We start from the raw sequence: 56891 nt of genomic DNA on the forward strand, positions 1-56891 counted from the left end.
CCACGGACCCCACGGGCCCCAAGGCCCCCACGGATCGGAGACGACGCGGATCTCGTTGATCACCGGCCACAGGTAGACCACGTCGGCGGCGATCCGCGGCAGGCGGTAGTCGTATTCGCCGATGCGCACCGAGTCGGTGTCCTGCACGCGACCGACGAAGGTGACTTCGCGACCGGGCGCGAACACTTCCGGATCGTAGAAGCCGGCGCGGCAGGCGACGAAGCGGCCCTGCGCCGAGTCGGCCAGGTTGCTGTCGGGACGGCCGGTGGCGTTGAGCGGCGTGGCCACGACCTGGAAGCAGGTGCTGTCCGGACCGGGCAGGGTCTGCACGATGCGGCCACCCCAGCGCACGCTTGCGCCGATCTGCTGTCCGACGACGGCCTGCTCGGGCGTCACGCCGAGGAACGTTCCCTGCAGCGGTTGGGGCGCGCTCGCGCAGGCATTGAGCAGTGCGAGCGTGGCGGCGGCGAGGGCAATCCGGAATGAAGGGATGCGGGCGGACATGGTGGCCTCCTGATGATCAGGGGCGGTGCCGCTGCAGGTCGTCCAGCAGCTTGCGCATCCCCCCTTGGACTGGAGCGTAGCGCGTTGCAGCGAAACGGTGGCTGAGCGCGAGCAGGGCTTGCCCGCTGCGGGGGTGGGCGGCAGCGACCCGGGTGGCCCAGGCCAGCGCCGGTTCGTGCGCCGGGCGGCCCAGCCCGATCCGGGCGTAGCGACGGCCGAGCCGGTGCCAGGCGCGCAGCAGCGGGTCGCGCTCGCGCTCGCCGCGGGCCAGCAGCCAGACCATGCCCGCCAGGGCGAAGGCGGCGAACGCGATGAACAGTGCCAGCAGCTGCGAAGGCTGCAGCTTGCCCAGGCCCAGCGGGCTCAGCAACGCCTGCTGGCGGGTCGCGTCGAAGCCCAGCACCAGGTCGTTCCAGCCGCGTCGCATCCAGTCGGCCAGGTCGCCAAAACTGCTTACTCCAAGCATTTCCATGCCGCCGCCGGCGTTGGCGGCGCGTTGCTCGAGGGTGTCGTAGATGCGCTCGGGCGCGACCGCGGCGGTGGGATCCACGCGCACCCAGCCGCGACCGTCCAGCCACACCTCGACCCAGGCATGCGCGTCCATGCGCCGCACGATCCAGTAGTCGCCGAACGGATTGCGGTAGCCGCCGGTGTAGCCGGTGACCACGCGCGCGGGGATGCCCGCCGAGCGCATGAGCACGGTGAAGGCCGAGCTGAAGTGTTCACAGAAGCCGCGCCGCGTATCGAACAGGAATTCGTCGACCGCGTTGCGTCCGGGCAACCCGGTGTCGAGGGTGTAGATGAAATCGGCGCGGATCCAGTCCAGTGCGCGGTCGATGATCGCCTGGTCGTTGTCGCCGGCCTCCTGTCGCCACTGGCGGCCCAGGGCACGGGTGCGTGGATCGTGGTCGGGCGGCAGCGCCAGCGCATGCTGGCGCACGGTCGGGCGCAGCTGCACGTCGAACGTGGCCGGCGGTGCCGACTGCAGCTGCCAGCGTGCGGCCACCGACAGCGGGCGCGCGGTGACCAGGCTGAAGCCGTGGCTGAGATGCGCGTCCTGCGGGATGTCGGTGACCAGGTCCAGCGCCGGCAGGTCGCGCCGGTCGGTGGCTTCCACTTCCAGGTCGTAGCTCCAGCGCACCGGGCCGGATTGGACCGGCGGCGGTGGCAGCGCCTCCAGCCAGCGCGATCGGGTCCAGGTGCGGCCGTCGTAATCGAGCAGCACCGGTCCTCGCCAGTACATCTGGTCCACCCGAGGCGTCGCTCCATGGAACTGCGCGCGCATCGCCGGCGTGTCGTCGGCCATCAGGTCGAGCCAGCCGCCCGGGCTCATGCTGTCGGACAGGCCCGGGCGTGCGAGCGCGCGTTCGGGCACGCCCCACAGCGGCGTGCCCAGCCGCGGGAACAGCCAGAACGCGACCAGCGCCAGCGGCAGCCCGATCGCGACCAGCCGCCCGGTGGTGGTCAGGCGCTGCTTCAGCGTCGGCGGTGCGATGCCCGCTTCGAGGTCGGCCAGTCGCTGCAGGGTCAGCAGCCCGGCCAGGAACGCGGCCACTGCGAGCAGCATCACCAGCGGACCCTGGTCGAGCAGGAACGCGGCGAACGGCGCGAACAGCGCGAATCCGACCAGGCTGCGCGCGTCGCGCAGGGTGCGCAGTTCACTGGGCTTGATCGCCAGCATCGCCGCCAGCAGCGCGCAGCCGGTGTCGCGCCCCGGACGCGTGCCCAGTACCGCCAGGACCGCCAGGATCATGGCCAGCGCCAGCACCGCGCGCAGCCAGGCCGGCAGCGGCTTGCGCCAGGCCAGCAGTGCCATCACCGGTGCGGTGAGGCCGAAGCCCAGGCCGAGGCTGGAAGGCAGGTTCAGCAGCAGCGGCAGCAGGGCGAACGCGGCCGCGGCCAGCGCCCAGCCGCGACTGCCGCGGTCCAGCAATACGTGCGCCTGCGCGTCGGAGGTGGCGGTCAGGGCGCTCATGCGTCGGGCAGCAGGGCCAGGGCGCGCAGGCAGGCGTGGTGGTGCTCGGGGCCGCGGCCGGGGCCCAGGTGCGGCTGGCCGGGCAGGCGCAGGCGGTAGCGGCGTCCGTCGCGTTCGGCGAGGTCGACCCATCCGGCCAGGCGCGAGATCCGCGCTTCGTATCCCAGCGTGCGCAGCGTGTTCCAGTCGAGCAGGACGTCCTGCTGCTGCGCGCGTTCGTATTCGCGCACCACCAGGGTGTCGCGGCGCGCGCTGTGCTTCCAGGCGATCGAGCGCGGCGCGTCGCCGCTGCGGTAGGCGCGCAGCTGGTGCGGCTCTTCGCCCTGCGGATGCACGCGGCTGCGCTGCGCGTCGATGCCGGTATCGGGCAGCGGCGGCGGATGGGCTTCGGCGCGCGGATAGACCAGCAGGGGCTGCCGCGGCCACACCCGCGACCAGGCGCGGGCCAGGCCCAGCGGCTGGGTCGTGGACAGGCGGATGCGTCCGGGATCGAGCCAGCCGCGTCGGTGCGTGGGCACGGGCAGGGCGAGCTCGGCATTGCCGTCCTCGCCGGTGCCGGCCCAGCCCACGGCTCCGTCGAGGTCACCGCGCAGGCCGCGCCGGCGCCGGCCATCGCGCGTGGACAGCGCCAGGCGCAACCACGACGTTTCGCCGGCCGCCACCGGTTCGGCGGACATCGCATCGATCTGCAGGCCCGACAGCTGCAGGTGGCTGGCGATCAGGCTGGCCAGGCCGGCAGCGCCCAGCAGCAGGGCGAGCATGAGCGCCGGGTTGTTGTTGTAGTTCAGCGCGCCCAGGCCCATGGCCATGACCAGCAGCGCATAGAACAGGCCGAAGCGGGTCGGCAGCACGTAGATGCGGCGGCGCCCGATCCGCACCGGTAATGGCTCCGGCGCGCGTGGCCGCTCGAACGATTCAAGCCAGGTGCGCAGCTCGCGCCATGCCGCCCGCATCAATCCACCGGAACGGCGTGCAGGACCGCCTTGGCCAGGCTGGTGCCGCTGCCGGCCTCGGCTTCGCCGACCAGGCGATGTCCGGCCACGGCGATGAAGAGGGCCTGCACGTCCTCGGGCAGCACGTGGCCACGGCCCAGCAGCAGGGCGTAGGCGCGCGAGGCGCGCAGCAGGGCCAGGCCGGCGCGCGGCGACAGGCCCACGCGCACGCCCGGATGCTGGCGGCTGCGCGCGAGCAGGGCCTGCACGTAACCGACCAGCGCCTCGCTGGCATGGACCTGTTCGGCGGCCCGACGCAACGCCTGCACGTCGCCATCGGCCAGCACCGGCATGGCCTGTGCGATCAGCTCGCGACGGTCGGCACCGGTCAGCAGCGCGCGCTCGGATTCCGCATTCGGATAGCCCAGCGAGAAGCGCAGCAGGAAGCGGTCCAGCTGCGAATCGGGCAACGGGAAGGTGCCCGACAGGTCGACCGGATTCTGCGTGGCGATGACGAAGAACGGATCGGGCAGGGCATGGGTGACGCCGTCGATGGTGACCTGCTGTTCGGCCATCGCCTCCAGCAAGGCGCTCTGCGTGCGCGGCGGCGCGCGGTTGATCTCGTCGGCCAGCAGCACCTGGGTGAACACCGGCCCGGGATGGAACTGGAACTGGCGCGAGCCGGCCTCGTAGACCGAGACGCCGAGCACGTCGGCCGGCAGCAGGTCCGAGGTGAACTGGATGCGCTGGAACGCCAGTCCGACGGTCGCTGCCAGCGCGTGGGCCAGGGTGGTCTTGCCCAGCCCGGGCAGGTCCTCGATCAGCACGTGGCCGCCGGCCAGCAGGGCGACGAACGCAAGCCGGACCTCCTGCGGCTTGCCCAGCACCAGGCTGTTGACCTGGCGCTGCGCCTGCATGAGCGACTCGCGCAAGGCGTCAGGTAGGATGGTGGTCGAGGGTTCCGCGGACTGCGTCATCGTCTTCCTGCAGTGTGTTTTCGATAGGGAGTGTAGCGGCACAGATGGAGGCTGAGCATCGCGCGCGGCGTGCGTTCATTGCATGGTGGACGCTGGCCTGCGTGCTCAAACTGGTCGTGGCGGTGCGCTTGCCGTTGTTCGTCGACGAGGCCTTCTACTGGCAGGAAGGGCGGCACCTGGCGTCCGCGTATTCGGACCTGCCGGGCATGACCGCGTGGCTGGTGCGCCTGGGCGAGGTGCTGGGCGGCGAGCATCCGCTGGCCCTGCGCATGCCGTTCCTGGTCATGGGCGCATTGCTGCCGTGGTGGGTCGCGCGGATCGGCCGGCGCTGGTTCGGCGCGATCCCGGGCTGGAGGGCCGGCACGTTGGCCGTGCTGCTGCCTTTGCTGGGCATGCTCGGCGTGCTCGCCCTGCCCGACGTGCCGCTCGCCTTCGCGACGGTGCTGTGCCTGCATGCGGGCGCGCGCCTGCTGCACCAGGTCACTCCGTTCGCCGCGCTGGAGCTGGCCCTGGGCCTGGCGCTGGGTGCGCTGAGCCATTACCGGTTCGCAGGCGTGGTCGTGGTCGGGGCCGCGGTCATCCTGTGGCTGCCGCAGGGACGGCGCCTGCTGCGCGATCCGCGGGTGCTGCTGGCGCTGGTAGTGGGGCTGCTGGCGTGGCTGCCGCTGCTGCTGTGGAACCTCGAGAACGGCGAGGCCGGCTTGCGCTTCCAGCTGCTGGACCGGCATCCGTGGACGTTGCATGCAGGCGGCCTGGCCTTCCTGGCGCTGCAGGCCCTGGTGGTCACCCCGTTGCTGGCGTGGGCGATGCTGCAGGCGGCGTTCCTGACCGGATGGAAGCGGCGGCCGGCGCGACCGCAATGGCGTTTCCTGGCCCTGTTCGGGTCGATCGTGCTGGCCGGCCTGTTCGTGCTGGGGTTCTTCGCCGACAGCGAGCGGGTGAGCTTCCACTGGCCGGTGCCGGCCTACCTGGCCCTGCTGCCTGCCGCCGCGATGATGCTGGAAGGCTGGCCGGTGGGCTGGCGCAGGCTGGCGTGGGCGACGGCTGCCGTCGGCCTGCTGGCCGCGCTGGCCTGGTGCCTTGCGGTGGCATCGCCCGCGCTGCGCCAGGAGGCCGCGGGTTCCAAGCACTACCCGCGCAATTTCGCAGGCTGGGAACCGCTGGCCACGGCCGTGCGCGAAGAGCTGGCGGCGATGCCGCCGGACACGCGCCTGCTGGTGGACGATTTCAAGATCGGCGCCGAACTCGGATTCGCATTGGGCGATCCGCATATCGCGGTGCTCGATCATCCCCTCAACCATGCGCATGGCCGCGCCCCGCAGCTGCGCCTGTGGGACCTGCACGTCGGCGACCCGCCGGCAACGCCGGCCCTGCTGGTGCTGGCACCCGGCGACCTGCCTTTCCGGCAGTGGCTGCAGCACTACCACCGGTTGTGCGAGACACTGGGCCCGCTGCCACTGGTGCGCAGCGTGCTGGTTGACCATGGCGCGCAGCGCTTCCTGCTGGTGCGACTGCCACCGGCATCGCAGGCACCGCCTTACCCGGGCGCGTGCATCGCGCCGGCGATGGCCTGGATCGACGCACCCGTGCCCGGGCAGGCGCTGCCGCCGCGGTTCGAAGTGAAGGGCTGGGCATTCAAGGAGGGCGTCGGGCTCTCAAGCGTGGAGATCGTGCTGGACGATGCCGTTGTCGCGCAGGCGCAGTACGGTTCCCTGGCCGACGTCAGCAGCTATTTCCCCGAAGCCACCGACCCGCACCTGCCCCACATCGGCTTCCGCGCGCAGGTCGACCTGCCCGAGAGCCAGGCGGGCCGCCGCTGGCTCGGTCTGCGACTGCACGGTACCGACGGCAGTGTCGAGGAATGGCCCCGGCAGCCGGTGGAGATCGTCCCCGCCGCGGCTGGCAGGTAACATGCGCGCCCAATAGAAGCAGGAGCAGGGCGCGATGCGCAGCGCGGATATCGATTCGCCGGGACAAGGCAGGGCATCGCCCTTGCGGATCGCGTTGCTGGTGCCGTGCCGCAACGAGGCGGCGACCGTCGCCGCAGTCGTCGCCGCGTTCCGCGAAAGCCTGCCCGCCGCCCATTGCCACGTGTTCGACAACCGTTCCGACGACGCGACCGCGGTGCTGGCGCGCGAAGCCGGTGCCACCGTGCACCCGGTGGGCCTGCGCGGGAAGGGCAATGTCGTGCGCCGCGCGTTCGCCGACATCGAGGCCGACGTCTACGTGATGGTCGATGGCGATGCGACCTACGACGCAGACGCCGCGCCCGTGCTGGTGGAGCGGCTGCTGGCGGACGGGCTGGACATGGTGGTCGGCGCGCGGGTCGACCAGGATCCCGCGGCGTACCGTGCCGGCCACCGTTTCGGCAACCGCCTGCTGACCGGCTGCGTGGCGCGGCTGTTCGGCGACAGCTTCGACGACATGCTCTCCGGCTACCGGGTGTTCTCGCGGCGTTACGTGAAGTCGTTCCCGGCGCACGCGGCCGGTTTCGAGATCGAAACCGAGCTTGCCGTGCACGCATTGCAGCTGCGCATGCCGGTCGCCGAATTGCCGACCGCCTACGGGGCGCGTCCGGAAGGTTCGGCGAGCAAGCTCAACACCTACCGCGACGGCGTGCGGATCCTCGCCACCATCGCGCGCCTGTTCAAGGCCGAGCGGCCGTTGCTGTTCTTCTCGATCGGCGCCGGCGCCAGCCTGCTGCTGTCGGTGCTGCTGGCGGTGCCGCTGCTGTTGACCTACCTGGAGACGGGACTGGTGCCGCGCTTCCCCACGGCGATCCTGTGCTCGGCGCTGGCGCTGCTGTCGGCATTGCTGCTGGCCTGCGGCCTGATCCTGGACACGGTGACGCGCGGGCGCATCGAGGCCAAGCGCCTGGCCTACCTGGCGATCCCGGCCACGCGCGGCGCGTTGCCGCAGGCGTCCACGACGCCCGCAGGGCTTCCTGTCGCCGGCACGGTGGCGCCCGATGGGCGGGGTTGAGGTGGGAGGTGCGGTCCGCGGCGGCGTGCGCCGACGCTTCGCAGGAGTGTTCGCCGCGCTCGGACGCACGTTCGGTTTCACCACGCGACGGGGCGTGATCAACGCGACGGTCGTCGTGGCCCTGGTGTGCGGCCTGGTTTCGCTGCTGCGCGGTCAGGATGCGAACTGGGACCTGCGCAACTACCACGTGTACAACGGCTGGGCATTGCTGGAAGGGCGCCTGGGCCTGGACCTCGCGCCGGCACAGATGCAGAGCTATTTCGTGCCGCTGCTGGACGTGCCGTATTTCCTCCTGGTCCAGCATGCGCCGGCCCCCCTGGCCGGCTTCCTGCTCGGCCTGCTGCACGGGCTGGTGTTCCTGCCGGTGGCCTGGATCGCGTGGCGCGCACTCGCCGGCGATCCCCGCCGCGACTGGCTGGCGCCAGTGCTGGGCCTGGCCGGACTGGCCAGCGCCGCATTCCTGTCCGAGCTGGGCAACACCATGGGCGACAACAGCACGGCGCCGCTGGTGCTCGGTGCGCTGGCGCTGACCATGCCGGACGAGGACGGACGTTGGCGCACGCGCGCCGTGGTCGCAGCGGGCGTGCTGCTCGGCATGGCGGTGGCGTTCAAGCTGACCAACGCGATCTACGCCTTCGCGCTGGGTCTGTCGGTGCTGGCCGCGCGCGCGCACTGGCGCGCACGGACCGGTGCCGGCGCAGGCCTGGCCCTGGTCGCGCTGCTGGTGTTCGCGCTGATGGCGGGGCCATGGCTGTATCGCCTGTGGGAGACCTTCGGCAATCCCCTGTTCCCGCAGTTCAACGCATCGTTCCAGGCGCCGTTGGCCCAGCCGGTGGCGGTGGCCGACACGCGCTGGTTGCCGCAAGGCTGGGTCGAAGCGCTGCTGCGCCCGCTGCTGTTCACCGCCAATCCATACCTGGTCAGCGAGATCGCGCTGCTGCAGGTGATGTGGGCCCTGTTGTACGTGGTCGCGATCACCGCGGCGGTGGTCTGGCTGGCGCGCAGGCGTCGCGCATCGGCCGCCGCGGCTTCCGTACCGGCGGGCGCGGGCGTGCGGCGCATGCTCGGGGTGTTCTTCCTGGTCGCTTTCGTGGCCTGGCTGTCGATGTTCAGCATCCACCGCTACCTGGTGGTGCTGGAACTGCTCGCGCCGCTGGTCCTGTGGCTGCTGCTGCATGCCGTTTTCCCGCCGCGCCGGGCGGGACGGATCGCCGCGATCGCGATCGCGGCCGCATCGGCCGTCGCGCTCGCCGGCTGGAACGACTGGGGCCACGCGGGCTGGTCGCGCACCGCATTCCGCGTCGAGGCGCCTACGGCGGCGATGCCGGGAACCGTGTTGCTGGTCGGGGGCGAACCCCAGGCCTGGCGGGTGCCGTTCCTGCCGCCGGGACCGGCCTACGCGTCGCTGGGTTCCAATTTCCCCGAGTCACCCGCGTATGCGGACCGGGTGACCGGAATGATCCAGGCGCGCGGGGGAGAGGTGGGCGTGATCCTGCCGGTGGCGATGGACCGGCGCGCCGAGAGCCTTGGCAGGCGCAACCGCTGGGCCGGCACGCTGGGCCTGGATACGGGCGATTGCAGGGTGATGCGCTGGCTGGTCGGCCGCAGCCGCAGCCTGGTGCTGGTGGAGCCGGCGCAGTCGCCGGGCGGGCGTTGCGAGCTCGCCCAGGCCGCCGGCCGCCGCGTCGATACGGCCAATGCCAACCAGGCGATCCTCGACGAGGCCACGACGGTACTGGCGCGCTACGGGCTGCAGCTGGACGGGGCCGGATGCAAGGTCGTGGACAGCCGGATCGGCGCGCAGTCCCATCCATACCACTGGTGTCGTGCGGTGCCGCTCCCGGGGTGACCCGCGCCGTCGGGATCAGGGCACGGCGTAGCCGGCTTCGCGCAGCAGGCCGGCCAGCGCGATCAGGGGCAGGCCGACCAGCGCGGTGGGGTCGTGCGATTCGATGGCATCGAACAGGCTGATGCCCAGGCCCTCGCACTTGAAGCTGCCGGCGCAGTCGAACGGCTGTTCGGCATCGACGTAGCGCTCGATCTCCGCTGCGGCCAGGGCGCGGAACCGGACCTGGGTCAGGTCCACGGCGACCAGTGCATGGGCGCCGCGGCGCAGGCAGACGGCGGTATGGAAGCGCACCGAACGCCCGCCCATCTCCGTCAGCTGGGCGACCGCGGCGTCCCGGCCCCCGGGCTTGCCCAGGATCCGGCCATCCAGGTCGGCGACCTGGTCGGACCCGATCACCCAGGCTTCCGGGTGCCGGCCGGCGACCGCATCGGCCTTGGCCAGGGACAGGCGGCGGACCAGCTGGGCCGGGCTTTCCGCCCGCAGGGGCGCCTCGTCCACGTCCGGCCGGGCGCATTCGAACGGCAGCCGCAGGCGCTGCAGCAGCTCGCGGCGGTAGGGGGACGTCGAGGCGAGGATCAGCATGGCCGGTCGCGGGGGAGGTGGGCCTAGTGTCGATCGCGGCGGGGTCGTGGGCAAATGCGTTGCGTCACGGGTTTTGTCGGTTTGACAGGGGGCGGTCCGATCCTTAACATTCAGCGGCTTATGTCCGCGGGTGCGTCTGCCGTGCAGGTTCCTGAAACGCTGGATGCCTGGCGGATGGTCGCCGCGAGGCGGCTGTTCGAGGGTCGCATGCCGTTGTCGGCGATGTCCCGGCTGGCCGGAAGCCTTGCCGACACCGCGGGCGAATGCAGCTTCACGCTGGAATTCGGCCAGGACGTGCTGCAGGTACCCTTCGTCGAACTGTCGATCGAAGCGGGACTGCCGCTGCTGTGCCAGCGCAGCCTGGAGCGGTTCGTTTTTCCGGTGAGGACCGTGCAGAGGCTCGGCCTGATCCGCGACGAATCGGAAGAGGCCGCGTTGCCGCCGGGATACGAGCCGCTGCTGGTGCCCGAGGATGGGCAGCTGCGGCCGGCGGAGCTGGTCGAGGACGAGCTCGTGCTTGCCCTGCCGGTGGTTCCGCTGGCGCCGGGCAGCGAGCCGGTCGAGCAGACGTGGTCTGCCGGTGAAGAGGAATTGCAGGCGGCCAGCCCGTTCGCGGCGCTGGTTTCGCTGAAGAAGAAGTAGACGGCCGCGCCGCCGCCGAAGGCGCCCTGGAACGACACCGGCGGGTGGCTTCAAGGTCCCACACACATACGCAATCAAACGAGTTTGGAGCAATCCCATGGCTGTGCAGAAATCCCGTGTCACCCCGTCCCGCCGCGGCCAGCGCCGTTCCCACGATGCGCTGACGGCCAAGCAGCTGGCGACCGACCCGACCACGGGCGAGATCCACCTGCGCCACCACGTCACCGCCGACGGCTACTACCGCGGCAAGAAGGTCATCGCGACCAAGACCTCGGCGGTCGAGGAAGACTGAGCCTGACCCGTCGGGCGCGTGCTGCACGCGCCCGGCCTGCGGTGCATGGAAAATCCCGGCTCCCGCGTGGAGCCTCAAGCGGGAATGCGCATGAGCGAGCGGATCTATTCGCGCATCGCCGGAACCGGCAGCTACCTGCCGGAGAAGGTGGTGACCAACGCCGACCTGGCCAAGCTCGTCGACACCAGCGATGAATGGATCCACTCCCGCACCGGCATCCGCGAGCGCCGGGTCGTGGCCGAGGGCCAGACCTCCAGCGACCTGGGTTTCCAGGCTGCGCTGAAGGCGATCGAAGCGGCCGGCGTATCGGTCGAGGACATCGACCTGATCGTGGTCGGCACGACCACGCCCGACTACGTGTTTCCGTCCACCGCCTGCCTCATCCAGCAGAAGCTGGGCGTGGCCGGCTGCGCGGCGTTCGACGTCAATGCGGCCTGCTCGGGTTTCGTGTTCGCGCTCAGCGTGGCCGACAAGTTCGTGCGCACCGGCACCTCGAAGACCGTGCTGGTGATCGGGGTCGAAACCCTGACCCGGATGGTGGACTGGACCGACCGCACCACCTGCGTGCTGTTCGGCGATGGCGCCGGTGCGGTCGTGCTCAAGGCCGATGCCGAGACCGGCATCCTGTCCACGCACCTGCACGCCGATGGCAGCAAGAAGGACCTGCTGCGCTGCCCCGTGGGCGTGTCCGCCGGATTCAGCGAAAACGAGCCCAACGCCGGCGTGCGCATCCAGATGGCCGGCAACGATGTGTTCAAGCACGCGGTCAAGGCGCTGGATTCGGTGGTCGACGAGACCCTCGAGGCCAACGGCCTGGACAAGCACGACCTGGACTGGCTGATCCCGCACCAGGCCAACCTGCGCATCATCGAGGCCACCGCCAAGCGGCTGGACATGCCGATGGATCGCGTCATCGTCACCGTCGATCGCCATGGCAACACGTCGGCCGGTTCGGTGCCGCTCGCGCTGGACGAAGCGGTCCGGTCCGGTCGCGTGCAGCGCGGCCAGCTGCTGCTGCTCGAAGCGTTCGGCGGCGGTTTCACCTGGGGTTCGGCGCTGCTGCGCTACTGACCGGCGGGCTGACTGCCGCGCTCCGATGGAGCTGCGAACCTGTTTGACGAAGGCCGCGCATTGCGCGGCCTTCCGCTTTTTTGGGCCCGCATGCGGGCATTCGCGTGGTTCGCGCACATACGGCGCGGTACAGACAAACGCGCGGGATCGCCCGTATCATCGCCGCTCTTTCTCGATCTGCGGCTGCGCGTGACCGATCCGACGCTCGCTTTTGTATTTCCCGGACAGGGTTCCCAGTCCGTCGGCATGCTCGCCGAACTGGCCGAGCTGCACCCGCAGGTCCGCGAAGTCTTCGCCGAAGCTTCCGATGGTGCCGGCGTGGACCTCTGGGCGCTGTCGCAGGGCGGCCCGGAAGAGATGCTCAACCGCACCGAATACACCCAGCCGGCACTGCTGGCCGCGGGCATCGCGGTGTGGCGTGCCTGGCAGGCGCAGGGGGGGGCGCAGCCTGCGCTGCTCGCCGGCCACAGCTTGGGCGAGTACACCGCGCTGGTGGCCGCTGGCGCACTGTCGCTGCGGGACGGCGCGCACCTGGTGCGCCTGCGCGGGCAGCTGATGCAGGACGCCGCACCCGCCGGCACCGGCGCCATGGCGGCCGTGCTTGGCGCCGAAGACGCGTTGGTGCTGGAAGTTTGCGAACAGGCGTCCGGCAGCCAGGTCGTCGTCCCGGCCAACTACAACTCGCCGGGACAGATCGTGATCGGCGGCGATGCAGCGGCGGTGGACCGCGCGCTGGCGCTGCTGGCCGAGCGCGGCGTGCGCAAGACGGTGAAGCTGGCGGTGAGCGTGCCCTCGCATACGCCGCTGATGCGCGAAGCCGCCAACCGCCTGGCCGAAGCGATGGCCGGCATGGCCTGGCACGCGCCGGCATTGCCGGTGGTGCAGAACGTCGACGCGCAATCGCATGCCGGACTGGACGCGATCCGCGATGCACTCGTGCGCCAGCTGTACCTGCCGGTGCGCTGGACCGATTGCGTGCAGGCGCTGGGCGCATGCGGCGCCACCCGGGTGGCCGAGTGCGGTCCGGGCAGGGTATTGGCCGGCCTGGCCAAGCGCATCGACAAGTCGCTCGACGCCCGCGCGATCGGCGCGGTCGGCGACTTCGAATCGGCACTGGCCGACTGGCGCTGATACGTTACGCGGCGCCGCGGATCACGCCGCACCGCCACTCCTGGACATACGAGGCCCATCATGAGTTCCATGCCTGTTGACAGCCGGCCCCTCGCCGGCGAGATCGCGCTGGTCACCGGCGCCAGCCGTGGCATCGGCGCGGCCATTGCCGACGAACTGGCCGCGCGCGGCGCGACCGTGATCGGCACGGCGACCAGCGACGGTGGTGCCGAGGCCATCGGCGGTCGCCTGGCCGCCCATGGCGGCCATGGCCGCAAGCTCGACGTCACCGACGCCGGTGCGGTCGAAGCCCTGATCGACGCGATCGGCAAGGAGTTCGGCGCGGTCTCGATCCTGGTCAACAACGCCGGCATCACCCGCGACAACCTGCTGATGCGGATGAAGGAAGAAGACTGGCAGGCGATCCTGGACACCAACCTGACCAGCGTCTATCGCACCTCCAAGGCGGTGATGCGCGGGATGATGAAGGCGCGCAAGGGCCGCATCGTCAACATCGCCTCGGTGATTGGCGCGACCGGCAACGCCGGCCAGGCCAACTACGCCGCGGCCAAGGCCGGGATCATCGCGTTCTCCAAGTCGCTGGCCAAGGAGATCGGCAGCCGCAACGTCACCGTGAATGTCGTGGCGCCGGGCTTCATCGACACCGACATGACCCGCGACCTGCCCGAGGACGCCAAGAACGCCATGCTCGGCCAGATCGCGCTCGGCCGCCTCGGCGAGCCGGCCGACATCGCCCGTGCGGTCGCCTACCTGGCCGGCCCGGATGCCGGGTACATCACCGGCGAAACCCTGCACGTGAACGGCGGCATGTACATGGCCTGACGGCCGGTCGCCAGAACAAGGATTTCAAAAGCCGCGTAAGCTTTTGATCCGGTTGCGGTTGCAGGGCAGTGCCCGCCGCCGCGGCTTTTGACTACACTATCCGCCCTGTGGACAGTGAACCCCGCGTCGACGCATGTCGGCGCATCGTATCGACAACAACTCCGCCTGGAGCAGCAAACCCATGAGTACCATCGAAGAGCGCGTCAAGAAAATCGTCGTCGAACAGCTCGGCGTCAAGGAAGATGAAGTGACCAACAGCGCATCGTTCGTCGACGACCTGGGCGCCGACTCGCTCGACACCGTCGAGCTGGTGATGGCGCTGGAAGAAGAGTTCGAGTGCGAGATCCCGGACGAAGAGGCCGAGAAGATCACCTCCGTCCAGCAGGCGATCGACTACATCAAGGCGCACGTCAAGAGCTGACGCGCGCCGCGCCGCGGACCGTCCAGTGCGGTCCGCGGAGCCGCAGCAAAACCGGGGCCGCTGCGTGCGGCCCCGGGCGCGTCTGGCTCCCTGCCAGCGCGCCGGACGCAACACCGATCCAGAGAATCCGATCCGGAACAGCAGGAGCCCCCTATGAGCCACCGTCGCGTCGTCATCACCGGCATGGGTGCGGTCACGCCCCTGGGCAACGACCTGGCCAGCAGCTGGGATGGCATCGTCAACGGCCGGTCCGGCATCGGTCCGATCACGCATTTCGATTCGACCGGCTTCACCACCAAGATCGCCGGCGAGATCCGCAACTTCGATCCCACCGCTTTCGTGTCGCCCAAGGACGCGAAGAAGATGGAGCCGTTCATCCACTACGGCCTGGCGGCTTCGTTCATGGCCCTGGACGACTCGGGGCTGGTGATCGACGAAGCCAACGCCGAGCGCGTGGGCGCGATCATCGGCTCGGGCATCGGCGGCATCCTCGGCATCGAGGAGCAGACCGCCAAGTATCTCGAGGGCGGCCCGCGCAAGATCTCCCCGTTCTACGTGCCCAGCACCATCATCAACATGCTGCCGGGCCAGCTGAGCATCATCCGTGGCCTGAAGGGCCCCAATTTCTCGGCGGTGTCGGCCTGCGCCACCTCCAACCATTCGATCGGCACGGCGATGCGCATGATCCAGCACGGCGACGCCGACGTGATGGTCGCCGGCGGTGCCGAGCGCGGTTCCTCGCCGACCTCGATGGGCGGCTTCTGCTCGATGAAGGCCATGTCCACCCGCAACGACGAGCCCGAACGCGCCTCGCGCCCGTGGGATGCGGAACGCGACGGCTTCGTGCTCGGTGACGGCGCCGGCATCCTGGTGCTCGAGGAATACGAATATGCCAAGGCCCGTGGTGCGCGCATCTACGCCGAGCTGGTCGGTTTCGGTGCCAGCGCCGACGCCAGCCACATGACCGCCCCGAGCGAGGACGGCGACGGCGCGGCGCGCTGCATGCGCGCTGCGATGCGCGACGCGAAGATCGATCCGTCCGAAGTCGGTTACCTCAATGCGCACGGCACCTCCACGCCGCTGGGCGACCTGGCCGAGACGCTGGCGATGAAGCGCGCCTTCGGCGACCACGCCTACAAGATGATGGTCAGCTCGACCAAGTCGATGACCGGCCACCTGCTCGGCGCGGCCGGCGGCATCGAGGCGATCTTCTCGGTGCTGGCGATCCACGACGGCATCGTCCCGCCGACCATCAACCTGGAGAACCCGGGCGAGGGTTGCGACCTGGACTACGTGCCCAACGTCGCGCGCCAGGCGAAGGTGGATGTTGCGGTCTCCAATGGCTTCGGCTTCGGCGGCACCAACGGCACGCTGGTGTTCAAGCGGATCTGATTGCCCGGGACGCGCAGGCGCGTCCATCACCACCGGGGCTGGCGCCGCCCCGCACGACGGCCACGGTCTTCGCGCGGAACACGGCACCGGCCCCGCGTCTTTTCCGCACCGCACGTCGTACAGGGACACGATGCTCCGCTTCCAACCGCTTCCCGCCGACACCGACCTGCTGGCGCTGCACCGGCAGGCGCCAGCGCGCTATCCGCTGCTGATGGAATCGGTGGCGTCGGGCACCGTGCAGGGGCGCTGGGACCTGCTGCTGGTCGCCGACGGGAGCGGACTGCGCCTCGATGCCGATGGTGTTACCCGCGACCTGGCGGGCGTCGCCCAGGCCGGGACGTTCCTGGAAGCACTCGACGCGCACTGGCAGCAGGCGCGGACGCCGGCCGAAGAGCCACGCTGGCCGTTCCACGGTGGCTGGGCCCTGCTGCTGGACTACGAGCTGGCCGCGCAGGTCGAACCGGTGCTCGCGCTGCCGGCGCGCGCCGCGGGCGGACGTCCTCCGGCGCTGGCGCTGCGCTGCCCGGCGGCCGTGCTGCGCGACCGAGCCAGTGGCGAATGCGTCGCGCTGGCCGAGGAACCGCATGCCGCACTGCTCGATGCCATCGCGTCGGACCTGCGGGCCGCAGGCGACATGCCGGCGTTGCCGTGCTGGCAACCTCCGATCGAGCTCTCGGAGGACGACCCGCAGCGTTTCCTCGATGGCGTCGAGCGCATCCTCGAGTACCTCCGCGCCGGCGACGTGTTCCAGGTGAATCTCTCGCGCAGCTGGCGCGCGCGTTTCGACGCGCCACTGGATCCTGCTGCGCTGTACGCGCGACTGCGCCAGGCCAATCCGGCGCCCTTCGCAGGCCTGTTCGCCGGAGATGGCTGGGCGGTGGCCAGTTCCTCGCCCGAACGCCTGGTGTCGGTGCGCGGCCGCGTGGCCGAGACCCGGCCGATCGCCGGTACCCGCCCGCGGTTCGAGGGCGATGACGATGCCGCGCGGATACGCGAGCTGGTCGGGCACCCCAAGGAGCGCGCCGAGCACGTGATGCTGATCGACCTGGAACGCAACGACCTGGGCCGCGTCTGCGAGCCGGGCAGCGTGCAGGTGGACGAGCTGATGACGGTGGAAAGCTACGCGCACGTGCACCACATCGTCAGCAACGTGCGCGGCATCCTGCGCGAGGACGCCACCCCGGGGCAGGTGATCGCGGCGGTGTATCCGGGCGGCACGATCACCGGCTGCCCGAAGGTGCGCTGCATGCAGATCATCGCCGAGCTGGAAGCCACCCCGCGCGGTGCGTACACCGGCGCGATCGGCTGGCTGGGTCGCGATGGCGACCTGGACCTGAACATCCTGATCCGCAGCGCCGAGGTCCAGGGGTGCGAGGCGGTATTCCGCACCGGCGCCGGGATCGTCGCCGACTCGGTGCCCGGGCGCGAACTGGACGAGACGCGGGCCAAGGCGCGCGGCCTGCTGCGTGCGCTGGAGCCTTGGGCATGAGCAGTGTCGCCACCAGGGTCGGCATGTCGGCGCGGTATGCTGGCCGCCATCGGAATCGAAGAGGTGATCGTGGCTGACGGACGTCGAAGCGCATTGCGCTGGGGGCTGGGGGGGTTGTGCCTGCTGCTGCTCGCCACGGCCGCGGTGGCGGCCTGGGGTTGGGTGCATTACCAGCGCTTCGCCGATGCGCCGGCCGCCAGCGGCGAGACCGCGGCGAGCTTGCGGATCGAGCGCGGCGACGGCTTCGCCACCGTGCTTGGGCGTCTGCGCGAGGCCGGCATCGATGCCGGGCACGACATCGAGTGGCGCCTGCTGGCGCGGCACATGGATGCCGCCGGCCGCTTGAAGGTGGGCGAGTACGCGCTCGATCCGGGCCTGACCCCGCGCGAACTGCTGCAGCGCATGCGCGACGGGCGCGTGGTCCAGTACCGCGTCACCCTGGTGGAGGGCTGGAACTTCCGCCAGGTGCGCGCCGCACTGGCCGCCGCCGATCCGCTGGAACACGAGACCACCGGCATGGACGACGCGGCGCTGATGGCCGCGCTCGACCAGCCGGGCCAGCACCCCGAAGGCCGCTTCCTCCCCGAGACCTACCTGTACCAGCGCGGCGACAGCGACCTGGACGTGTTGCGGCGTGCGCACGCGGCGATGGTGCAGGCGCTGGCGCAGGCATGGGACTCGCGCGCGGCGGATGTTCCGCTGAAGACGGCCGATGACGCGCTGGTCCTGGCGTCGATCGTGGAGAAGGAAACCGGGCAGGCGCACGAGCGCCCGCAGATCGCCGGCGTGTTCGCCCGGCGGCTGCGGCAGGGCATGCTCCTGCAGACCGATCCGACCGTGATCTACGGGATGGGCAGCAGCTATGACGGCAACATCCGCAGGCGCGACCTGACCACCGACACGCCCTACAACACCTACACCCGCGCCGGCCTGCCGCCCACGCCCATCGCCATGCCCGGCCGCGCCGCACTGCAGGCGGCGGTTAACCCGGCGCCCGGCGACGCGCTGTACTTCGTCTCGCGCAACGACGGCAGCCACATCTTCTCGGCGACCTATGCCGAACACCGCGCCGCGGTGGACTGCTACCAGCGCAAGCGTTGCCCGGCCACGCCCGCCGCGACGCCGGCACAGGCACCCGAGGGAGCGCTGCGGCGATGAGCGAGGCGATCCTGGCGCATCCGCGCTTCATCAGCCTGGAAGGCGGCGAGGGCGCGGGCAAGAGCACCGCGATCGCCTCGTTGCGCGACGTGCTGCAAAAGCGTGGGCATGAAGTACTGCTGACGCGCGAACCCGGCGGTACGCCGCTGGCCGAACGCATCCGCGCATTGATGCTCGACAATCGCCAGGCCCTGCGTGGCGATGGCGACGAGGACGAGCCGTTGTCGGCCGAAGCCGAACTGCTGCTGGTGTTCGCCGCGCGTGCCCAGCACGTGCGCCAGGTGATCCGGCCGGCGCTGCAACGCGGCGTGTTCGTGGTCAGCGATCGCTTCACCGATTCCAGTTACGCCTACCAGGGCGACGGCCGTGGCCTGGACATGGGCTGGATCGCGGAACTGGAGCGGCGTGCGGTCGGCCTGCGGCCCGCGCTGACCCTGCTGCTCGACCTGGATGTGCGCGAGGGCCGTGCCCGTATCGCCGGCCGCGACCTGTGGCCGGACCGGATCGAGAGCGAGCAGGACGATTTCTTCGAGCGCGTCCGCGCCGGCTTCCGCCGCCGCGCGGCCGCCGAGCCGGAACGCTTCCGCGTGGTCGATGCCGCGCGCACGCCCGGCGAGGTGGGCGAGGCGGTGGCCGCCGCGCTCATTGCTTGGCTGGAGCGTGCGTCATGAATGAAGCACTGGCACCGTGGCAGCAACGCGTCCACGACCAGGCACTGGCAACGCTGGCCGCCGGGCGCCTGGGCCACGCGCTGCTGCTGTGCGGCCCGTCCGGGCTCGGCAAGCGGGCAGTCGCCGACCGCATGGCCGCCTACGTGCTGTCCGCAGGCGATCCGGTCGCCGAAGCGCGCAACCGGCCGTTGATCGCCGCGGGCACGCATCCGGACCTGCACGTGGTCTCGTTCATGCCCAACCGCGAAGGCACGCGCCTGCGCACCGAGATCGTGATCGAGCAGATCCGCGAGCTCGGCCGGCAACTGTCGCTGACCCCGCAGTACGGCCGCGCGCAGGTCGCGATCATCGATCCGGCCGACGCGCTCAACGGTTCGGCCGGCAACGCGTTGCTCAAGACCCTGGAAGAGCCCGTCCCCGGACGTTACCTGTGGCTGGTGAGTGCGCGGCCGGGACGGCTGCCGGCGACCATCCGCAGCCGTTGCCAGCGCCTGGAGTTCCGCCTGCCGCCACGCGAGGAGGGCCTGGCCTGGCTGCAGGGGCGCGGCCATGCCGCGGCGGCGGCCAGCGACGCGCTGCAGGCCGCGCAGGACCATCCGGGCCTGGCCGACGTGTGGCTGCGCGGCGATGGGCTGGCCTTGCGGCGCGAGGTCGCCGCCGACCTGGGGGCCCTGGAAACCGGCCGGGCCGATCCGCTGGAGGCCGCGTTGCGCTGGAGCGCGGACGAGCGTGCGGTCGAGCGGCTGGCGCATGCCGCCGAACACGTCCGCGACCAGGCCGGCCGTGCCGGCTTGACCGATCCGGACCGATTGCACAAGCTGGCGGCCTGGTTCGACGCCGCCAACCGTGCACGTGAACTGCTGCGCAGCACGGTGCGCGCCGACCTCGTGATGACAGATCTGCTGCTGGCCTGGCGCGACGCATCGCGCCAGCAGGCGGGCAAAGGGGACAACCGATGAGTGCTGCAAGCGGTCGCCAGGGCATCCTGTCGCTGGCGGTGAAAGACAAGGCCGCGCTGTACAACGCGTACATGCCCTACATCCGGCATGGCGGCATCTTCGTGCCCACGCCCAAGCGGTATTTCCTGGGCGACGAGGTGTTCCTGCTGCTGACCCTGCCCGATTCCAGCGATCGCCTGCCGATCGCCGGCAAGGTGGTCTGGGTGACCCCGGCCGGCGCGCAGGGCAACCGCACCGCCGGCATCGGCGTGCAGTTCCCCGAAGGCGCGGAGGGCGAGGCGGTGAAGAACCGGGTCGAGACCCTGCTGGCCGGAACGCTCAACGCGGACAAGCCGACCCAGACGATGTGACCGCCCCTTGAAGGCGATAGCCCGGGAGTAAGCGTCGATGCGTGGATTGATCGCTGTTTTCCTCTCGCTGCTGTCGACGGGCGCCATCGCCGGGCCAGGATTGCAGGTGGCCCTTGCGCCTGATGCCGGATCGCAGGCGTGGTGGATGCACACCACGCTGGTGCCCGGCGGCGATGCAGTCCGTGGCATTCCCCTTCGCGAATTCGATGCCGGCTGGTGCGCCGCCGACGAAATCACGCTCGATGCCTTCCCCGCGGCGATCCGCACCGGTGGCTCGTGGCCGCTGGACCGACTGGACCCGGTGGCTGGGTCCCCGTTCGCGCTGGGCGGCGATTTCGGTGCCGGCGAGCCGCTGGAAGTGATCCTGGGCGCCTACCGGACCTGCTCCGGCGAGACCCGGAACTTCCTCGCGGTGATCGCGCCGGAGCGCAGCGATGCGCGCGTCGTCCAAGTGGAAAGCATCAGTGCCGACAGGGCCGTGTTCCAGTACCTGCGGGCCGATCCGAGTGCCGGTTTCCGCATCTTTTCATGCATGGTCTGCGACGACATGGGCCGGCTTTATCTGTGGAACGCCGCTTCCGGCAAATTCGAAAAGCAGCCCTACATCGATGGGACCGGCTGATACGGCCAGCGCGGCGGGGCGTGCGCATGCCGCCGCCCTGCATCTGCTGCGGCATGTCGCCGTCGTGGTCGCGTGCGTGGCCGGCACTTTCCATCCGGGGTTCGCCATCGCCGCCGATCCCGCACCGTCGCGCCTGCGCCTCGAGAGCGCGCAGCTTCGGATGGAGGTTTCGCCGAGACTCGGCGGGCGCGTGTTGCATTTCTCCCTTCCCGGGGCGCCGAACCTGTTGAAGGTGGGCGAGGCGACGGCGTCGCAACCGGAGCCGCGCGTGGAGGCTGGCGGCGAGAACATCGCCTATCTCGGCCACGAAATATGGGTTGGCCCGCAGGCCGACTGGTGGCGCGACCAGACCCTCAATCCGGCGCGGCGCAAGGCGGCGGCGCAATGGCCACCGGATCCGTGGTTGGCGCATGCGCCTGCGAAGGTGATCGCGCACGACGGCGATCGCCTGGTGCTGGAGGGCGCGGCCAGTCCGGTCAGTGGCGTTCAACTGGTGCAGACGTTCTCGATCGCGGCCGATCGACCCGGTACCGCCGAACTGGCGGTGGAGATGCGCAACATCCGCAAGGTGCCGGTATCGCGCGATATCTGGTTCAACACGCGGGTGCATCCGGAAACGCGCGTGTTCGTGCCGGTGGCGCGCGACGGCAACGGGGTGCGCGTGCGTTCCGATGCCAGCGACGGTTTCGACGGGCTGGTCAGCAGCAGCGCCGACGGCTTGTTCTCGCTGGAACTACTGCCGCCGTCCGAGGGCCTGCATGGCCGCCGCGGCAAAGTGTTCATCCAGCCGCGCGCCGGCTGGATCGCCGGCTTCGCGGCCGGGCAGGCCTTCCTGATCCATTTCGAGCTCGAGCCCCTCGAACGCATCCATCCGGACCAGGGCCAGGTCGAGCTGTACCTGGACTGGCGACCCGGACAGGCCGACACCGGCCTGATGGAGCTGGAGGTGCATGCGCCGTACGCGACGCTGGCAGCCGGGACGTCCACCACCGCGCACGAATGGTGGGTGGTGCGCCGCTACGACGGTCCGGACAGGCGTGATGCGCAGGTCGCCTTCCTGCAGCGGATGCTGGCGGACGCGGACATCGAATAGAGCGGGGCTGGCCCCTCAGCAACCCACACCCGCTGGAGGCGAGCAGCGGCGCAAAGCGCCGCTCCACGCCGCCGCAACGGTTACTCCGGCGCCTGCCGCAGCAGCGGGTTGTCCCAGCCCGGGCGCGGCGCGAAGCGATCACCGTGGCGGGCCTGCAGTGCCTTGAGCCGCTCGAACAGCGCGTCGGCGCCGGTGGCGCGGATATGCTGGATCGGACCCCCGCGGAACGGGGCGAAACCGGTGCCGAAGATCACGCCCGCGTCGAGCAGGTCGGCATCGGCGACCACGCCGTCGTGCAGGCAGGCCACCGCTTCGTTGAGCAGCGGCAGGACCAGGCGGTCCTCCAGGTCCGACGGGGCCTGGTAGCCCGCAGGCGCTTCGGGTTTGACCGCCTTGCCGTTGTCCCACTTGTAGAGGCCCTGGCCGTCCTTCTTGCCGCGCTTGCCCGGTTCGACCGAGGCCAGCGTCGCCGGCACCTGCAGTCCGAGGAAGGGCGACAGTTCCGCGCCCACGCCCTGCGCCACGTCCAGGCCGACCGTGTCGATCAGCTCGATCGGGCCCATCGGCATGCCGAACTTCACCGCGGCCTTGTCGATCACCACGCCCGGAATGCCTTCGGCGTAGGCGGTGGCCGCCTCGAGCATGTACGGGAACAGCACGCGGTTGACCAGGAAGCCCGGGGTGCCGGCGACCGGCACCGGGAACTTGTCCAGCGCCTTGCAGAAGGCCGCCAGCCGCTTGACCACCGCCGGATCGAGGCGATCGTGCTGGACGATCTCCACCAGCGGCATCATCGACACCGGGTTGAAGTAGTGCAGGCCGGCGAAGCGGTCCGGGCGGGCGATGTGTTCGCGCAGTTCGTCCAGCGGGATCGAGGAGGTGTTGCTGGTCAGCAGCGCGTCGTCCTTCATCCGCGGCTCGAGCAGGTGGTACAGGTCGCGCTTGGCTTCCGGGTTCTCGATGATCGCTTCGATCACCAGGTCGGCCTCGGCCACGCCGGCGCCGGCGAGGTCGCCCTTAAGGCGCGCCGCCACGGCATGCCGTTTGCTCTCGTCCTTGACCCGCTTGCCGAACAGTTCCTGCGCACGGCCCAGCGCGCCGTCGATGAAGCGCTGCTCGCGGTCCTGCAGGGTCACCTCGAATCCCTTGTAGGCCGACCAGGCGGCGATGTCCCCGCCCATCACGCCTGCACCGACCACGTGCACGTGGCGGATCCCCGGCGACGGCATGCCGCCGCCATCCTTGCCGCCGAGTCCCTTGAGCCGCTCGGTCAGGAAGAAGATGCGGATCAGGTTGCGCGCGGTCGGACTGCCCGCAAGCTTGACCACCGCCTTGCGCTCGGCGTCCAGGCGCGCCTGGATGCCGCTGCCGCCGGCGCGCTGCCAGACCCCGATCAGCGCATACGGCGCCGGGTACTGGTCCTTCTTCGCCTTGCGCGCGACCTGCTTGGTCATCTGCGGGGCGAGGATCTTCCGCGCCAGCCACGAGTTGGTCGCCCAGCCGGCGAAGCGCTGCTTGAACGGACGCTGCGTGCCTTTCAGCGCCAGCGCCGCAGCGGCGTCCTCGAGCAGGGCCGGCTCGACCACCTTGTCGACCAGCCCCATGCCGCGCGCGGACGCGGCCGACAGCGTGCGCCCGGTGAGCATCAGGTCCATCGCCGCCGGCGCGCCGACCAGGCGGGGCAGGCGTGCGCTGCCACCCCAGCCGGGGAAGATGCCGAGCTTGACCTCGGGCAGGCCGATCCGCGTGGACGGGTCGCTGCTGGCCACGCGATAGTCGCAGGCCAGCGACAGCTCGGTGCCGCCGCCCATGCAGAAGCCGTGAATCGCCGCCACCGTCGGGCAGGGCAGTTCAGCCACCTTCTGGAACACGGCCTGGCCGCGGCGGATGGCGTCGTTGACCGTACCCTTGCGATCGAAGTCCTGGAATTCCTTCAGGTCGGCGCCGGCGATAAAGCCGGAGGCCTTGGCCGAACGGAACAGCACGCCCTTGGGCGGATCGATGGCCAGGCGTTCGACGATGTCGCCCAGTTCGATCAGCACGTCCTGCGAGAGTGCGTTGACCGGGGCCCCCTGGCGGTCCAGCGACAGCACCACGATCCCGTCGTCGCGCTGGGCGGCTTGCCAGTGGCTGAATCGCAGTCCATCGAAGCCTGGGAGCATGGCCTGACCATCCGGTTGTGTATGGAAGAGACCGCTATCATCCCGAGGTTGTTTCCGCTGCGTCAAATCCCATGAAGGAATGCAGGCCGTCGCGGACAGCGGCGTGCCCGACCATACTTGCCCTGCGGTTAAGGTCCTGCATGTCGCCCCGGCCGCGGGTCGGGCGCGGGACAACGGCCCCGGCTGCATGATGTGGCCCATACGGACAGCGGCTTCCGCCAGTCGCTGAACTTTTTCCGGCAACGGCGGTCACAGGGTCCGGAACGTCGGGCCGACAGGAGTGTGGCCCGGCATGGCCGAAGGAACGCCAAAGGATCCGACCCAGGAGCTGGACCTCGAGCTGGTCCGCCGCGTGCAGCGTGGCGACAGCGCGGCATTCGACCTGCTGGTGCGCAAGTACCAGCATCGGATCACCGGGCTGATCGGACGCTACATCTCGGACTGGAGCGAATGCCAGGACGTGGCCCAGGACACCTTCATGCGCGCCTACCGCGCGCTGGGGAATTTCCGCGGCGACGCCCAGTTCTATACCTGGTTGCACCGGATAGCCGTGAATACCGCCAAGAACCACCTGGTCGCCCACAACCGCCGTCCACCCACGGACGACATCGACGCCAGCGACGCCGAGCAGTACGACGCCGGTGCGCGCCTGCGCGACACCGATACGCCCGAGCGCGAAGCGATGCGCGAGGAGCTGGAACGGACGGTGATGAAGGCGGTGGATGCGTTGCCGGAGGAACTGAGGGCCGCCATCACCCTGCGCGAGGTGGAGGGCCTGAGCTATGACGAGATCGCGCAGAAGATGGATTGCCCGATCGGAACGGTGCGCTCGCGCATCTTCCGGGCGCGCGAAGCCATCGACGCCGAATTGAGGCCCCTGCTCGACATCCAGAGCGCCACTCGCGAACGAAACCGTCCATGAGCCAAGAACCCAGCATCCCCACCGACGCCAACGTCGACAAACTCGAACTCCACACCCGGCAGCAGCTGTCGGCGCTGGTGGACGGCGAGCTGTCACCGGACGAAGCGCGCTTCCTGCTGCGCCGGCTGCAGCACGACACCGAACTGTCCGGCCGCTTCGAGCGCTGGCAGCTGGGTGGCGACGTGCTGCGTGGCCAGGTCAAGCGCGTCGCCGCGGCGGATCTGAGCGAACGCATTGCGGCTGCCATCGCCGGCGACACTGCAGCCGGGCACGGCGTGCAGCCGGCGGCCGCTGCCGGTGGACGTGCCCCGGTGTGGACGCGCTGGGGCGGGGGTGGTGCGGCACTGGCCGCTTCCGTCGCCGTCGTGGCCATGCTGGTCGGTCGCCCGGCCGCACCGGACCAGGCGGCTGCTCCCATTCCCGCGCTTGCAATGCAGACCCTGCCGTCCCCCGAGGCCCGCCTGCCGGCTGCCCCGGTCGCGCCGGCCCTGCCGCAGCGTGAAGTCGCCGCCGTTGCGCCGCCGGCCCGGCAGCAGCCGCGGCCCGTGAATCGCGTGCGGCCATCGCCGGCCATCGCCACGGAATCCACGACCGCAGTGGCCGATGCGGGCGGCGCGAGTGCGCTGCCGGCCGATCCCTTCGCCTCGGCGGCGCCGTTGCAGGCGCGCCCGTGGCCGCGTGCCGACCTGGCGCAGCCGTCATCGGGTCGATTCACCGCAAGCCTCGGCGAGTCGCCCGTCGCACGCCCCTTCTATCCGTTCGAGCCGAGCCCGCCGGTCGAAGCCGCCGCGCCGGTGCCAGCGGACGACCAGGAGCTGCCGGCGCCCCCGGAAGACGACGGGCGCTGATCTGCCCGCGCGTTCCCGCACTCCGTTCCGCTCGCTCCCCGTTTCCCGATCAACCCCTGATCCGTCCCGTGTTCCACGGCCCGGTCGACCGCGGCCGCTCCTCCCCCTGAAGGCATACCCGATGAATTCCCGTGTCCGTCCCAGTCTCCTCGCCGCCCTGGTCCTGACCGCGCCGCTCATGGCGTGCGCGCGTGCGCCGGAAGCCAGCAGTTCGCCCTCCGCGCAGACCGCGCCTGCTGCCGCCCCGGCGGTTGCCGCCGCGCCCCTGGCCACCGGCCTGCCCGATTTCCCCCGCCTGGTCGAACAGGTCGGCCCCGGCGTGGTCAACATCGAGGCGCGGATCAGCCGGCGTCCGTCCGCGCGCAACCGCGGCGGCATGCCCAGCGACGAGCAGATGCCGGAAATCTTCCGCCGCTTCTTCGGTCCGGGTTTCCCGGGCCAGCCGGGCGAGCCCGGTGATCCGGGCCAGGACGCGCCTTCGGGCCGTTCGGTGGGCTCGGGCTTCATCATCTCCAACGATGGCTACATCCTCACCAACCACCATGTGGTCGACGGGGCCGACAGCATCACCGTGCGCCTGTCCGACCGCCGCGAGTTCACCGCCAAGCTGATCGGCAGCGACGAGACCTACGACGTGGCCCTGCTCAAGGTCGACGGCAAGGGCCTGCCTACGCTGCGCCAGGGCCAGTCCTCGGCGATCAAGCCGGGCCAGTGGGTGGTCGCGATCGGTTCGCCGCTGGGCCTGGACCAGTCGGTGACCGCCGGCATCGTCAGCGCGGTCGGCCGCACCGGCGGCCCGGGCCAGCAGTACGTGCCCTTCATCCAGACCGACGTGGCGATCAACCGGGGCAATTCCGGCGGCCCGCTGCTCAACACCTCCGGCGAGGTGGTCGGCATCAATTCGCAGATCCTGAGCAATTCCGGCGGCTACATGGGGGTGAGCTTCGCCATCCCGATGGACCTGGCGATGGGCGCGGTCGAGCAGATCAAGAAGGGCGGCAAGGTGAGCCGCGGCATGCTCGGCGTGCAGATCCAGGGGATCGACGCGGCCCGCGCCAAGGGCCTGGGCCTGGCCGACAGCAATGGCGCGCTGGTCAACAACGTCGAGCCGGGCAGCGCGGCCGAGAAGGGCGGCATCGAGGTCGGCGACGTGATCGTCTCGGTCAACGGGCGCCCCGTAAGCACCAGCGCCGACCTGCCGCCGATGGTGGGCATGCTGCCGCCGGGTACCAAGGCGAAGATCGGCGTGATCCGCGACGGCAAGCCGCGCGAGCTGACCGTGACCCTGGGCGAACTGGCCAGCGACGCGCAGCGTGCCGCTGCCGCGCCGGATGACGCCGACGCCGGTCCGGCCCAGGCTTCGGCCCTGGCAGGCCTGGGCCTGCGGGTGGCCGAACTGGATGCGCGGTCGCGCAGCCAGCTGGGCCTGGAGGCCGGCAAGGGCGTAGGCATCACCGGTGTGACCGGCGCGGAGGCGCGCGAGGCCGGGCTGCTGCCGGGCATGGCGATCGTGCAGGTCGGCCGCACGCCGGTCGGCAGCGTCGCCGAGCTGGAGCGCCAGCTGCGCGGCACCCGTCCCGGCGACGTGGTGATGCTGCTGGTGCGCACTCCCGCCGGCCAGACCAGTTTCATCGCCCTGGCCGTGGGTGACGGCGAGTAAAACGATGCCCACGCCGGCCATGCCCCGACGGGCATGGCTGGCGCGAGGCGGCCCCGCGTGAGGGGTCCGGGTCCGGAGGCGGCCCGGCGTGCGATAATCCGACGTTGTCCGACGACGGCGCAGACCGCCGCCCCCACATGTCTTCCGATTCCATGCGGTTCATCCGCAACTTCTCCATCATCGCCCACGTCGACCACGGCAAGTCGACGCTCGCCGACCGCATCATCCAATTGTGCGGCGGGCTGGAAGCGCGCGAGATGGAAGCGCAGGTGCTCGACTCCAACCCGATCGAGCGCGAACGCGGCATCACCATCAAGGCCCAGTCCGTGTCGCTGCCGTACAAGGCGAAGGACGGCAATACCTATTTCCTGAACTTCATCGACACCCCCGGCCACGTCGACTTCTCCTACGAAGTCAGCCGTTCGCTGGCGGCCTGCGAAGGCGCCTTGCTGGTGGTCGACGCGGCCCAGGGCGTGGAGGCGCAGTCGGTGGCCAACTGCTACACCGCGGTGGAGCAGGGCCTGGAAGTGGTGCCGGTGCTCAACAAGATCGACCTGCCGACCGCCGACATCGACCGGGCCAAGGCCGAGATCGAGGCGGTGATCGGCATCGACGCCGACGACGCGGTCGCGGTCAGCGCCAAGACCGGCCTGAACGTGGGCGACGTGCTGGAGGCGATCGTGCATCGCATCCCGCCGCCGGTGCCGCGCGACACCGACAAGCTGCAGGCGCTGATCATCGATTCCTGGTTCGACAACTACCTGGGCGTGGTCTCGCTGGTCCGCGTGATGCAGGGCGAGATCAAGCCGGGCAGCAAGATCCTGGTGATGTCCACCGGCCGCACCCACCTGGTCGACAAGGTCGGCGTGTTCACCCCCAAGCGCAAGGAGACCGCCAAGCTGGGCGCGGGCGAAGTGGGCTGGATCAACGCCTCGATCAAGGACGTGCACGGCGCGCCGGTCGGCGACACCCTGACCCTGGCCGGCGATCCGGCGCTCAAGCCATTGCCCGGTTTCCAGGAAATGCAGCCGCGCGTGTTCGCCGGCCTGTTCCCGGTCAATGCCGAGGACTACCCGGCGCTGCGCGAGGCGCTGGAGAAGCTGCGCCTCAACGACGCCGCACTGCGCTTCGAGCCGGAAAGCTCTGAGGCGATGGGCTTCGGCTTCCGCTGCGGCTTCCTGGGCATGCTGCACATGGAAATCGTGCAGGAGCGCCTGGAGCGCGAGTACGACCTGGACCTGATCTCCACCGCGCCGACGGTGGTGTACGAAGTGCTGCGCACCGATGGCACGGTCATGTCACTGGACAACCCGGCCAAGCTGCCGCAGGCCAACCTGATCGAGGAAGTGCGCGAGCCCATCATTCGCGCCAACATCCTCACGCCCGAGGCCTACATCGGCAACATCATCAAGCTGTGCGAGGAAAAGCGCGGCATGCAGATCAGCATCACCTACATGGCCAGCCAGGTGCAGATCAGCTACGAGCTGCCGATGGCCGAGGTGGTGCTGGACTTCTTCGACAAGCTGAAGTCCGTCAGTCGCGGCTACGCCTCGCTGGACTACCACTTCCTGCGCTTCCAGGAGGGCCCGTTCGTGCGCCTGGACACGCTGATCAACGGCGACCGCGTCGATGCGCTGTCGCTGATCGTGCACCGCAGCCACGCCGACCGGCGCGGCCGCGAGCTGACCGAGAAGATGCGCGAACTGATTCCGAGGCAGATGTTCGACGTGGCGATCCAGGCCGCGGTCGGCTCGCAGATCATCGCCCGGTCCACGGTCAAGGCGATGCGCAAGAACGTGCTGGCCAAGTGCTATGGCGGCGACATCAGCCGCAAGAAGAAGCTCCTGGAGAAGCAGAAGGAGGGCAAGAAGCGGATGAAGCAGGTCGGCCGCGTCGAGATCCCGCAGGAGGCGTTCCTCGCCGTGCTGCAGGTGGACAGCAAGTAATCCGGGCGCGGCCATGTGGCCGGTACCGGCCCGCGTTCGCGCTCCCACTCCCGTTCAGGTTTTGCGTTCCATCGCCAAGGACTACGAATGAAATGGTTTGAGCTCGGACTGGTCGTGTTGACCTTCGCCACCGGCCTGATCTGGCTGGTCGACCGGCTGTTCTTCGCCAAGCGCCGTGCCGCCGCCGGCGGACTGCTGGACGAGGAGCCGGTGATCGTCGACTACTCGCGCGCGTTCTTCCCGGTGCTGGCGCTGGTGCTGGTGCTGCGCAGCTTCGTCGCCGAGCCTTACAAGATCCCGTCCAGCTCGATGATGCCCAACCTGCTGATCGGCGACTTCATCCTGGTCAACAAGTTCACCTATGGCCTGCGCCTGCCGGTGAACAACCACAAGTTTCTGGCCCTGGGCGAGCCGGCACGCGGCGACGTGGTGGTGTTCAAGCCGCCGCACGCGCCCGACCAGAACTGGATCAAGCGCGTGATCGGGCTGCCCGGGGACCGCATCGGCTTCCACGGCGACACCCTGTACATCAACGGCGAGGCGGTGCAGTACGAGAACCTGGGCGAGTTCATCGGCCAGGGCCGCGGCGCGGAGATGACCGGCGCCAGCCTGCTGCTGGAGAAGCTGCCCGGGCGCGAGCATCAGGTGCTGGAATGGCTGGACCGGGCCAACCCGGCCGGGCAGGGCGAGTGGACGGTGCCGGCGGGCCAGTATTTCGTAATGGGCGACAATCGTGATAATAGCGAGGACAGCCGGTTCTGGACCCAGACCCATTTCCTGCCCGAGGAGAACCTGCGGGGCAGGGCGTTCCTGATCTGGCTGAATTGCGAGGGGTGGTTCTGCAAGGGGAGTTTCGATCCTTCGCGGATCGGGACGGCGATCAAGTAACGCGGCGCCGGATCCAGATACAACGGCATGTTCGTCCGGCGTGCGTGCACGCATCCAAGCTCAAGGGGAATGGCAATGAAGCGCAAGCAAAGCGGGCTCAGCCTGTTGGGGTTCCTGGTGGTGCTGGCCGTGGTCGGTTTCGCCGCCTACATCGGCATGAAGCTGTTCCCGATGTACCAGGAGTACTACTCGGTGCAGTCGGCGATGAAGGGCCTGGCCAACGAGCCGGGCGTGGCGGACATGGATCCGCACAAGGTCCAGGACCTGTTCTTCCGCCGCCTGTACATCAACTACTCCGAGAACGTGAAGCCGCAGAACGTGAAGTTCGAGCGCACCGAGGGCGGCTGGCGGATGCGGGTGAACTACGAGGTGCGTCGTCCGCTGGTCGGCAACCTCGACGTGGTCGGCCGCTTCGACAGGACCCAGGACCTGACCCGGCATGGTGGTGGGGACTGATCGCACCGTGATCCGCGACCGGATCGGCCACGTTTTCGCCGATCCGTCGCTGCTGGAGCAGGCGCTGACCCACCGCAGCGCCGGCACCCCGCATAACGAGCGCCTGGAATTCCTCGGCGACGGGGTGGTCAACCTGTTCGCGGCCGAGGCGCTGTACCTGCGCTGGCCGACCGCCGACGAGGGCGTGCTGACCCGGGCGCGGGCCGAACTGGTCCGCGAGGCCTCGCTGGCCACCATCGCCCGGCAGCTGGAGCTGGGCGAACGCCTGACCCTGGGGCCGGGTGAACTGAAGTCCGGCGGCTTCCGCCGCGATTCGATCCTGGCCGACGCGCTCGAAGCGGTCGTCGCGGCGATCTATCTGGATGCCGGGTACGAGGCCTGCCGGCGCGTGGTGCTGCCCTGGTTCGAGCAGTCGCTGGCCGCCTTGCCGGTCGGAAGGCCGGAAAAAGATGCCAAGACCCGCCTGCAGGAATGGCTGCAGGCCCGGCAGCGTCCATTGCCGGCATATGAACTGGTTTCCGAAAGCGGCGAGGAGCACGCCAAGGTCTTCCTCTGCAGGTGTAACCTGAGCGAACCCCCGGTGAGTGCCGAGGGAGAGGGCACCTCGCGCCGGCTGGCCGAACAGGCGGCGGCGGCGGCGGTGCTGGAACGGCTGGAGCCCTCGCTCCGGCATCCATGAGCGGTTCTCTCCAGCCTAAGTTCAAAGTGAATTCCGAACACACCCAAGACACCCACCACTGCGGCAGCGTCGCGGTGATCGGCCGGCCCAACGTCGGCAAGTCCACCCTGGTCAACGCGCTGGTCGGCGCCAAGGTCAGCATCGTTTCCAATCGCCCGCAGACCACCCGGCACCGGTTGCTGGGCATCGCCACGGTCGAGGGCGGCCAGCTGCTGCTGGTCGACACGCCCGGGCTGCATCGCGGCGAAGGCCGGTTCAAGGCCTCGGCGATGAGCCGGGTGATGAACCGCACCGCCCGTGGCGCGGTCGAAGACGTCGATGCCGCGCTGATGGTGGTCGAGGCCGGCCGCTGGGACGACGAGGACACGCTGGTGTTCAACGTGCTGCGCCAGGGTGGCATCCCGGTGGTGCTGGCGGTGAACAAGGTCGACCGGATGAAGGACAAGAGCGCGCTGCTGCCGTTCCTGGCCAAGGTCAGCGAGGGCCGCGATTTCGCCGCGATCCATCCGGTATCGGCGCTCAAGCGCAAGGGCCTGGAGCAGTTGCTTGCCGACCTGCTGAAGCTGGTTCCCGAGGCACCGCCGGCGTACGAGGAAGACGAGATCACCGACCGCAGCCAGCGTTTCCTGGCCGGCGAGCTGGTCCGCGAGCAGCTGATGCGCCAGCTCGGCGACGAGCTTCCGTACGCGACCACGGTGGAGATCGAGCGCTTCGCCGAGGATGGCGAACTGCTGCGCATCGGTGCGGTGGTCTGGGTCGAGCGCGAAGGCCAGAAGCCGATCGTGATCGGCAAGGGCGGCACGCGCCTGCGCGACATCGGCAGCAAGGCGCGGCAGCAGATGGAACGCCTGTTCGGCCGCAAGGTGTTCCTGGAAACCTGGGTGCGCGTACGCGAAGGCTGGTCCGACGACGAGGCGGCGCTGAAAGCCTTCGGCTACGGCGACAACTGACGCGGCGGTGGCGGCGCGGTTGCAGCCATGAGGATCGAGGGCGAGACCGGCTTCGTCCTGCATTCGCGGCCATGGCGCGAAACCAGCCTTCTGGTGGAAGTTCTCAGCGCCGGCCACGGCCGGCTGGGACTGGTGGCCCGCGGCGTGGCCTCGCCCAAGCGGCACGTGTTGCGTGCCGCGCTGCAGCCCCTGCAGCACATCCGTTTCGATGCGGTGCTGGTGGGCGAGCTCGCCCAGTTGCGCGCCGCCGAAGCCCTGGACGCCGCGCCACAGCTGGGTGGAGACGCGCTGCTGGCGGCGTTCTACCTCAACGAACTGGTGCTGCGCCTGGCGCCACGCCAGGACCCGTTGCCCGAGCTGGATATCGCCTATGCCGTGACGCGCGAGCGCCTGCGCGCCGGCGAGCCACTGGCCTGGACCCTGCGCCGTTTCGAACGTGACCTGCTCGGTGCGCTGGGCGTGGGCTTCGAGCTGCACTGCGACGGCGATGGCGAGCCGGTGGACCCGGCCGCACGCTACCGGCTCGATCCCGAGCACGGCCCGCGACGGCTGCTCAGCGATCGTGGCCAGGCCGAGCGCAATGCCGCCGCCACCGGTCGTGCCCTGCTGGCCCTGGCCGCCGACGCTCGACCGGAGGCGGCCGATCTTTCCAGCCTGCGCCTGCCGCTGCGCGCGGTGCTCGCGCACCACCTGGGGGCGCGTGGTTTGAAGTCGTGGGAGATGGCGGCTTCGCTCGGCAGGCTGGCGGTACCGCGCTGATCGCGGTTACGGCGCCGCGTGCCCGCTAGAATCCGGGCATGCCGACCCAGCCTGAAATCCGCCGTTTCCGCGGCGCGGAAATAGCCCCCTGGCTCGACCATGTCGCGTGCCTGCGCATCGCCGTGTTCCGCGACTGGCCCTATCTCTACGACGGCGACCGCGACGATCCCTACGAACGCGAATACCTCGCCGCCTACGTCGCTTCGCCCGACAGCGTGCTGGTGCTGGCCCTGGATGGCGGGCGCGTGGTCGGCGCGGCCACCGGCCTGCCGCTGGCGCACGATCCCGATGCGTTCTCCGCGCCGCTGCGCAAGGCCGGCCTGCCGGTGGCGCAGGTGTTCTATTTCGGCGAGTCGGTGCTGCTGCCGGGCTACCGCGGACTGGGCGTGGGCCACACGTTCTTCGACGAACGCGAAGCGCATGTCCGCGAGCTGGACCGCTTCCGCTGGACCGCGTTCTGCTCGGTGGATCGCGATCCGGGAGATCCACGCCGGCCGCCGGACTACCGCTCCAACGATTCGTTCTGGCACCGGCGCGGCTACACGCGACTGCCCGGGATGACCGCACACTTGCCCTGGAACGAGATCGGCAAGGGCGAGGTGCAGCATCCCCTGACGTTCTGGCTGCACGACTGGAGAGCAGGGCGATGAGGGTGGCCGCCTGCAAGTACCGGGTCGGCCAGCCCGGCGATTTCGACGCTTTCGCGCGCGCGCAACGCGACCTGCTGCGCGCGGCCGCATCGCGGGGCGCGCGGATCGCCGTGCTGCCGGAATACCTTTCGCTGGAGCTGGCCGCGAACTTCCCGGCCGCCGTGCACGGCGACCTGGTGGCCTCCCTGGCGGCGATCCAGGCCCTGCGCGCACCGTGGCTGGCGCTCTTTTCGGGCCTTGCACGCGAGACAGGCATGCACGTGGTCGCCGGCACGTTCCTGCTGGCGCAAGGCAACGGCCGGTACCGCAATCGATGCGACGTGTTCGCGCCGGACGGCGCCCACCTGTGGCAGGACAAGCTGCAACTCACAGGTTTCGAGAAGGCCACCGGCGTGATCGAGGGCGGCGATGCGCTCAAGGTGACGGAGATCGAGGGCATCCGTGCCGGCGCGTCGATCTGCTACGACAGCGAGTTCCCCTTGCCCGTGCGCGCCCAGTACGAGGCCGGCGCGCGGCTGCTGCTCGTACCCAGCTGCACCGACACCGACGCCGGCGCCACGCGGGTGCAGGTCGGCTGCCTTGCGCGCGCGCTGGAGAACCGGATGTTCGTGGCCCAGGCGGTCACCGCGGGGCAGGCGCCGTGGAGCCCGGCGCTGGACGACAATACCGGCGAAGCCACGTTGTACGCGCCGATGGACGCGGGCTTCCCGGCCGATGGCATCCTGGCCCGCACGCGCGACGACGACGTGTGGGCCATCGCGGACCTGGATTTCGGATTGCTCGAAGGCACGCGCGGTCGCGCGCAGGTGGCCAACGACCGCGATTGGTCGGGGCAGAACATGCCGGCACTGGCCCGGGCGCGTGTCGAAGGATTCAAGTCGTACTAGGTGCGGCCTTATAGCGCTCGCGCGGCGAACGTCGGCCGGATCCGTGGATGCGATCCAGCAGCCAGGCCTACAGCAGCGAACCCAGCCACAGCGACGCACCGGCCAGCAGCGATCCGATCGCGGTCGCCGCCAGCACGTCGCTCGGATAGTGCAGGCCCAGAACCACCCGCGATACCGCCACCGAGGCGGTGAACGGAACCAGCACGGTCGCCAGCCAAGGGTAATAAGCCAGCGCGACCCCGCTGAATGTCACCGCGTGCAAGGTGTGCCCGGACGGGAAGCTGAACTCGTCCAGCGGCGCGACCCAGGCCTGGATGCGGCCATCCGCGGTGAACGGCCGCGGTCGCCGCGTCCAGCGTTTGAGCCGCCGGTACAGGGTGAGCGCGACCACGCCGGTAAGGGCCAGGTGCAGCGAGGCGGCCAGCCCGGCCAGTCCGTCCGCGACCACGAGCACGGCCATCAGCGTGTACCAGAACACGCCGTCGCCCAGCCGGCTGATCGTGGCGAAGTAACGACGCACCACGCCGCGCGCGCCCCAGCGGTTGGCGCGCACGCACCAGCCGCGATCACGGGCGCGCAGGAGCGCGGTGGGCCGGCGGCGGGGGGCTGGAAATGGCGCGTGGGTACGCTCAGGCGGCGACAGCGGCATGGTTTTCTCCACGGCGGGCCAGCCCCGCCAGCAGCGCATCGAAATCCGCGGCGACCTGCTCCGGCCGCAGGCGCAGCATCGCCGCGCGCGCGGCCGGGCCCATCGCGCGCAGGGCGGCATCGTCATCGGCCAGGCGCACGGCGCCGGCAATGAAGTCCTCATCGCGCGCCACCACGGCGCCATGCACGCCATCGCACAGGTGCTCGCGCGCGGCGCCGCTGTCGAACGCGACGGTCGGCACGCCACTGGCCATCGCTTCCAGGGTCACGTTGCCGAAGGTCTCGCTGCGGCTGGGAAACAGGAACAGGTCACCGCTGGCGAAGTGGCGGGCCAGGTCGGTCCCGCGTTGCACGCCGCAGAAGACGAAGTCGGGGTTGGCCCGGGCCAGCGCCTCGCGCGCCGGTCCGTCGCCGACCCAGACCATGCGCGCCTGCGGCCGTTGCTGCTGGATTGCCCGGAAGGCGCGCACGGCCAGGTCCAGGTTCTTCTCCGGGGCGATCCGGCCGACATGGATCACCACCAGCGTATCCGCGCCGGCGCCCCACGAGGCGCGCAGCATGTCGCTCCGCCGTGCGGGCGACAGCAGCGAGGCATCGACCGCGCGTGCCAGCCGCACGACGCGCTCGAATCCACTCGCACGCAGGAAATCCTGCAGTTCGGTGGTCGGGACCAGGGTCGCGTCGGCGCGGTTGTGGAAGCGCCGCATCCACGCCAGCGCCATGCCCTCCAGCCAGGGCATGCCGTAGTCGCGCATGTAATGGTCGAAGCGGGTGTGGAACCCCGAAGCGACCGGCATGCCCAGTCGCGCGGCCGCGCGCAACGCCGACCATCCGAGGGGACCCTCGGTGGCGACGTAGATCGCGTCGGGCGGCGAATGCTTCCAGTGGCGCACCAGGGTGCGCGTCGCTGGCAGGCCGAAACGCAGGCCGGGATAACCCGGCAGCGCGGCGCCGCGCAGCAGCAGGGTCGCGATCGTGCCATCGCGCTCCGCATCGTCGAGCGGATCGGCGGGCTGGCGCGGCCGCACCACCTCGACCGCGTGGCCGCGCGCGCGCAGGCCATGGGCCAGGCCCTGCACGGTCAGGGCGACGCCGTTGACCTCCGGCGGCCATGTCTCGGTGACGAGGGCGTAGCGCATGCGTGGCGGCTCCCGGTTTTCGGCAGCGTGCGCCGCATCCGTGCACCGGCGGTTACCGGAAGGTGACCGCGCCATGACCGTGGGGTCGGCGCGACGGATTGCAGGAGTTGCGTTGCGTCAGCGCTCGGGATCGGCTGCTGTCACGCCCGTCACCGAAAGCGCGATCACGCCGTCGCGGACGCGCGCCTGCAGGCGGTCACCGGGCGCAGCCTGCGCCGCCGACTGGACCAGGCGCCCGTCGTCGGCGCGGGTGAGGATCGAATAGCCTCGCGCCACCGTCGCCAGCGGACTGCAGGCCTCCAGCGAGCGGGCAAGTGCGCGCAGCTGCAGCGCATCGCGTTGCAGGACGCGGGCCACGGCTGCCTGCGGGCGCGCCTGCAGGCGCTGCAGGCGTGCCTGCAGCTGGGCCAGGCGGCGCGAGGGATGGTGCGCGCGCAGGACCGCATCGGCGTGCCGCAACCGGGCCTGCCGCTGCTGAAGCTGCTCGCGCCACAAGGCCTGCAGCCGGCGCAGCGACTCGGCATGGCGCTGCCGCAGCAGGCGCAGCCGGGCCTGCGGGGATTGCGCCTGCAGGCGCAGGACGGCGCGATCGGCGCGCTGCATCGCCTGGCGCAGGCGTTGCCGCTGCACGCCCAGCAGCCGCGCGTGCAGCGCACGCAACCGTCCCTGCAGGTCGCGCTGGTCTGGAACCAGCAGCTCGGCGGCGACCGAAGGCGTCGGTGCGCGCACGTCCGCGGCGAAATCGGCCAGGGTGAAGTCGGTCTCGTGGCCGACCGCCGACACCACCGGCACCGGCGAGGCCGCGATCGCGCGGACCAGGCGTTCGTCGTTGAACGCCCACAGGTCTTCCAGCGATCCGCCGCCGCGCGCCAGCAGCACCGCGTCGTACCGGCCACTGGCGCCGGCGCGGCGCAACAGGTCGGTGATCTGCGCTGCGGCGCTCTCGCCCTGGACCAGGCTGGGCAGGATCTCCACGTCCAGCAGCGGCATGCGCCGCGCCAGCACGCTGAGCACGTCGCGCACGGCCGCACCGGTGGGCGAGGTGATCACCGCCAGCCGGCGCACGTAGGCGGGTAGCGCACGCTTGCGCGCGGCATCGAACAGCCCTTCCGCTTCAAGCCGGGACTTCAGCTCGTCGAAGGCACGGCGCAGCGCGCCTTCGCCGGCTTCCTCCATGTGGTCGAGCACGAGCTGGTAATCGCCGCGCGCCTCGTAGAGGGTGAGCCGGCCGCGGCCAAGCACCTTCAGGCCTTCGCGCGGTACGAACTTCAGCCACTGGCTCTTGGGCTTGAACATCGCGCAGCGCACCTGCGCGCGCGCGTCCTTCAGGGTGAAGTACAGGTGCCCTGAACCGGGGCGGGTGATGTTGCCCAGCTCTCCTTCGACCCAGACCAGCGGAAATGCGCTTTCCAGCAGGTCGCGCGCCAGCGTGTTGAGCTGGCTCGGGGTCAGGACGGGATTCTGCTGGGACATCGGGCTCGCGTGGCGCGGCGGGACAGGATAGCGCGGAGGAGCAGGTCGCGCCGGAGCCGTGCTGGCACCGGGCGAAGTTCGTCCCGCGGTCGTCGATCCGGATATCCCGCGAAGAGCAGGCGCCCGCTACGACGCGTCGTGCCGCGCCAGCGCCCACTGCACGTGTTCGCGGACCAGTGCCGACGCGTGTTCGCGCCGCGACTCGAGCGCCGCCAGGGTCGCGGGCGTCGTCGGTGCATTGCCCAGCGCCACGGCGATATTGCGCAACCAGCGCTCATGGCCGCTGCGACGGATCGGACTGCCCTCGGTGCGCTGCAGGAACTCCGGTTCGTCCCACGCGAACAGCTGCGGCAGGGTCGCCGTGTCCAGGTCGTTGCGCGCGCGGAAGTCGGGTTCGTCGCTGCGCCTGGCGAACTTGTTCCAGGGGCAGACCAGCTGGCAATCGTCGCAACCGAAGATCCGGTTGCCGATCGCCGGGCGCAGGTCCTCGGGGATGGCGCCTTCGTGCTCGATGGTCAGGTAGGAGATGCAACGCCGTGCGTCCAGCCGGTACGGGGCGACGATGGCCTGGGTCGGGCAGATGTCGATGCAACGGGTGCAGGTACCGCAGTGCGCGCTCGCCGGTGCGTCCACCGGCAACGGCAGGTCGACGTAGATTTCGCCGAGGAAGAACCACGAGCCGCCGTCGCGGTCGATCAGGCACGTGTGCTTGCCGATCCAGCCCAGCCCGGCATTGCGTGCCAGCGCGCGTTCCAGCACGGGCGCGGAATCGACGAAGACGCGGTGGCCGAACGGGCCGATCTCCTGCTGGATGCGCTCGGCCAGCTTCTGCAGGCGATTGCGCATCAGCTTGTGGTAGTCGCGGCCCAGCGCGTAGCGGGCCACGTAGGCGCGCCCGCTGTCGGCGAGCGTATCCCACGCCTCCTCGCCGTCGTTGCGGCCGTAATCCAGGCCGACCGAAATCACCCGCAACGTGCCCGGAATCAATTCGCCCGGCCGCGAGCGCTTGTCGCCATGCGCGGCCATCCAGTCCATGGTTCCGTACAGGCCATGGGCGAGCCAGTCGCGCAGGTGCGCTTCGTCCTCGCCCAGTTCGATGCCGGCGATGCCGCAACGCTGGAAGCCGAACTCGCCAGCCAGTTCGCGCACGCGCCGTGCCGCCGCGAACGGATCGGCGGGGGAGGCGGGCGCGGCGTCGGATGGTGCCAGGGGCATGGCCGAATTATAGGGATTGGCTCCGCCAGGCATGGGCGATCCGCCGTCGCCGTGACGACGGTGCCGCCGGCCGGGACGCAGGCGAGCGGCTAGAATCGCCCGATGCCCGCCATGCCCGTCCTCCACGATTCGACTGCCGCCCGCGAGATCGATCGCCAGGCGACCCTGGCGCTGGGGGGCGATGGCTACGTGCTGATGCAGCGCGCCGGCATGGCCGCCTGGCGCGTCCTGCTGCAGCGCTGGCCGCAGGCTCAGCGCGTGCTGGTGGCTTGTGGCAGCGGCAACAACGGGGGCGACGGTTACGTGCTGGCGCGGCTCGCATTGCAGTCGGGTCGCAGGGTGCGCGTGGTCCATCCGGCCGACGGCGGTCCGCGCACGCCGCTGGCCCAGCGCGCCTGCACCGAGTACGTGGCGATTGGTGGCCACGTCGATGTGTTCCCGGCAGGGCTGGACGACGCCGACGTGATCGTCGATGCGCTGTTCGGCATCGGCCTGGCGCAGGCACCCCGCGACGGCACGGCGGCGCTGATCCAGGCGCTCAACGACACGGGAGCGCCGGTCTTCTCGCTCGACGTGCCCAGCGGCATCGACGCCGACCGTGGCAGTGCGCCCGGCGCGGCGATCCACGCGCAGTGCACGCTGCAGTTCATCGTCGCCCATGCCGGTCTGCATACCGGTGCGGCGCTGGACCACGCCGGCGAACTGCTGCTCGATCCGCTCGAGGTCGATGCGACGCGGTACGAAGGCTCGGCGCCCGCTGCCGCTGCGTTGCTGGCCGCGCCAGCCTTGCGCGCATGGCTGCCTCGGCGTCGTCGCGATACCCACAAGGGCCAGTCCGGCCGCGTGCTGTGCGTCGGTGGCGATCATGGCGGCGGCGGTGCGATCGTGCTCTGCGCCGAGGCTTCATTGCGGGGTGGTGCCGGCCTGGCCAGCGTCGCCACCCGTGCCGGGCACGTGCCGGCGATCGTGGCGCGATGCCCGGAGGTGATGGCGCGTGCCGTCGAAGGCACCGGCGAATTCGCACCCATGCTCGAAGCGGCCGGCGTGGTCGCCTGCGGTCCCGGGCTTGGCCAGGATGAGTGGGGCGGCGCGCTGTTCCGGCGCGTGCTCGCAAGTGGACGTCCACTCGTGCTCGACGCCGATGCGCTCAACCTGCTCGCGACGGCATCGCACGCGTTGCCCGTGCCGGCCGATGCCATCCTCACCCCGCATCCGGGTGAAGCGGCGCGCCTGCTCGGCATCGATACCGCCATTGTCCAGCGCGATCGTTTCGCCGCACTCGCGCGCCTTGTCGATCGCTACGCCTGCACCGTGGTGCTGAAAGGCGCAGGCACGCTGGTCGGTGCGCCCGGCCAGGTTCCCTGCGTGCTGGCTGCGGGCAATCCCGGCATGGCCACCGGCGGCATGGGCGACCTGCTGACCGGGACGATCGCGGCGATGCGCGCGCAGGGCCTGCCCGCTTTCGAGGCGGCCTGTGCGGGTGCGTTGCTGCACGGCCTCGCGGGCGATGCCGCGGCCGCGCACGGCGGGCAACGCGGGCTGATGCCATCGGACCTGCTGCCATGGCTGCGGCATTTCGCAAATCCGGGGGACGAATGATGCGATTCGGACTGGTCGACGCCGATGCCACGGCGGTGCTCGGGCGAGCACTCGCCAGCACGCGCCCGCCCGTTGCGGTGGTGCACCTGCATGGCGACCTGGGCGCCGGCAAGTCCACGCTGGCGCGCGCGCTGCTTCGCGAACTCGGGGTGCACGGACCGATCCGCAGCCCGACCTATACGCTGGTCGAGCGTTATCCGGTCCCGGGCGGGGAGGCGTGGCATCTGGACCTGTACCGGATCGGTGACGCGGGCGAGCTCGATTTCCTCGGCCTGGACGGGGACGAAGCCACCCTGTGGCTGGTCGAATGGCCCGAGCGGGGCGCGGCGGCGCTGCCGCTGGCCGACCTCCACGTGCATCTGGCGATGGACGGGGCCGGGCGGAGTGCAAGGCTGGAGGCCGGGACCCTCGCGGGCGGTGGTTGGCTGGCCTCCGTCGCCGAAACCGGTCGGTTGCAGGGCCTTTCTGTCGAGTGACCCTAGGAAGGTAGTCCAGGTCCCGGATTATTAAGGGAAAAGGGCTTGCAATCCTTGGAGCATGGTGCTTGAATCCCGGCCATGCGCCAAGGGATAGACCGGTTCGGACGGTGGACGGTGGGCTTCGTGCTCGCCGCGCTGTCGTTTGCCGGCACCGTCCAGGCTGGCCAGGTCAGTGCGGTGGCGCTGGAGCAGGGCGCCACGGGCACCCGCGCCGAGGTCCAGCTGCAGGGCGCCGGCCAGTACAAGACCCTCTCGCTCGCCGGACCGCACCGGCTCGTGCTTGACCTTCCCGATTCCCGGGCCGCGCGCGGGCTGAAGCTGCCGGCGCCGGCAGGCGTGGTCACGTCCGTGCGTACCGGCCAGCCCGTGCCGGGCACGCTGCGCATCGTGTTCGAACTCGCCGCGCCAGTGGCTGCCCTGCCGCTGCGCATGGAGCCCTCCAGCGGCGGCGCGCGCCTGTTGATCGAGTGGCCCGGCGATGGTCCGGTGGTTGCCGCGACCCCCGCGCCGGTCCCGGTCACTCCGGTCCCGACGCCGACGTCCGTGCCGGCGACTGGCGCCCCCGCGGTCGCCACGGCTCCGGCCCAGGATCCGCGCGAGGAAGCCGCCCGTGCCACGGCGCTGCTGACGGCACAGGTCGCCCAGGCCCTCAACCGGCCGACAGACACTTCCCCCGCTCCGACGCCGGCAACGGTTCCGGCCGCATCGCCGCAGGCGATCCTCGAGGGGCGCGCAACAACCGCTGCCCCCGGGATGAGCACGCCGGCCGTGGCCAGCATGAGCACGGTGACCGTGCCCGCTCCGGTGGTGGCCACGCCCGCGCCGGTGACGTCCGGCCCCGTCGCCCCGCTGCCGCGTCCGTCGATTTCCGCCGCCGGCATGCGCACGCTGGTGGTGGCCATCGACGCTGGCCACGGTGGCCAGGATCCAGGCGCGATCGGACCCACCGGCAAGCGCGAGAAGGACGTCACCCTGGCGATGGCCCGCGAACTGGCGCGCCAGGTCAATGCGATCCCGGGCCTGAAGGCATTCCTCGTGCGCGAATCGGATGTGTTCATCCCGCTGCCGATGCGCGCCCAGCGCGCGCGCGCGGCGAAGGCCGACATCTTCGTTTCCCTGCACGCCGATGCCGCGGAGAACCGCAGTGCGCGCGGCTCGTCGGTCTACGTGCTGTCGACCAAGGGTGCGTCCTCGCAACGTGCGCGCTGGCTGGCCGACAAGGAGAACGCGGCCGACCTGGTCGGCGGCGTGCGCCTGCAGCAGACCGAAAACGTGCTGGCCAGCGTGCTGCTGGACCTGGCCCAGAGCGGCCACATGCGCGCTTCCGAGGACGCGGCCAACCACGTGCTGGGCGGACTCAAGCGGGTCGGCAACAACCACAAGCCCAACATCGAGCGCGCCAACTTCGCCGTGCTGCGCACCTCGGACATGCCGGCGATGCTGGTGGAGACGGCCTTCATCTCCAACGCCGAGGAAGAGAAGCGCCTGATCGACCCCGCCTACCAGCGCAAGGTCGCCAGCGCCGTGGTCGACGGAATCAATACCTACTTCACCCGCCAGCCGCCGCCGGGCACGTTGTTCGCCGCGCGTGCCGAGGCCGAGAGCCTGGCGATGGCCGGTGCGGGCGGCACGCCCTGACATTTCCGCCGCCGCCGGGCGCGAGCGGCGCCGCCAGCGGCTATCATCGACACCTGTCTTCCGAACCGGCGCACGACGCCGCGACGCCGTGCCGATCCGACCGCTTCCGGACACCCTGATCAACCAGATCGCCGCAGGCGAAGTCGTCGAGCGGCCCGCTTCGGTGGTCAAGGAGCTGGTCGAGAACGCGCTCGATGCCGGCGCACGCCGGGTCGACATCGACCTGGAGGAGGGCGGCATCCGCCTGATCCGGATCCGCGACGACGGCGGCGGCATCGCGCCGGAGGAACTGCCGCTGGCGGTGTCGCGCCACGCGACCAGCAAGATCGCCTCGCTCGACGACCTGGAAGCGGTGGCCACGCTGGGCTTCCGCGGTGAGGCGCTGCCGTCGATCGCTTCGGTGAGCCGCTTCCTGCTGGCTTCGCGCCGTCCGGACGACGAGCACGGGGCAAGCTTGCAGGTCGATGGAGGGCGCGTCGGCGAGATCACGCCCAGGGCGCATGCCCAAGGCACCACGGTGGAAGTGCGCGACCTGTTCTTCAACGTGCCTGCGCGCCGCAAGTTCCTGCGCGCCGAGCGCACCGAGCTGGGCCACATCGAGGAATGGCTGCGCTCGCTGGCACTGGCGCGGCCGGACGTGGAACTGCGGGTGAGCCACAACGGCAAGCCTTCGCGGCGCTACCGGGCCGGCGACATCGAAGCGGCCGCGCGCCTGGGCGAGACCCTGGGCGAGGACTTCGCGCGCAGCGCGTTGCGCATCGACCACAGCGGCGCCGGTTTGCGCCTGCACGGCTGGATCGCGCAGCCGCACTATTCGCGCGCGAGCGCCGACCAGCAGTACCTCTACGTCAATGGCCGCTCCGTGCGTGACCGCAGCGTCGCCCATGCGGTGAAGATGGCCTACCAGGACGTCCTGTTCCATGGCCGCCAGCCGGCGTACGTGCTGTTCCTCGAACTCGATCCGGTGCGGGTGGACGTCAACGTGCATCCGGCCAAGCACGAGGTCCGTTTCCGCGATGCGCGGCTGATCCACGATTTCGTCTATCGCACCTTGCAGGAGGCGCTGTCGCACACGCGCGCCGGCATGGATGCGGCCGTGGTGGCCGCACCCGCGGCGGGCACGGCATCCTTCGCCGGCAATGCCGCCACGACATCGTCCTGGACGCCGGTTGCGCAGCCGCTGGGCCTGCGCGTGGACGAAGCCGTCGGCGCCTATGCGTCGCTCTATGCGCAGCCGGCCACGACGCTTGCCGATGCGATGCAAGCCGGCACTGCGCAGCCGATGCCGCAGCACGGCACCGCGTTGCCCGAGCGCAACGGCCAGGTGCCACCCCTCGGGTATGCGATTGCGCAGCTGCACGGCATCTACATCCTGGCCGAGAACGCCGACGGCCTGGTGGTGGTCGACATGCATGCCGCACACGAACGCATCGGCTACGAGCGGCTTAAGAACGCGCACGATGGCATCGGCCTGCGCGCGCAGCCGCTGCTGGTGCCTTTGATGCTGGCCGTCGGCGAACGCGAGGCCGACGTGGCCGAGCGCGAGGCGCAGACCCTGGCCGACCTGGGCTTCGACGTCACCCGCAGCGGGCCGCAGGCGCTGAGCGTGCGCAGCGTGCCCGCATTGCTCGGGCATGCCGAACCGGAGGCGCTGCTGCGCGACGTGCTTGCCGACCTGCGCGAACACGGTGCCAGCCGTCGCGTTGCCGCGGCGCGCGACGAACTTCTGTCGACGATGGCCTGCCATGGCGCGGTCCGTGCGAACCGGCGCTTGACCCTGCCGGAAATGAACGGCCTGCTGCGCGACATGGAAGCCACCGAACGTTCGGGGCAATGCAACCACGGCCGCCCGACCTGGGCGCGCTTCAGTCTGGGGGAGATCGATCGATGGTTCCTGAGGGGAAGATGAGGATTGCACGTGTCGCCGGCATCGCCATGGGGATGGCTTCGCTGGCGGGAATGCTGGTCGCATGCGGCGGGCTGGGCGGGGGCGGCGAAGAAAAGAAGGCTTCCGCGCCCAAGGTCGACCAGGCGTTCATGGCCGAGCAACAGGCCTGGCGCAACCAGCGCCTGGAAGACCTGTTGCGGCCCGACGGCTGGACCAGCCTGGTCGGGCTGCACTGGCTGGAACTGAAGGCGCACTACGTCGGCAGCGGCGCGCGCATCGGCAACGGCGTGCGCTTCGCTTTCGGTCCCGAGAAGATGGGCATGGTTTCGCGCGATGGCGCGGGCGGCTGGTCGTTCACGCCGGAAAGTGGCGTCGCGCTCACGCTCAACGGCGAACCGCTCAAGGGGCGCGTGGCGCTGCACAGCGACCAGGATCCCGAGCCGGCGGTAATCGGATTCGACGAGGGCAAGGGGCAGGTGACCCTGCTCCGTCGAGGCGATCGCGACGCGTTGCGGGTCAAGTACGCCGACGCACCCACGCGCCTGCAGTTTGCCGGCCTGAAGTACTGGGCGCCCGATCCCTCATGGCGTATCGAGGGCCGCTTCATCCCGCACCCGCCCGGCAAGACCTTGCCGATCGGCGACATCGTCGGCACGCAGAGCGATTCGCCCAATCCGGGCCTGGTCGAGTTCGAGCGCGATGGCGTCACCTATCGCCTGGAGGCGCTGGGCGAGGCGGGGCGCGAGCTGTTCTTCGTGCTCGCCGACCGCACCAGCGGGCATGGCAGCTATCCGGCCGGTCGTTTCCTCGAAGCCGCATGGCCAGGCGAGGACGGCAAGGTGGTGCTGGATTTCAACCGCGCCTACAACCCGCCGTGTGCGTTCACCCTGTTCGCCACCTGTCCCTTGCCGCCGCCTGAGAATCGCCTGGACGTGGCGATCGACGCGGGCGAGAAGACCTATGTGTCGCCGGTGCACTGAGCTGCCGGCGTCCGGCGCACTCTCAAGGAAGACATGATGATCCGTGCTCTGCGCCACCTCGCCACCGCTTTGGTTGTCCTTGCCGCGGCCGCCTTGCCGGCGCAGGCGGAGCCGCCGGTACCGCTGTTGTGGAAGGTGTCCGATGCCGACAACGCGATCTACCTGCTCGGATCGTTCCACCTGCTGACCCCGGCCGACTATCCCCTGGCCGCGGACGTGGACGCGGCGTACGCGGACGCCGAGGCGCTGGTGTTCGAACTGTCGCCTGAAGAGGTCGCATCGCCGGCATTGCCGGCGCAGATGGCGCGGGCGGCGATGCGTACCCGGCCCGGCACCCTGCAGGACGACCTGGGGCCCGGGCAGTGGGCGCGGCTGGAGGCCTACGCGAAAGCCAACAACCTGCCGCTGCAGCAGCTGGCGGCGTTCGAGCCCTGGTTCATCGGGCTGACGGTGAGCCTGATGGAAATGGGCAAGATGGGGCTGGATCCTGCACTGGGGCTGGACCGGCACTTCATGGACGCCGCCGCCAGCGCGCGCAAGCCGACCGCTGGACTGGAGCGCGCTGACGAGCAGATCGCGGTGCTGGCCGGAATGAGCCTACCCGAGCAGAAGCAGATGCTGGCCGAAGCGCTGCAGCAGGCTGAGGAAGGTCCGGAAAAATACCGCGACCTGCACCAGGCCTGGCGCGCAGGCGATGCGGAGCGGATGTGGAAGGAAATGGCCGCCGAGATGAAGCGCGACTATCCCGCGCTGTACCGGCGGATCAATGTCGAGCGCAACGACGCGTGGCTGCCCAGGCTGGAACAGCGCCTGGCACAGAAGGACGATGACACCCTGGTCGTGGTCGGCGCGCTGCACCTGCTCGGCGAGGACGGTGTGGTCGAGAAGCTGCGTGCCAAGGGCTACAAGGTCGAGCGGATCTGCTCGGCCTGCACGCGCTGATCGGCGTCGCCCGCCGGCCCATGCCTTCGCATGAGCGGGCATGCCTGTGAGACCGACGGCGCCTCTCTTGTAGGAGCGGGCACGACCGCGACACCGACTCCCCGGATATCGACATCGCCATCGTGATCGCAACACGCGCCCACGAACCGAAATCCACATCTAGGCGTGCGCTACAGGCTCCATCACGATGCAATCGACCGGGCACGCCGGCACGCACAGCTCGCAACCCGTGCACAGCGGATCGATCACCACGTGCATGAGCTTGGAGGCGCCGATGATCGCATCGACCGGACAGGCCTGGATGCACTTGGTGCAGCCGATGCAGTCGGCCTCCACCACGACCGCCACCTGCGCCGGCTTGTGCGTGCCACGGCTGCGGTCGTACGGCACGGGCGTTACGTCGAGCAGCAGGGCAAGTGCGCGTGCGCCCGCGTCGCCCCCGGGCGGGCAATGGTCCGGACCCGCCTCGCCACGCGCCATCGCCTCGGCATACGGCCGGCACCCCGGATAGCCGCACTGGCCGCATTGGGTCTGCGGCAGCAGGCAGTCGAGGTGTTCGCTGAGGTCGGGGGCGTGGTCGGGCATCGGTTCGTTGCGGTTTGGCCAGCCGTGTCAGGCGACGCGGCGGCCGCGGTACCAGCGCTCGTGCGCGAGGGCCAGCATCGGCCGGTCCTCGCGGCTGTCGCCGTAGGCGTGGATGCGCGCGTAGGCGTGCACATCGTAGCGCGCGCGGATGTCGGCGGCCTTGTGCCCGCCACGGTCGCCGCCGAGGTAGCGGCCCGTGAGGCGTCCGTCGATTGCCTCCAGTCGATTGCAGACCAGTTCCAGGCCGTGGCGATCGCACCAGGGTTGCAGGTACGCATCCAGCGAGCCTGAGACCAGCACCACGGTATCGCCGCGATCGCGGTGCCAGTCCAGGCGCTGCATCATTTCCGGCCGCAACAGGGCGGGTAGCTGTTCGGCGGCGTAGCGGGCGCCTGCTTCGGCCACTTGCTGCGGATCGCGCCCGCTGAACACGACGCGGGTCACCCGCGTGCGCAGCGCCGCGGCTGATACCACGCCCAGCCGGTAGCCGGCCAGCCACGGACCGATGCTCCACTTCGACGCAGTGAGCTGCTGCGGCGTTGCCAGGCTGCGAAGGAAGCGCGCATAGGTGTCGCAGGTGGTGACGGTGTGGTCGAAGTCGACGAGCGCGAGATCCATCGGGTCACTGTGGCGACGGCGGTGGCGGAAGATTGGCAAAACAGCACGTTGACGGGGACTGTGTGCGTCGTCGCGGCAGCATCGCTGCTTCAGGCGGAGTCGGCCGGAAGCGGCATTCTCCCGAAGCGGGTCAGCGTACCGGCATGCCGGGCTGCGCACCGGTGTCGGCGTCCAGCAACGCGAGCGCGCCGCCGTCGAAACCGGCGGACAGGATCATGCCTTCGCTGATCCCGAAACGCATCTTGCGCGGCGCGAGGTTGGCGATGAACACCACGCTGCGGCCCACGAGCTTCTCCGGCTCACCATAGCTGGCGCGGATGCCGGAGAAGATCTGGCGCTTGCCCAGGTCACCGGCGTCGAGCAGAAAGCGCAGCAGCTTGTCGGAGCCCTCGACGAAGCCGCATTCGAGCACCGTGCCGATGCGCAGGTCGAGCTTGGCGAAATCCTCGATGCCGATGTTCGGCGCAGCAGCGTTGTCGGCCACCGGTGCGGCGGGCTTCGATTCCACCTTCTTCTCGATCGCCGGTGCGACGGGGGCGGCAGCGGCGAGGGTGTCCCTGGAGGCTTCGGTCATGGCGTCGATGAGTTTGGTGTCGATACGGGTGAACAGGGGCTGGTACGCGGCGAGGGTGCGGTCTTCGAGTTCGACGCGCTGCCCCAGTGCGAGCGTCACGCCGAGATACTGCTCGGCCTTGGCGGCGGTGACCGGCAGGATCGGCTTGAGCGAGCCGGCGATGTCGGCGAATGCCTGCAACGCGGTGGTCAACACCAGGTGCAGGTCATTGCGGCGGGACGGATCCTTGGCCAGCGCCCACGGCGCGGTCCTGGCGATGTACTCGTTGGCCACGTCGGCTGCGGCCATGGCGTGGCGCGCGACGGCCGCGAAGTTGTTCTTCTCGTACTGGTCCGCGCCGAGCTGCAGGCCGGCCAGGATGTTCGCCAGCAAGTCACGTGATTCCTGCAGCCAGCCCTCCGTGAACGCGTCGGCTTCGCCCGCCTGACCGGAGAAACGGTACAGCGTGTTGCCGAAGTGGGTCTCCAGTAGCTTCGCGCAGCGGCTTGCCAGGTTCACGAACTTCCCGACCAGGTCGCTGTTCACGCGCGCCACGAAGTCGCCCAGGTTCAGGTCCAGGTCGTCGACGCCGCCCGAGGACTTGCAGGCGTAGTAGTAACGCAACGCCTCCGGTTCCAGGCCCGCGTCCAGGTAGGTGCGGGCCATGATGAAGGTACCGCGCGACTTGGACATCTTGGCGCCGTCCACGGTCAGGTAGCCGTTGACGTGCAGCCGGGTGGGTGCGCGGAACCCGACGCCTTCCAGGACGGCCGGCCAGAACAGGCCGTGGAAATTGACGATGTCCTTGCCGATGAAATGGTGCAGTTCGGTGGGGTTGGGCGCGGCGTCGGTGCCCTTGCGCAGGAATGCTTCGAAGTCGTGGCCCTTCTCCGCGCACAGGTTGCGGAAACTGGACAGGTAGCCGATCGGCGCATCCAGCCAGACATAGAAGTACTTGCCCGGCTGGCCGGGAATCTGGAAGCCGAAGTAGGGCGCGTCGCGGGAGATGTCCCAGGCGCGCAAGCCACCCTCGGCGTCCAGCCACTCCATCAGCTTGGCCTTGACGCCCGGCAGGGCCACGTCGCCGGCCAGCCACTGCCGCAGGAAGCCCTCGAACCGGCCGACCTCGAAGAAGAAATGCTCGGAGTCGCGCATTTCCGGCGTGGCGCCGGACAGCACCGACTTCGGGTCCTTCAGGTCGGTCGGCGCGTAGGTCGCGCCACAGACTTCGCAGTTGTCGCCGTACTGGTCGACCGTGCCGCAGTTGGGGCAGGTGCCCTTGATGTAGCGGTCAGGCAGGAACATGCCCTTGGCCGGATCGTAGAACTGCGCGATCGAGCGCCGGCCGATGTGGCCGCCGGCTTCAAGGCGCGAGTAGAGCAGTTCGGTCAGCTCGCGGTTGGCCGTCGAGTTGGTCGAGTCGTAGTGGTCGAATGCGACCCCGAAACCAAGGAAGTCACGCTCATGGCTGGCCTGCATGCCGGCGATGAAGGCCTCGGGGGTGACCCCGGCCTTTTCCGCGGCGAGCATGATCGGCGTGCCATGGGTGTCGTCGGCGCAGACGTAATGCACCGTATCGCCGCGCATGCGTCGCGCCCGGACCCAGATGTCGGCCTGGATGTAGCCGACCAGGTGGCCCAGGTGCAGCGGGCCGTTGGCGTAGGGCAGGGCATTGGTGACGAGCGCGGAGCGGGTCATGGTCGGCTTGGATCCAGGGGCCGGCGATTATCGCACGCTGCCGGAGCGGGCCTGCTCCGGCACGCGATTACTTACGGGTGCCTGCGTGGCCGGGAAGGCTGCAGTGACGTCCTGCACCACACCCCTCGGGTGCGAATGCCGCCCGGCATCGGCCGGTGGCCGCTGCCTCCCTTGTCGATTTCGCCTCCAAGGCGTACGGCGCAGGGGCGGCGCTCCCGGGGTGGCTTACCAGCCGTACCGCACGTCCGGAATGCAGCGACCCGGCCGGGGCCGGGTCGCGTGCGTGCCACGTGTCGCGTGGAATTACTGGCGGATCCAGGTCTGCGACTTGCAGATGAAGGCGATGCAGCCGGACACCTCCAGCTTCTTGCCGCCCTCGACCAGCTCCATCTTCGACTTGTAGACCTTGCCTTCGTCGGGCTTGAGGATGGTGCCGCCGGCGTAGGCGCCGCCACCTTCGGCTTTCATCCCGCGGATGATCTCCATCCCGGTGATCGGCTTGTTCTTGCGGTCGTCCTTGCACTTGTCGCAGACCGGGTTGGGCTTGCTCGGGTTGAGCAGCTCGACGATGTGGCCGCTGATGACGCCGTTCGGCGCCTGGGTGATCTCGACGATCGACTTGGGCTTGCCGGTCTCGCTGTCGACGGTCTTCCAGCGGCCGACGACCGAGTCGGCGGCGGTGGCGGAACCGGCGGCGAACAGCACCGGCAACAGCAAGGTGGCGAGAAGCGATTTGGAACCGGTACTGCGCATATCCCCTCCAGGACGTGGAGGTCCGGCCATGGCGGCCGGACCGTGGTTCCACTCTAGCGCAGCGGACCCGGGCTGCCTACGCCTGCGTACGGTCAGCGCGGCGTCGGCTTGCTCAGGTCGGCATCGTCCGGTTCCGGCGTCTTCGGTTCCTCGGCGTCGACCTGCGGTGCGGTAGCCGGTACGCGGGAGTTCGGGTTGTCATCGGTCCCGATCTGTTCGACCGGACCCACGTCCACGCGGCCGGTATACGAGCGTGCCCAGATCGAGTCCTGCAGCGCACGGTACTGCTTGGGATCCCAGTAACGCTCGTCGTAGTACTTGGAGCCGTCGATCTGGTCGTAGGTGCCGCCGGGCCCGGGCACGTAGATCTTCAGCGCGCCCGTGAATCCGGTGCGACTGCCGGCCTGTTTCGCGCGCTCGCGGTGCATTACCGCGGCCAGCCGCGGTTCTGAGGCGGCATCGGCGTACTTGGCGTAGACCTCCTGGCCGAGTTCCAGCGCGCGCGTGCGTTCCTCCTCGTCCATGGCGGCCCAGTAGCGCTCGCGGTGGCCGACGAAGCCTTCGTAGCCGCGTTCGGCCGCCAGGTCCATCCAGGCATAGGCCAGCGGACGATCCATGGCCACGCCCTGGCCCGTCCAGAGCATCTCCGCGACCATGCCCTGCGAAGGCTTGTCGCCGTACCAGGCGGCACGCTTGAAGAAGCTGAAGGCGTCGGCGTGGTTGCCTTCCTTGAACTGTTTCTGCCCGTTCAGGCGGAAGCGCAGGTCCGGATGCGAGGACAGGAAGCCGCCACTCATCATCACCGCGTCCTGGGTCGGGTCCGGCGCGGGCTTGTCCGCCGCCGACACGAACGGTGCGTACAGCGATGCGAGCAGCAACAGGCCGACCACCTTCCCTTGCTTTGCGTCCATCCCTTCCTCCGGAGTCGCGCGACCATGCGCGGGGCCATTTTGCCGGGGCACCCGCAGCGCCGGAACCGCCGTTAGTCACAAGGACTCACGGGAAGGTTCCCGGCCCGGGCATGCCGGGCCGGGACAGGCGTGAAGCGTCAGTTGGTCCTTGCAGGGGTGCCGACGGTGACCCGGTCGCCGATGTGCCGGCCGAAGAAGTCGAGCATCTTCGTGTACAGCGCCAGGTTGTTCTCTTCCTTGTAGAAGCCGTGCATCTCGCCGGACTGGATGATGGTTTCCACCGGGGGGTTGCCCGCCTTGACCAGTGCGTCGCGCATGGCTTCGGTCTGTTCCGGTACGGCGCGTTCGTCGCGCGCCCCGGCGACCAGGAGCACCGGAATGCCGACCTTGTCTGCCTGCGACGTCGGTGAGGTGGCGCGCAGCTCTGCCTTGTCGGTGCCCAGCGTACGGCGCAGGAACCGCTGGCCCGACGTCCGCTTGGGGATGTCGCCCTTTACGAACATCATGTCCATGTCGTACACGCCCACGTAGCCGACCGCGCACTTGAACAGGCCCGGCTCCCGGATCGGCGCCATCAGCGACGAGTAGCCGCCGAAGCTGCCGCCGTAGATGCAGATGCGTTCCTTGTCGGCGTAACCCTGCTGGATCGCCCAGTGGGTGGCATCGAGGATGTCGTTCTGGATGCCCTGCGCCCACTGGCGGTGCCCCGCGTTGCGGAAGGCATCGCCATAGCCGCCGGAGCCGCGGAAGTTGACCTGCAGGACCGCGTAGCCGCGATTGGCGAACATCTGCGCCTCGCTGTTGAAGCGCCAGGTATCGCGTGGCCCGATCGGTCCGCCGTGCGGATTGACGATCAGCGGCAGGTTCTTGCCACTGCTGCCTTTGGGCAGCGTGAGGTAGCCATGGATGGTCTTGCCATCGCGGGTGGCGACAGAGAACGGCTTGACCGAGCCCATCTGCTCCTTCTTCAGCCACGCGCGGCCCTGCATCAGGAAGCGCGCCTTGCCGGCCTTGCGGTCGTAGAGGTACAGCTCGCCCGGGTTGCTGTCGCTGTAGACCGATACCACGATCAGGTTGCCATCCTTGGTCGCGCTGGAGAAATCGACCATCTCCCCCGGGAAGGCGGATGCCAGCGAACCGTAGACCTCCGCATCCGGATGCGCCTCGTCGATCATCGTGACCTTGGGTGCGCCGGCCTCGGTGACCACCGCGAGCAGGCTGCGCTCGTCGGTCGACCAGATCATCCTCGAGATGTCGGCCACCTTGTCCTGGTGGAGCACGGTGAACGAGCCGTCCGTCGTGTCCAGCGTGCCGATCGCCGCCGGTGCGCTGTTGTCGCTCTGCGAGGCGAAGACGATGCCGTCAGGCGTGGTGTGCACGACGTCCAGGTGCTTGCCGCCGGTCTTGGAGGCGCTTACCAGCGTCCAGGTGCCGTTCTCCTCGCGGCGATAGAGTTCGCTGCGCTCGTCGTACTCGCCTTCGTCGCCGCGGCTGGAGGTGCAGACCGCGAAGCGCGCCTTCTTGGCGGCGTCGAGCGCGATGCTGCAATCGGGTTTCGGCGCGCGCCCGAGCGAGGTGCGGCGACCGGTCACCGTGTCCATCATCACCAGTTCGGTGCCCGCGCCTTCCTTCGAAAGCGGGAAGTTCACTTCCATGATCACGTTGCGGTCGTCGTCGCGCAGGGTGTCGAGCAGCGAGAAGCGCTCGTTGTCCACCTGCTTGCCGCGCTGGGTCGCATCGCGGGTGCCGTAGAAGATCAGCGGGCGCGGCTGGCTGCCATCGGCATTCACCGCGTACCACTCGCCGGTGCCGAAGGGGGCCTCGTAGCTGCCCAGCTTGCGTACCGCGGTGAACATGAGCCGGTCTGGGCTGGTCCAGTGGAAGGCGCCGACGCTCTTGTCGTCCGGCAACTGGTTGATCTTCACCACGGACAGGTTATCGGTGCGCAATACGGTGAGCACGTCCTGCTCGCCGCGGTCCACGGTCATGGCCAGGTACTGGCCATCCGGTGAAATCTTCACGCCGCTGTAGGTGGGGTGCTTGACAAAGTCCTGGATCGGGATCTGTCCGCCGGCGGCCCACGCTGCCGCGGGAGCAGCCAGTGCCGCTGCAATGAGGAAGGTTGCGTTCCTGTAGTTCATCGATGCTCCTTGGGTTCCTCTTCGACAAAGAAAAGCCCGGCTTTCGCCGGGCTTTTCCGTTGTGGCGCATCTGGGATCAGAAGCGCCAGGACAGCGACATGTACAGGCGGCGGCCCAGCGGGTCGGCGCCGATCCACGGCTGGTAGAACGGATGTGCGGTGAAGCTGTTGTCTTCGCGGTACTGGTTGTCCAGCACGTTGATGACCTGCAGTTCCGCCTGCACGTTGTCGCCGAACTTCTTGGCGACGGTCAGGTTGTAGAGCATGTAGGGCGGCAGGCGACGCGAGTAGAAATCGCCAGCGGTGTTGGTGCCGTCGACCGCGGCGTTGGAGTACGCCGAGCCCAGACGCGTGCCGAACACCGTGGTGGTCCAGTCGCCGTAGTTCCAGCTCACGCTGCCGCGCACGCGGCTGCGCTGGGGGGTCCAGGAGTAGTTCGGCGCAACATCGCGATAGTCGATCAGGTCGTCGTCGGCGGTCTGCTTGTACTTGTTGGTCAGCACCAGCGTGTAGGCCAGGTCGGTGGTGAACGTGCCGGCGCGGTCGGTGTCGTAGCGCCAGCGATAGGTCGCATCCATGCCGCTGGTGTCGGTCAGCGCGGTGTTGATGTACGCCGAGTTGATCCGCTGCACGCGCTGGTCGTTCGGGGTTCCCGGCGCGCTTTCACGAGTGACCAGCGAGTAGACGTTGTTGCACACCGACGCGGTCGGCGCCGCGCTTCCGTCGCTGTAGGTGCCCAGGCGGCACGCGGCCTCGGTCTGCAGCAGGTAGTCGTTGGAGAACTGCGACGCGGCGTCGGTCAGCTTGATGCGGTAGTAGTCCAGCGACGCCGACATGTTGTCGGTGATGTCCCACACCAGGCCGGCACCCCACGACTCGCCTTCCTCTTCCTTCAGCTCGGCGTTGCCCGCGATGAGCGTCTGGGTCTGGTAGATGGTCGGGTCGCCGGTCACGTTGCACTGCGTGCGGGTACGCGGGCCACCTGCGGCACCGGCACCGATGCCGGCGCGGCAGGCGTACTCGTCCAGCACGGCGGCGTACGACGCTGCACCCTCGGCATAGATCAGCTGCATGTCCGGGGCGCGGAAGCTGGTGGCGTACGAGCCGCGGAACAACAGGGAATCGAGCGGGCGCCATTCCACGCCGAAGTTGTAGGTGACCGCGTCGTCGACAGAGGAGATGTCGTCGTACTGGTCCCAGCGCAACGCCGCTTGTGCGGTCAGCCTGTCGAAGATCGGGATGCGGAACTCGGCGCCGACGGCATAACGGTCGCGCTCGCCGTGCGTCTCGCCCGAGCTGGTCAGGTTGTAGACGGTCTGGTTGTCGAGCGGGCGCAGCTGGTCAAGGCGAGGATCGCTGACCAGGTCCATGGTCGAGCGGTTCCACTCCATGATGCCGGCGAAACCGACTGCGCCGGCCGGCAGCTCGAACAGGTCGCCGCTGACGTTGAAGCCGGCGGTGGCCGCGGTGGTCTCCGAGCGGTTGACCACGCGGGTGGCGAACGACTTGTAGATTTCCGGGGTGATCGGGGCAGACCAGCGGGCCAGGTTGATGTTGTGCGCCGCGTACGTGCCGGTCGGGCTGATCACGCCGGTCGTGCTGGCCCAACCCAGGCGCGGGCCGAGGAAGTAATCGTGCACGGCCTGGGCGAGCAGGCGCGGGCGGTCCGCGGTGTAGTCGTAGAAGCCGTAGCTGCCGTACGCCTCCCAGTCGAAGCGGTCGCCGAACATGCCACGTACGCCACCGGCCACCTCGTAGGTCGACTCGTCATAGAGGGTGGTGGCCGCTTCGGGGCCGCCCAGTTCCTCGGGCGAGAAGACGCGCTGCAGCTGCACCAGATCGCGGGTGCTGGTGTTGTACACGTACGCGGAGGCCGAGCCGGTGCGGGTGGTATTGAAGCGGTCACCGCTGGTGCCCCAGAACTCGGTGCCGGAGCTGGAGGCCGCGTCGCTGCCGTAGTACTGCAGGCTGGCCCAGGCCTGGGTGGTGTCGGTGATGTCGAACGTGCCGTAGCCGTAAGCCGACCAGTACTCGCTCTTGTTGGAGATGGTGCGCGAGCCGGGCTGGGTGAACGAGCCGCAGTACGTGCCGCGTGCGGCGGTGGTGCGGGTCTCGAAGCCGAGCGCGTCGCAGGCTGCGGCGCCAGGGTAGTAGGCGTTGTGGTTGACCGGGCCATTGGCGTTGGCCAGGCCGCGGATCATGATCAGCGACAGCGCCGGGTTGGTGAAGTCCGGTCCCAGCGGGCCATTGCGGGTGTCGGCCAGCCAGTCGCGCTGGTCGGCGAATACCGCTTCGGTGTTGCGGTACTGGAAGGCCCAGGTGGCGCTCCAGCGGTCGCCGGTCTTGCCGCCGACCAGTTCAACGCCGCCGGTGTCGCCGCCGCCGTTGGTGGTGGTGCCGGCGATCAGGCGCACCAGGTTGCCGTCGTAGTTCTGGCGGGTGACGATGTTGACCACGCCAGCCACCGCGTCGGAGCCGTAGATCGCCGAGGCGCCGCCGGCAAGCACTTCCACGCGCTCGACCACGGCTTGGGGAATGGCGCGCGTGTTGACCACGTTGTTGTCGCGGTTGTACGGCTGCGGGTACATGGCCGGGCGGCGGCCGTTGATCAGCACCAGGGTGTAGCCCGGGCCCAGGTTGCGCAGGTTCACCACCTGGGCGTTGGGCGAGAAGCCGGTCACGCCGAGGTCGCCGGTGAAGGAGGTCGAGGAATTCTGGCTGAGGCTCTGCAGCATGTCCGCGACGCTCTGGAAGCCTTCGCGGTCGATGTCCTCGCGGGTGATCACGGTGACCGGGGTCGGGCCTTCGATCTCGGCGCGCTTGATGCGCGAACCGACGACCGTCACCTTGTCCAGGTTGGCGGTGCCACCCGAGGTAGCCGCTGCCTGGGTGGACTGCGCTTCTGCGGAGG

Annotated in this window: 51 protein-coding genes (1 of these 51 running past the window's edge); 34 read left to right on the forward strand and 17 right to left on the reverse strand. The window is 69.8% G+C overall.

The window, feature by feature from the left end; genetic code table 11:
• From CSC65_RS04830 to CSC65_RS04845, 4 genes are all read right to left on the reverse strand, one after another.
• The coding region (locus tag CSC65_RS04830) for a Slp/YeaY family lipoprotein (protein WP_162409004.1) at positions 1–504 on the reverse strand (504 nt) is incomplete at its 3' end.
• Between the two features lie 16 nt (positions 505–520).
• Complete coding sequence (locus tag CSC65_RS04835; RefSeq protein ID WP_162409006.1) at positions 521–2479, reverse strand: transglutaminase TgpA family protein; 1959 nt, start codon at positions 2477–2479, stop codon at positions 521–523.
• On the reverse strand, positions 2476–3432 hold the full coding sequence (locus CSC65_RS04840; RefSeq protein WP_162409008.1) for a DUF58 domain-containing protein: 957 nt from the start codon (positions 3430–3432) through the stop codon (positions 2476–2478). The genes CSC65_RS04835 and CSC65_RS04840 overlap by 4 nt, the downstream gene beginning before the upstream one ends.
• On the reverse strand, positions 3432–4388 hold the full coding sequence (locus tag CSC65_RS04845) for an AAA family ATPase (protein WP_162409010.1): 957 nt from the start codon (positions 4386–4388) through the stop codon (positions 3432–3434). The genes CSC65_RS04840 and CSC65_RS04845 overlap by 1 nt, the downstream gene beginning before the upstream one ends.
• Before the next feature lie 44 nt (positions 4389–4432).
• On the opposite strand from CSC65_RS04845, the gene CSC65_RS04850 reads away from it, so the two are divergent.
• From CSC65_RS04850 to CSC65_RS04860, 3 genes are read left to right on the forward strand one after another with little or no spacing between them, the layout of a single operon-like run.
• Complete coding sequence (locus CSC65_RS04850; protein WP_162409012.1) at positions 4433–6298, forward strand: ArnT family glycosyltransferase; 1866 nt, start codon at positions 4433–4435, stop codon at positions 6296–6298.
• A 34-nt stretch (positions 6299–6332) separates the two neighbouring features.
• Complete coding sequence (locus CSC65_RS04855; RefSeq protein WP_162409013.1) at positions 6333–7370, forward strand: glycosyltransferase family 2 protein; 1038 nt, start codon at positions 6333–6335, stop codon at positions 7368–7370.
• Positions 7371–7395: 25 nt separating this feature from the next.
• Positions 7396–9219, forward strand: coding sequence for a glycosyltransferase 87 family protein (locus CSC65_RS04860; protein WP_162409014.1), 1824 nt, complete (start codon positions 7396–7398; stop codon positions 9217–9219).
• Positions 9220–9234: 15 nt separating this feature from the next.
• Here CSC65_RS04860 and CSC65_RS04865 read toward each other — a convergent pair whose 3' ends face one another.
• Positions 9235–9801 carry a Maf family protein gene (locus CSC65_RS04865; protein WP_162409015.1) on the reverse strand — a complete coding sequence of 189 codons (567 nt, stop codon included), beginning with the start codon at positions 9799–9801 and terminating at the stop codon, positions 9235–9237.
• A gap of 120 nt (positions 9802–9921) precedes the next feature.
• Between CSC65_RS04865 and CSC65_RS04870 the strand changes: the two genes are divergently transcribed.
• From CSC65_RS04870 to CSC65_RS04935, 14 genes are all read left to right on the forward strand, one after another.
• Positions 9922–10443 (forward strand): YceD family protein, encoded by a 522-nt coding sequence (locus CSC65_RS04870; RefSeq protein WP_162409016.1) that lies wholly within the window; start codon positions 9922–9924, stop codon positions 10441–10443.
• A 97-nt stretch (positions 10444–10540) separates the two neighbouring features.
• A complete protein-coding gene (rpmF, locus tag CSC65_RS04875) occupies positions 10541–10735 on the forward strand; it encodes a 50S ribosomal protein L32 (protein WP_052629941.1) in 195 nt (64 codons plus the stop codon).
• Between the two features lie 90 nt (positions 10736–10825).
• Positions 10826–11806, forward strand: a complete 981-nt coding sequence (locus CSC65_RS04880) for a beta-ketoacyl-ACP synthase III (protein ID WP_162409018.1) — start codon at positions 10826–10828, stop codon at positions 11804–11806.
• Positions 11807–11995: 189 nt separating this feature from the next.
• Positions 11996–12937: an ACP S-malonyltransferase gene (gene fabD, locus CSC65_RS04885; RefSeq protein WP_162409020.1), complete on the forward strand. Its 942-nt coding sequence runs from the start codon at positions 11996–11998 to the stop codon at positions 12935–12937.
• A 69-nt stretch (positions 12938–13006) separates the two neighbouring features.
• Positions 13007–13759 carry a 3-oxoacyl-ACP reductase FabG gene (fabG, locus tag CSC65_RS04890; RefSeq protein WP_162409488.1) on the forward strand — a complete coding sequence of 251 codons (753 nt, stop codon included), beginning with the start codon at positions 13007–13009 and terminating at the stop codon, positions 13757–13759.
• Positions 13760–13940: 181 nt separating this feature from the next.
• A complete protein-coding gene (gene acpP, locus CSC65_RS04895) occupies positions 13941–14180 on the forward strand; it encodes an acyl carrier protein (RefSeq protein WP_162409022.1) in 240 nt (79 codons plus the stop codon).
• A 153-nt stretch (positions 14181–14333) separates the two neighbouring features.
• On the forward strand, positions 14334–15572 hold the full coding sequence (fabF, locus tag CSC65_RS04900; protein ID WP_162409024.1) for a beta-ketoacyl-ACP synthase II: 1239 nt from the start codon (positions 14334–14336) through the stop codon (positions 15570–15572).
• Positions 15573–15702: 130 nt separating this feature from the next.
• Positions 15703–17061 (forward strand): aminodeoxychorismate synthase component I, encoded by a 1359-nt coding sequence (locus tag CSC65_RS04905; RefSeq protein ID WP_162409026.1) that lies wholly within the window; start codon positions 15703–15705, stop codon positions 17059–17061.
• A gap of 36 nt (positions 17062–17097) precedes the next feature.
• On the forward strand, positions 17098–18219 hold the full coding sequence (gene mltG, locus CSC65_RS04910) for an endolytic transglycosylase MltG (RefSeq protein ID WP_162409028.1): 1122 nt from the start codon (positions 17098–17100) through the stop codon (positions 18217–18219).
• Positions 18216–18890, forward strand: coding sequence for a dTMP kinase (gene tmk, locus CSC65_RS04915; RefSeq protein WP_162409030.1), 675 nt, complete (start codon positions 18216–18218; stop codon positions 18888–18890). The genes mltG and tmk overlap by 4 nt, the downstream gene beginning before the upstream one ends.
• A complete protein-coding gene (locus CSC65_RS04920) occupies positions 18887–19849 on the forward strand; it encodes a DNA polymerase III subunit delta' (RefSeq protein WP_162409032.1) in 963 nt (320 codons plus the stop codon). The genes tmk and CSC65_RS04920 overlap by 4 nt, the downstream gene beginning before the upstream one ends.
• Positions 19846–20199, forward strand: coding sequence for a PilZ domain-containing protein (locus CSC65_RS04925; protein ID WP_162409034.1), 354 nt, complete (start codon positions 19846–19848; stop codon positions 20197–20199). The genes CSC65_RS04920 and CSC65_RS04925 overlap by 4 nt, the downstream gene beginning before the upstream one ends.
• 37 nt (positions 20200–20236) lie before the next feature.
• Entirely contained in the window at positions 20237–20821 is a 585-nt protein-coding gene (locus CSC65_RS04930; RefSeq protein WP_238390284.1) for a hypothetical protein, read from the forward strand.
• A complete protein-coding gene (locus tag CSC65_RS04935) occupies positions 20808–21914 on the forward strand; it encodes a DUF4380 domain-containing protein (protein ID WP_162409038.1) in 1107 nt (368 codons plus the stop codon). Before CSC65_RS04930 ends, CSC65_RS04935 begins: the two co-directional genes overlap by 14 nt.
• 80 nt (positions 21915–21994) lie before the next feature.
• Here the strand turns inward: CSC65_RS04935 and CSC65_RS04940 are convergent, their stop codons facing one another.
• Positions 21995–24076, reverse strand: coding sequence for a 3-hydroxyacyl-CoA dehydrogenase NAD-binding domain-containing protein (locus CSC65_RS04940; protein WP_162409040.1), 2082 nt, complete (start codon positions 24074–24076; stop codon positions 21995–21997).
• Positions 24077–24368: 292 nt separating this feature from the next.
• Between CSC65_RS04940 and rpoE the strand changes: the two genes are divergently transcribed.
• From rpoE to CSC65_RS04995, 11 genes are all read left to right on the forward strand, one after another.
• A complete protein-coding gene (gene rpoE, locus CSC65_RS04945) occupies positions 24369–24998 on the forward strand; it encodes an RNA polymerase sigma factor RpoE (RefSeq protein ID WP_162409042.1) in 630 nt (209 codons plus the stop codon).
• Positions 24995–25846 (forward strand): sigma-E factor negative regulatory protein, encoded by an 852-nt coding sequence (locus CSC65_RS04950; protein ID WP_162409044.1) that lies wholly within the window; start codon positions 24995–24997, stop codon positions 25844–25846. Before rpoE ends, CSC65_RS04950 begins: the two co-directional genes overlap by 4 nt.
• Positions 25847–25967: 121 nt before the next feature.
• Complete coding sequence (locus CSC65_RS04955) at positions 25968–27506, forward strand: DegQ family serine endoprotease (protein WP_162409046.1); 1539 nt, start codon at positions 25968–25970, stop codon at positions 27504–27506.
• 152 nt (positions 27507–27658) lie between these two features.
• Positions 27659–29452: a translation elongation factor 4 gene (gene lepA / locus CSC65_RS04960; RefSeq protein WP_162409490.1), complete on the forward strand. Its 1794-nt coding sequence runs from the start codon at positions 27659–27661 to the stop codon at positions 29450–29452.
• Between the two features lie 87 nt (positions 29453–29539).
• On the forward strand, positions 29540–30340 hold the full coding sequence (gene lepB, locus CSC65_RS04965) for a signal peptidase I (RefSeq protein ID WP_162409048.1): 801 nt from the start codon (positions 29540–29542) through the stop codon (positions 30338–30340).
• A 75-nt stretch (positions 30341–30415) separates the two neighbouring features.
• On the forward strand, positions 30416–30796 hold the full coding sequence (locus CSC65_RS04970; protein ID WP_162409050.1) for a DUF4845 domain-containing protein: 381 nt from the start codon (positions 30416–30418) through the stop codon (positions 30794–30796).
• Positions 30780–31475: a ribonuclease III gene (gene rnc, locus CSC65_RS04975; RefSeq protein ID WP_162409052.1), complete on the forward strand. Its 696-nt coding sequence runs from the start codon at positions 30780–30782 to the stop codon at positions 31473–31475. The genes CSC65_RS04970 and rnc overlap by 17 nt, the downstream gene beginning before the upstream one ends.
• A gap of 26 nt (positions 31476–31501) precedes the next feature.
• Positions 31502–32425, forward strand: coding sequence for a GTPase Era (era, locus tag CSC65_RS04980; RefSeq protein ID WP_238390285.1), 924 nt, complete (start codon positions 31502–31504; stop codon positions 32423–32425).
• Positions 32426–32452: 27 nt separating this feature from the next.
• Complete coding sequence (gene recO, locus CSC65_RS04985) at positions 32453–33184, forward strand: DNA repair protein RecO (protein ID WP_162409056.1); 732 nt, start codon at positions 32453–32455, stop codon at positions 33182–33184.
• 38 nt (positions 33185–33222) lie between these two features.
• Complete coding sequence (locus tag CSC65_RS04990) at positions 33223–33834, forward strand: GNAT family N-acetyltransferase (RefSeq protein ID WP_162409058.1); 612 nt, start codon at positions 33223–33225, stop codon at positions 33832–33834.
• Positions 33831–34721 carry a carbon-nitrogen hydrolase family protein gene (locus CSC65_RS04995; protein WP_162409060.1) on the forward strand — a complete coding sequence of 297 codons (891 nt, stop codon included), beginning with the start codon at positions 33831–33833 and terminating at the stop codon, positions 34719–34721. The genes CSC65_RS04990 and CSC65_RS04995 overlap by 4 nt, the downstream gene beginning before the upstream one ends.
• 67 nt (positions 34722–34788) lie before the next feature.
• Here CSC65_RS04995 and CSC65_RS05000 read toward each other — a convergent pair whose 3' ends face one another.
• The 4 genes from CSC65_RS05000 to queG all read right to left on the reverse strand — a co-directional run bounded on the left by CSC65_RS05000 (position 34789) and on the right by queG (position 39196).
• Entirely contained in the window at positions 34789–35370 is a 582-nt protein-coding gene (locus tag CSC65_RS05000) for a phosphatase PAP2 family protein (RefSeq protein WP_162409062.1), read from the reverse strand.
• The gene (locus tag CSC65_RS05005; RefSeq protein ID WP_162409064.1) at positions 35351–36508 is read right to left on the reverse strand and encodes a glycosyltransferase family 4 protein; all 1158 of its coding nucleotides are present in this window, start codon (positions 36506–36508) and stop codon (positions 35351–35353) included. The genes CSC65_RS05000 and CSC65_RS05005 overlap by 20 nt, the downstream gene beginning before the upstream one ends.
• 117 nt (positions 36509–36625) lie before the next feature.
• Positions 36626–37981 (reverse strand): exodeoxyribonuclease VII large subunit, encoded by a 1356-nt coding sequence (gene xseA / locus CSC65_RS05010; RefSeq protein ID WP_162409066.1) that lies wholly within the window; start codon positions 37979–37981, stop codon positions 36626–36628.
• Between the two features lie 126 nt (positions 37982–38107).
• Complete coding sequence (gene queG / locus CSC65_RS05015; RefSeq protein ID WP_162409068.1) at positions 38108–39196, reverse strand: tRNA epoxyqueuosine(34) reductase QueG; 1089 nt, start codon at positions 39194–39196, stop codon at positions 38108–38110.
• A 102-nt stretch (positions 39197–39298) separates the two neighbouring features.
• Between queG and CSC65_RS05020 the strand changes: the two genes are divergently transcribed.
• From CSC65_RS05020 to CSC65_RS05045, 6 genes are all read left to right on the forward strand, one after another.
• Complete coding sequence (locus CSC65_RS05020) at positions 39299–40795, forward strand: NAD(P)H-hydrate dehydratase (protein ID WP_162409070.1); 1497 nt, start codon at positions 39299–39301, stop codon at positions 40793–40795.
• Entirely contained in the window at positions 40792–41271 is a 480-nt protein-coding gene (gene tsaE, locus CSC65_RS05025) for a tRNA (adenosine(37)-N6)-threonylcarbamoyltransferase complex ATPase subunit type 1 TsaE (RefSeq protein ID WP_162409072.1), read from the forward strand. Before CSC65_RS05020 ends, tsaE begins: the two co-directional genes overlap by 4 nt.
• 81 nt (positions 41272–41352) lie before the next feature.
• Positions 41353–42912: an N-acetylmuramoyl-L-alanine amidase gene (locus CSC65_RS05030; protein ID WP_162409074.1), complete on the forward strand. Its 1560-nt coding sequence runs from the start codon at positions 41353–41355 to the stop codon at positions 42910–42912.
• Positions 42913–43000: 88 nt separating this feature from the next.
• On the forward strand, positions 43001–44821 hold the full coding sequence (gene mutL / locus CSC65_RS05035) for a DNA mismatch repair endonuclease MutL (RefSeq protein WP_162409076.1): 1821 nt from the start codon (positions 43001–43003) through the stop codon (positions 44819–44821).
• Positions 44818–45780, forward strand: coding sequence for a DUF1684 domain-containing protein (locus CSC65_RS05040; RefSeq protein ID WP_425501310.1), 963 nt, complete (start codon positions 44818–44820; stop codon positions 45778–45780). The genes mutL and CSC65_RS05040 overlap by 4 nt, the downstream gene beginning before the upstream one ends.
• 33 nt (positions 45781–45813) lie before the next feature.
• On the forward strand, positions 45814–46722 hold the full coding sequence (locus tag CSC65_RS05045; RefSeq protein ID WP_162409078.1) for a TraB/GumN family protein: 909 nt from the start codon (positions 45814–45816) through the stop codon (positions 46720–46722).
• Between the two features lie 159 nt (positions 46723–46881).
• On the opposite strand, the gene rnfB is transcribed toward CSC65_RS05045, so the two are convergent.
• The 7 genes from rnfB to CSC65_RS05080 all read right to left on the reverse strand — a co-directional run.
• Positions 46882–47307 (reverse strand): Rnf electron transport complex subunit RnfB, encoded by a 426-nt coding sequence (rnfB, locus tag CSC65_RS05050; protein ID WP_162409080.1) that lies wholly within the window; start codon positions 47305–47307, stop codon positions 46882–46884.
• Positions 47308–47334: 27 nt separating this feature from the next.
• Complete coding sequence (locus CSC65_RS05055) at positions 47335–47925, reverse strand: HAD-IB family hydrolase (protein WP_162409082.1); 591 nt, start codon at positions 47923–47925, stop codon at positions 47335–47337.
• A gap of 130 nt (positions 47926–48055) precedes the next feature.
• Positions 48056–50176 carry a methionine--tRNA ligase gene (gene metG, locus CSC65_RS05060; protein ID WP_162409084.1) on the reverse strand — a complete coding sequence of 707 codons (2121 nt, stop codon included), beginning with the start codon at positions 50174–50176 and terminating at the stop codon, positions 48056–48058.
• Between the two features lie 303 nt (positions 50177–50479).
• Positions 50480–50929 (reverse strand): DUF2147 domain-containing protein, encoded by a 450-nt coding sequence (locus CSC65_RS05065; protein WP_162409086.1) that lies wholly within the window; start codon positions 50927–50929, stop codon positions 50480–50482.
• A 92-nt stretch (positions 50930–51021) separates the two neighbouring features.
• The gene (locus CSC65_RS05070) at positions 51022–51840 is read right to left on the reverse strand and encodes a sel1 repeat family protein (RefSeq protein ID WP_162409088.1); all 819 of its coding nucleotides are present in this window, start codon (positions 51838–51840) and stop codon (positions 51022–51024) included.
• Positions 51841–51977: 137 nt separating this feature from the next.
• Complete coding sequence (locus CSC65_RS05075; RefSeq protein WP_238390286.1) at positions 51978–53981, reverse strand: S9 family peptidase; 2004 nt, start codon at positions 53979–53981, stop codon at positions 51978–51980.
• A gap of 76 nt (positions 53982–54057) precedes the next feature.
• Positions 54058–56891, reverse strand: the 3' portion of a protein-coding gene (locus tag CSC65_RS05080) for a TonB-dependent receptor domain-containing protein (protein ID WP_162409090.1). It continues 121 nt past the right edge of the window; 2834 of the gene's 2955 nt are visible here — the last part of the coding sequence; its start codon lies off the right edge, out of view; it ends in the stop codon at positions 54058–54060.

Source organism: Pseudoxanthomonas daejeonensis (assembly GCF_010093205.1).
Taxonomy (GTDB): Bacteria; Pseudomonadota; Gammaproteobacteria; order Xanthomonadales; family Xanthomonadaceae; genus Pseudoxanthomonas; species Pseudoxanthomonas daejeonensis.

Coding starts and splice junctions, on each gene's coding strand:
- CSC65_RS04835 (WP_162409006.1), bottom strand. CDS start 2,479: ATGAGCGCCCTGACCGCCACCTCCGACGCGCAGGCGCACGTATTGCTG.
- CSC65_RS04840 (WP_162409008.1), bottom strand. CDS start 3,432: ATGCGGGCGGCATGGCGCGAGCTGCGCACCTGGCTTGAATCGTTCGAG.
- CSC65_RS04845 (WP_162409010.1), bottom strand. CDS start 4,388: ATGACGCAGTCCGCGGAACCCTCGACCACCATCCTACCTGACGCCTTG.
- CSC65_RS04850 (WP_162409012.1), top strand. CDS start 4,433: ATGGAGGCTGAGCATCGCGCGCGGCGTGCGTTCATTGCATGGTGGACG.
- CSC65_RS04855 (WP_162409013.1), top strand. CDS start 6,333: ATGCGCAGCGCGGATATCGATTCGCCGGGACAAGGCAGGGCATCGCCC.
- CSC65_RS04865 (WP_162409015.1), bottom strand. CDS start 9,801: ATGCTGATCCTCGCCTCGACGTCCCCCTACCGCCGCGAGCTGCTGCAG.
- CSC65_RS04870 (WP_162409016.1), top strand. CDS start 9,922: ATGTCCGCGGGTGCGTCTGCCGTGCAGGTTCCTGAAACGCTGGATGCC.
- rpmF (WP_052629941.1), top strand. CDS start 10,541: ATGGCTGTGCAGAAATCCCGTGTCACCCCGTCCCGCCGCGGCCAGCGC.
- CSC65_RS04880 (WP_162409018.1), top strand. CDS start 10,826: ATGAGCGAGCGGATCTATTCGCGCATCGCCGGAACCGGCAGCTACCTG.
- fabG (WP_162409488.1), top strand. CDS start 13,007: ATGCCTGTTGACAGCCGGCCCCTCGCCGGCGAGATCGCGCTGGTCACC.
- acpP (WP_162409022.1), top strand. CDS start 13,941: ATGAGTACCATCGAAGAGCGCGTCAAGAAAATCGTCGTCGAACAGCTC.
- fabF (WP_162409024.1), top strand. CDS start 14,334: ATGAGCCACCGTCGCGTCGTCATCACCGGCATGGGTGCGGTCACGCCC.
- CSC65_RS04905 (WP_162409026.1), top strand. CDS start 15,703: ATGCTCCGCTTCCAACCGCTTCCCGCCGACACCGACCTGCTGGCGCTG.
- mltG (WP_162409028.1), top strand. CDS start 17,098: ATGCTGGCCGCCATCGGAATCGAAGAGGTGATCGTGGCTGACGGACGT.
- tmk (WP_162409030.1), top strand. CDS start 18,216: ATGAGCGAGGCGATCCTGGCGCATCCGCGCTTCATCAGCCTGGAAGGC.
- CSC65_RS04920 (WP_162409032.1), top strand. CDS start 18,887: ATGAATGAAGCACTGGCACCGTGGCAGCAACGCGTCCACGACCAGGCA.
- CSC65_RS04925 (WP_162409034.1), top strand. CDS start 19,846: ATGAGTGCTGCAAGCGGTCGCCAGGGCATCCTGTCGCTGGCGGTGAAA.
- CSC65_RS04930 (WP_238390284.1), top strand. CDS start 20,237: ATGCGTGGATTGATCGCTGTTTTCCTCTCGCTGCTGTCGACGGGCGCC.
- CSC65_RS04935 (WP_162409038.1), top strand. CDS start 20,808: ATGGGACCGGCTGATACGGCCAGCGCGGCGGGGCGTGCGCATGCCGCC.
- CSC65_RS04940 (WP_162409040.1), bottom strand. CDS start 24,076: ATGCTCCCAGGCTTCGATGGACTGCGATTCAGCCACTGGCAAGCCGCC.
- rpoE (WP_162409042.1), top strand. CDS start 24,369: ATGGCCGAAGGAACGCCAAAGGATCCGACCCAGGAGCTGGACCTCGAG.
- CSC65_RS04950 (WP_162409044.1), top strand. CDS start 24,995: ATGAGCCAAGAACCCAGCATCCCCACCGACGCCAACGTCGACAAACTC.
- CSC65_RS04955 (WP_162409046.1), top strand. CDS start 25,968: ATGAATTCCCGTGTCCGTCCCAGTCTCCTCGCCGCCCTGGTCCTGACC.
- lepA (WP_162409490.1), top strand. CDS start 27,659: ATGCGGTTCATCCGCAACTTCTCCATCATCGCCCACGTCGACCACGGC.
- lepB (WP_162409048.1), top strand. CDS start 29,540: ATGAAATGGTTTGAGCTCGGACTGGTCGTGTTGACCTTCGCCACCGGC.
- CSC65_RS04970 (WP_162409050.1), top strand. CDS start 30,416: ATGAAGCGCAAGCAAAGCGGGCTCAGCCTGTTGGGGTTCCTGGTGGTG.
- rnc (WP_162409052.1), top strand. CDS start 30,780: ATGGTGGTGGGGACTGATCGCACCGTGATCCGCGACCGGATCGGCCAC.
- recO (WP_162409056.1), top strand. CDS start 32,453: ATGAGGATCGAGGGCGAGACCGGCTTCGTCCTGCATTCGCGGCCATGG.
- CSC65_RS04990 (WP_162409058.1), top strand. CDS start 33,223: ATGCCGACCCAGCCTGAAATCCGCCGTTTCCGCGGCGCGGAAATAGCC.
- CSC65_RS04995 (WP_162409060.1), top strand. CDS start 33,831: ATGAGGGTGGCCGCCTGCAAGTACCGGGTCGGCCAGCCCGGCGATTTC.
- CSC65_RS05000 (WP_162409062.1), bottom strand. CDS start 35,370: ATGCCGCTGTCGCCGCCTGAGCGTACCCACGCGCCATTTCCAGCCCCC.
- CSC65_RS05005 (WP_162409064.1), bottom strand. CDS start 36,508: ATGCGCTACGCCCTCGTCACCGAGACATGGCCGCCGGAGGTCAACGGC.
- xseA (WP_162409066.1), bottom strand. CDS start 37,981: ATGTCCCAGCAGAATCCCGTCCTGACCCCGAGCCAGCTCAACACGCTG.
- queG (WP_162409068.1), bottom strand. CDS start 39,196: ATGCCCCTGGCACCATCCGACGCCGCGCCCGCCTCCCCCGCCGATCCG.
- CSC65_RS05020 (WP_162409070.1), top strand. CDS start 39,299: ATGCCCGCCATGCCCGTCCTCCACGATTCGACTGCCGCCCGCGAGATC.
- tsaE (WP_162409072.1), top strand. CDS start 40,792: ATGATGCGATTCGGACTGGTCGACGCCGATGCCACGGCGGTGCTCGGG.
- CSC65_RS05030 (WP_162409074.1), top strand. CDS start 41,353: ATGCGCCAAGGGATAGACCGGTTCGGACGGTGGACGGTGGGCTTCGTG.
- CSC65_RS05040 (WP_425501310.1), top strand. CDS start 44,818: ATGAGGATTGCACGTGTCGCCGGCATCGCCATGGGGATGGCTTCGCTG.
- CSC65_RS05045 (WP_162409078.1), top strand. CDS start 45,814: ATGATGATCCGTGCTCTGCGCCACCTCGCCACCGCTTTGGTTGTCCTT.
- rnfB (WP_162409080.1), bottom strand. CDS start 47,307: ATGCCCGACCACGCCCCCGACCTCAGCGAACACCTCGACTGCCTGCTG.
- CSC65_RS05055 (WP_162409082.1), bottom strand. CDS start 47,925: ATGGATCTCGCGCTCGTCGACTTCGACCACACCGTCACCACCTGCGAC.
- metG (WP_162409084.1), bottom strand. CDS start 50,176: ATGACCCGCTCCGCGCTCGTCACCAATGCCCTGCCCTACGCCAACGGC.
- CSC65_RS05065 (WP_162409086.1), bottom strand. CDS start 50,929: ATGCGCAGTACCGGTTCCAAATCGCTTCTCGCCACCTTGCTGTTGCCG.
- CSC65_RS05070 (WP_162409088.1), bottom strand. CDS start 51,840: ATGGACGCAAAGCAAGGGAAGGTGGTCGGCCTGTTGCTGCTCGCATCG.
- CSC65_RS05075 (WP_238390286.1), bottom strand. CDS start 53,981: ATGAACTACAGGAACGCAACCTTCCTCATTGCAGCGGCACTGGCTGCT.